Consider the following 57,671-nt stretch of genomic DNA (forward strand, 5'->3'; position numbering starts at 1 on the left):
GGTAATGACTCCAACTTATTGATAGTGTTTTATGTTCAGATAATGCCCGATGACTTTGTCATGCAGCTCCACCGATTTTGAGAACGACAGCGACTTCCGTCCCAGCCGTGCCAGGTGCTGCCTCAGATTCAGGTTATGCCGCTCAATTCGCTGCGTATATCGCTTGCTGATTACGTGCAGCTTTCCCTTCAGGCGGGATTCATACAGCGGCCAGCCATCCGTCATCCATATCACCACGTCAAAGGGTGACAGCAGGCTCAGAAGACGCTCCAGTGTGGCCAGAGTGCGTTCACCGAAAACGTGCGCCACAACTGTCCTCCGTATCCTGTCATACGCGTAAAACAGCCAGCGCTGACGTGATTTAGCACCGACGTAGCCCCACTGTTCGTCCATTTCAGCGCAGACAATCACATCACTGCCCGGTTGTATGCGCGAGGTTACCGACTGCGGCCTGAGTTTTTTAAGTGACGTAAAACCGTGTTGAGGCCAACGCCCATAATGCGGGCAGTTGCCCGGCATCCAACGCCATTCATGGCCATATCAATGATTTTCTGGTGCGTACCGGGTTGAGAAGCGGTGTAAGTGAACTGCAGTTGCCATGTTTTACGGCAGTGAGAGCAGAGATAGCGCTGGTGTCCGGCAGTGCTTTTGCCGTTACGCACCACCCCGTCAGTAGCTGAACAGGAGGGACAGCTGATAGAAACAGAAGCCACTGGAGCACCTCAAAAACACCATCATACACTAAATCAGTAAGTTGGCAGCATCACCTGAAGAATATAAATATTTTGATACAGTGACAAAAGCTGTTATTGATTTTAATATATCTGGTGATTTCGAATCTGATTTCGATTTGATTTTTAAAATTGGTTCTCAACATGATTCAAATCTTGTCTATGTTTCAAGTAAATCACAGTGTGTAAATAAGGCAATAGAGTTTTCCAATTTTCTGATTTCAAAGGGCACAGCAATCGTTAAAGATGAAGAGCTAGTTGCCGAATCGAAATTGATTTCTGAGTTTATCCATAAAGATTTTTCGTTACCTCATCTATTAAAATATGGTATTGCATATCATCACGGAAACTTGCCAGCATTCATTCGGAAAAGAATAGAATTTCTTTATGCAAATAAAAAAATCAAGTATATATTTTGTACTTCCACTCTTTTGGAAGGTGTAAATCTTCCGACTAAGAATGTTTTTATTTATCCTTTCGGTAAAGCAAATAGCAACAATGGTTTTTCTCTGGATTTTTGGAACCTTGCTGGAAGAGCAGGTCGCTATAAGAACGAGTTGACAGGGAATATCATTTGTATAGGCAACGAAGAAAACTCTTGGGATGAATTTGAAACTTCTGTTGCTAATAAAGATCAAATAGAAATTGATAACGAAATTTCACCACTTCTAAAAGCTCATCGGAAAATACTTAATTATCTTAACGAGAGTGTAAAGTCTCCAGATCCAAAAGTGGTTGAAATTTCAACCATGATTTTATCTGAGGTTTTAACATATATAAATGAAGGTAAAGTCGGTGGGTTACTGGGGGCATTCGATTCAAAAATTAGACAAAAAATTATTTCAGCAGGAAGAGCTCATTTAGCTAAGAAAAATCTTCTTAACATTGATGTTTCTACTTTTTCAGAAAATCATCGTTTTGACTCTGACATTCAATCTTCAGCGTATAAATTAGCCTCTAACAGCAATAATATTTTAACAACTTTTCAGAAAGAAGATGTCTTTAAATATTTACAAAAAATAAATGATGTCTATAAGATAGTCAAACCAGTAGGGATTCTTCCTTTTAGTATCATGACCTATTCTTGGTTAAGAGGTGAACCTATTAATGTAATTATAAGTAACGGTATTAGGTTCAGCAAAAAAGTCTGTGAACCTTCGCCTTATCGTTGGGTTGATTTTGATGGTAGCAATTCATATCATGTGAATTTAAAAATATTAGAGATAATTAATTCAATTGAGACCGATATAACTTTTAAATTGGAAAGTGCTTTGGCTCATTATTATCAGTTATGTAAATCTCTACATGGCGAGGATGCATCAGGTATAAACTTATCTAAATTCGTTGATTATGGAACAATTAATGCTAAGGAAATGTCTTTGCAAGAATACGGTTTTTCAAGGGCTGCCGCATCTGAGTTATTAAAAAAATACCGAGTTTTCGTTGAGTTTGATAGCAATGACGGGTTGAAAAGAATTAACGTCAAGGGGCTTTTGAATTCTGTTGGCAGTGGAGGATTACTTAAAAAAGAAATTGAATGGCTTAATATTTGATTTTAATATAAGTGGCGATAACTTACCACTTCGCCACTTACACTTTTTCAGTTTGGGAATATACTACTGTATAGTAACTCTTAGAGATTAGTATTTATGCAATGACAGTTTTATATTTTTGAGACAATATATTGTCACTCCACCACTGCATGAGAACCATTCGTTCTGCGAGATACTCGGCACGATTATAGGCTGCAATTATTTCATCTTTCTTCGAGTGGGCAAGGGCCGCTTCTAAGACATCTGTCCTGAACTTACCAGACTCCTCTGCAGCCGTTCGCGCAATAGATCTCATTCCATGAGCTACAAGCTCACCTCCGAAGCCCATACGGATTATGGCCGCATTAGCTGTTTGTTCATGCATATGGTTAAGAGGAGCCTTTATGCTTGGAAACACCCATTCACGATGCCCACTTATCGCTTTCATTGACTCCAGGACTCTCAAAGCTTCTTTGCTTAGTGGAACTTTGTGAGGCTTCTTCATTTTCATAAACTCAGCCGGGATGTTCCACATTGAATTATCAATATCTATATCAGCCCATCTTGTGCGAACAGCCTCACCAGGACGAACCCAGGTCAGTAACTGCCATTCAATCAGTAATCGTGTCTCCAAACGGACAGAGGCATTGTTTAACACCAATAGGAAGCGGGGTAACTCGGAAGGGGGTAGTGCAGGCATATTCTGCTTTTTAGGCTTACTGAACCGTTGCCCAAGGTTGTCAGCCGGATTGAATTCGATAAGTTCCTCAGTTGCTGCATAACGGAAAATTTCATTTAATCGGGAAATGATTCGCCGTAAAGTTTCGAGGACTCCTCGTTTTTCTATGGGGTCTAAATGCTGTTTAAGCATTTTAGGGCGAATCTCCTTAATGGGGGTATCACCCAACGTTGGAAAGATATTTCTCTCCAGGCTTCGCCAGATGTCGTTAGCATGATCCTGGGAGATGCCTGACGTTTTGACTTTCTCATCAAGCCACTTCTTGGCTACTGCTTGAAATGTATGTTCCGTGGCATTCTTTAATGCATTAGCTTTATCGTTGTTATGGACTTGAGGGTCCGTGCCATTCGCAAGCAAGGAGAGGTATTCATCACGTAAGGCTCTTGCTCTTGCCAGGGTAAGGTGAGGGTAGGTCCCAAGGCTCATCTTGGTTCTTTTCTTACTCACTGGCACTGCATATCTGAAATACCAATTCTTCTTCCCTCCTTTTGCGAGAGGAGCGATTCGTAGGATCAAACCATCCCCGTCAAACAAGTTGATTTCTTTGTCTGCTGGCTTGGTGCTTTTGATTTCAGTGTCGGTGAGTTTCTTCGCGATCTTTGCCATTTTGGGACCCTCGATTTTTGGACCCTTTGCCTTGGGTCCCATTCAGGGTGCCATAACTCGTAGTTCTCAGCAATTCTCACTGGACGACAATAGACGTAAAAAAGCCCGCAGAGCTTGTGCTATGCGGGCTTAGTAGATTTCATTGTACTTCAAACAACTAAAAAGTGGTGGAGCTGGCGGGAGTTGAACCCGCGTCCGAAATTCCTACATACCATTTTTAGTATAGTAAAAACAGTGTATTGCGTTTAAAAACAGCGGGTTAGTATTATTCAGTGTTCGTCCGTTTTACGCATTTTTAATGCCCTGCCGCCAAAATGCCGCCATAAATTAGCGTTTCCAATTGAGGTTGTGAAGCGGGTTTTTTGTCACTGCGTCTTCGAGGTGGTCAGGGGCAAAGTGAGCGTAAACCATCGTCATTTTTATATCTGCGTGGCCCAGAATATCGCGCAGTACCAGTATGTTTCCGCCGTTCATCATAAAGTGGCTGGCGAAGGTATGGCGCAGCACGTGGGTACATTGGCCTTCTGGTAGCTCAATACCAGCTCTTTTTACTGCACGCTCAAAAGCTTTTCTGCATGGCGTGAATAGCTTCCCTCTGTTTTTGGGGAGTTCGTCATACAGATCCTGAGATATTGGCACGGTACGGTTTTTCTTGCCCTTCGTCTTGGTATAAGTGATGCGGTATTTTGATAGCTGATGGCCCTGCAGGTTTTCAGCTTCACTCCATCGGGCGCCAGTTGCCAGGCATACTTTTGCAATCATCAGCAAACTGGGACTCTGAGAATCAGCACAGGCATCCAGTAGACGTTTAATTTCTTCCGGTGCCAGGAACGCCAGTTCGCCCTCTGCGATTTTGAATGTTGGCAGCCCAGCGAGCGGGTTGGGTGCTGACCAGTGGCCCAGCTTTTTCAGTGTGCCAAAAACAGATGATAGGTTACGTTGTTCAAGGTTTACCGTACGGGGCTTAACTGGCGACATAAGCACGCCATCTTCATTTTTTACTTCACCTTTTAACCGTGCTTCCCTGTATTTCGTAAAATCGCCTGCGGTTAACTCTGAGGCAATGGGATCGCCCAAGCCATTACAAATAATGCTGAGTTTTGCCATCAGGCGTTTGGGGTCTGCCAGCGTCTGCCCATAAAGTGAATGCCACTGATCAATCACTTCTGACAAATGCCGCCGATCTTCCTTCTCCCCCAGCCACGGTTTTTTGTTCACCTCATCCATGGTGTGGTTTTCGAATGCTATGGCCTCGCCTTTAGTCGCAAATTGCTTGCGTACACGCTTGCCATCCCGTCCGTTCGGGTAGCATTCACACAACCATTTTCCGTTAGGCTGTTTTCTGATGCTCATAAGTTAGAGGCTCTTGATTATTTTTAAAGCGCGGCCCACTACCTCAATGTCGTCTAGGCTGCACTCAAAGGATGATTCGTCTTGATGCACCACCAATCTGTTTCCTGGTAGACGTGTTAACTTAACGATACTTTTTATTCCGTCGATATCTACCAACCATATGCCATTAACTGGTGGAGTCTGGCTGCGGTCTACTAAATAAGAATCTCCAGCAGTATTAACTAACAATAGGTCGCCTGAGTCTGAGGGAAGCAGGCTGGTATCAATGATTGCTTTTCCTGCCTCAACCAATAAACCACCGTTGAGAGTTGCCTTGTCAATTTCAGGGGAAACAAGTTCCGAAAGAGGTTTAACTTTGGCGGAGTTCACGAAATTGATATCTTTTTTATGGTCAATATTTGAACCTGGCTCTCCCTGTCCGGTAGTGAGCCACAGTAACGAAACTCCCGTTTCTAAAGCACACTGAATCACCCATTCCGCCGGAAAACTATCTCTTAAGTATCTGTTTGCCATGGTGCTTTTGGATGCACCCAGGTGATCACACAGTTGTTGTCTGGACTTAAAATCGTAGGCAGCCATTAACCTATGTATCGCCTCTCTTCCCCCGGTATTCTCGCCAGCTTTCACCTGTATCATTTTTCAATCCTATTGACGTATCAAAAATTGGATCGTAGTATCTCGATGTATCAATTATTGAATCAAATAAAACAAGATAAAACGACGTAAACCAAACCTTAACCGAGAGATATTGCACTATGAGCACTGATATTTCAATTCGTGTACCAAAAGAGATGGCAACGCCTGCTGAGTTCGCGGAGTGGGAAGGTATCTCCCGTGGCTCCGTGTATCAAAAAATTCACCATGGTAAGCTTGCTAAGTACATGGTGAAGAAAGAAAAAAATAAAGGACGTGTAAGCCTGCGGTACCTGATGTACAAAACCGACCAGGTTCGTGAGTCTCTTGGTCATTCCAACTTCCGCGTCATTGTTGGTCAGTAAGTTCGATTATGAGAACTTTCTAAGGGGCTTGCATGTTTGATTATAAGATTTCCAAACATCCACACTTTGACGAAGCCTGCCGGGCTTTCGCGCTGCGTCACAATATGGCGAAGCTGGCAGAACGCGCAGGAATGAATGTCCAGACGCTGCGCAATAAGCTGAACCCGGAGCAACCGCATCAACTTACGCCGCCGGAGATCTGGCTGCTGACTGATATCACAGAAGACTCAACGCTGGTTGACGGTTTTCTGGCTCAAATCCATTGCCTGCCGTGCGTGCCATTGAATGAAGTGGCAAAAGAGAACCTGCCGCATTACGTCATGAGTGCAACTGCGGAGATTGGGCGTGTAGCTGCAGGCGCAGTATCCGGTGATGTGAAAACCAGTGCAGGCCGCCGTGATGTGATCAATAGCATTAACTCTGTTACGCGCCTTATGGCACTTACTGCAGTTTCATTGCATGCGCGTTTGCAGGCTAATCCGGCGATGGCAAGCGCAGTAGATACCGTGACGGGCCTCGGCGCTTCGTTTGGTCTGATCTGAGGTGGTTATGCTGACTAAAGAACCATCTTTTGCATCACTGCTCGTTAAGCAAAGTCCTGCAATGCACTGCGGTCATGGCTGGATTATGGGGAAGGATGGCAAGCGCTGGCATCCGTGCCGCTCTCAGGATGCGTTGCTGGCTGAGCTGTCCGCTAAAAAGCAGGGGAAACCATGGCTATTGAAGGCGATGCTGCGACTGTTCCGCTAAGCGCTGGCCTCCGTCTTAATGGGTTAAACCACATCGCGGAATTAAGGGCGAAAGTGTTTGGCTTAAATATTGATTCAGAACTGGATCGCTTTATTAGCGATATGCGGGACCAACGGGATATTAACCATGAGCAGAATAAACGCGCACTAGCCGCAATATTCTTTATGGCAAAGATTCCGGCGGAACGTCATAGCGTCAATGTTAGTGAACTGACGACTGACGAAAAGCGGGAGCTGATTAAAGCAATGAACCATTTCCGTACAGTGGTGAGTTTATTTCCAAATCGGCTAGCCATGCCGAATTAACCAACAACCGAAATTAAAGGCGTAAACCCGCCGGGCTTCTTATTGCCCAAATTCAGGAGAAACAACAATGCGAAATATTGAAATCCGAATCACCAAAACAGGACCAGATGATGCTGGCCTTAACCAGATGCTGACTGATGCACGCATGGAAGAACGCCGTGGACGCGCTGATGTGATGGCAGCACGTCTGGACTCTTTGGCTGCCCGTATCGTGTCACGTCAGCTTAACCACACGGAAGCGGCTGAGCTGCTGCGTCAGGAAGCGGTGAAGATTCAGAACGAAGCGCAGGAGATCCACTGATGGCTGATTCAATGGACCTCGTACAGCAGCGCGTTGAAGAAGAACGCCAGCGCCACATTCACACCGCCCGCAATAAAACGCCGGGCGTTTCCCGTGTTCTCTGCATTGATTGCGATGCACCGATCCCGCCAGCACGCCGCCGCGCCATTCCGGGCGTGCAGTGCTGCGTCACCTGTCAGGAAATCGCAGAGCTGAAAGGCAAACACTACAATGGAGGTGCTGTATGAATACCGATAAGATGACAATTAGCCAACGTGCAAATCAATGGCTTGATAATGACTACTTATTTATTGATACCGAAACGACCGGGTTGGGTGATGATGCGGAAATAGTTGAAATATGCATTATTGATAGTCATGGGTTTATTATGCTTAATACGCTTATTAAGCCCACTAAGCCTATCCCTGATGAAGCAATAGCAATTCATGGAATTACTAATGAAATGGTTGCTTTTGCCCCTGCTTGGACTGATATATGCGGGGCAGTGGAGGAACTATTTCGGCGCTTTGGGTTTGTTATCTATAACGCCGATTTTGATCTCCGGTTAATTCGTCAGACCTACGCATTGAATGAAAGACCTTCTGAAGGTGCGCCATGGATGCTTGCTGCTCATTCTGTTTGCGCGATGAAGCTTTATGCAGAGTATCGAGGCGAGCCGGGACGATTTAATGGCTATAAATGGCATAAGCTGGTTGATGCTGCTGCGCATGAAGGTGTTGTAGTTGAAGGTAAGGCGCACCGTGCTTTAGCTGATTGCAAAATGACGTTAGGGCTTGTCCGTGCTCTGGCTAAAGGTGGTGCTAAATGAGCGCCATCCTGAAATGGGCGGGAAATAAAACCGCCATCATGCCGGAACTGATTAAGCATCTGCCTGCAGGTCAGCGACTGGTGGAGCCGTTCGCCGGTTCCTGTGCTGTGATGATGGCAACAGACTATCCTCATTATCTTGTCGCGGATATTAATCCAGATCTTATCAATCTCTATAAAAAAATTTCCCTTGATTGTGAAGCTTTCATATCACGCGCAAAGAGTATTTTTGCGATTGCGAATAGAGAAGTTGCTTATTACAACATTAGGCATGAATTTAATCATTCCTCTGAAATTACTGATTTCATGAAAGCAGTATATTTCCTTTATCTCAATCGTCATGGTTATCGTGGACTGTGCCGCTATAACCTGAGCGGTCATTTTAATGTCCCTTACGGTAATTATAAAAATCCGTACTTCCCTGAAAACGAAATACGTGCTTTTGCAAAAAAGGCACAACGCGCAACGTTTATCTGCGCCAGCTATGATGAGACGCTGGCAATGCTGCGGGCGGGGGATGTGGTTTATTGTGATCCGCCATATGACGGCACATTTAGCGGTTATCACGCTGCCGGTTTTACCGGGGACGATCAGTACCATCTGGCGTCTATTCTTGAACGCCGGTCATCAGAAGGTCATCCGATTATTGTGTCCAACAGCGACACCTCTCTGACACGTTCCTTATATCGTAATTTCACCCGCCACCGCATCATCGCAAAGCGCAGCATGGGCGTGGCTGCCGGTGATAGTAAAACTGCAGTAGAAATCATCGCCACAAAATCAGCATGCTGGTTTGGTGTTGATTTGGCGTCTGGTCCTGATATCTCGGTGGAAACTGAGGTGCGGGCGTGGCAGTGAGTAAATTCACATTACATAATGCACCAACCACCGGCGGTTCGAATGAGGCCGCCGTGGTCTTTCCATGGAATACCCCAAAAAAAGCGGTTAACCCGTATCTGGACCCGGCGGAAGTTGCGCCGGAGTCTGCGCTTTCAAACCTGATCGCTCTTTACGCTGCGGATAACGAGCAGGAGCAGTTGCGCCGTGAGACGCTGAGCGATGAGGTCTGGGAACGCTATTTCTTCAATGAATCCCGAGATCCTGTCCAGCGTGAAATAGAGCAGGATCGGCTGATTAGCCATGCCAAAACGGCGCGTGAGCAGCAGCGTTTTAATCCCGATCTGGTCATTATTGCCGACGTGGGCGCCCAACCGGCGCATATCAGCAAGCCGCTACTTGAACGGATTAAATATTTCCATAGCTTGGGCAGAGCAAAAGCTTATTCCCGCTACCTGCGCGAAACAATCAGGCCGTGTCTTGAGCGGCTGGAGCGCGTGCGTGACAGCCAGGTGTCTGCGTCTTTCCGGTTCATGGCGAGCCACGACGGGCTGGAGGGGCTGCTGGTACTCCCTGAAATGAATCAGGATCAGGTCAAACGCCTATCCACGCTGGTTGCGGCACATATGAGCATGTGTCTTGATGCGGCCTGCGGTGATCTGTTTGTCAGTGACGATGTTAAACCAGAAGAAATCCGCCAGGCATGGGAAAGGGTTGCTGCAGAAGCCATGCGCCTTGAGGTCATCCCGCCAGCCTTTGAGCAGTTGCGCCGCAAAAAGCGCCGCCGTAAGCCGGTGCCTTATGAACTGATCCCACCGTCGCTGGCCCGTATGCTGTGCGCGGACTGGTGGTGTCGCAAATTGTGGCAGATGCGCTGCGAGTGGCGGGAGGAGCAGTTGCGCGCCGTCTGCCTGGTCAACAAGAAAGCCTCACCGTATGTCAGCTACGAAGCCGTGATCCACAAACGCGAGCAGCGCCGCAAATCGCTGGAGTTCTTCCGCTCGCATGAGCTGATCAACGAAGACGGCGACACGCTGGACATGGAAGACGTGGTGAACGCCAGCAACAGCAACCCGGCGCACCGCCGTAATGAAATGATGGCCTGTGTTAAGGGGCTGGAGCTGATCGCGGAAATGCGTGGAGATTGCGCGGTGTTTTATACCATCACCTGCCCGTCACGCTTCCACGCAACCCTCAACAACGGCAGGCCTAATCCGAAGTGGACCAGTGCCACGGTCCGGCAGAGCAGTGACTATCTGGTTGATACATTCGCCGCTTTCCGCAAGGCCATGCACAAGACCGGGCTGCGCTGGTACGGCGTCCGCGTTGCAGAGCCGCACCATGACGGCACCGTGCACTGGCATCTTCTGTGCTTTATGCGCAAAAAAGACCGTCGTTCCATCACCGCGCTGCTGCGTAAGTTTGCCATCCGTGAAGACCGCGAGGAGCTGGGCGCCAATACCGGGCCGCGCTTCAAGTCCGAGCTAATCAACCCGCGCAAGGGCACGCCGACAAGCTACATCGCCAAATACATCAGTAAGAACATCGACGGGCGCGGGCTGGCTAAAGAAATCAGCAAAGAAACCGGCAGACCACTGCGTGACAGCGCCGAGCATGTCAGCGCCTGGGCGTCGCTGCACCGTGTCCAGCAATTTCGTTTCTTTGGTATTCCGGGGCGTCAGGCATACCGCGAGCTGCGCTTGCTGGCAGGTCAGGCGGCGAGAGTACAAGGCGAACGCAAAGCGGGTGCGCCGGTACTGGATAATCCGCGTCTGGATGCGGTACTGGCAGCTGCGGATGTAGGTTGCTTTGCCACCTACATCATGAAACAGGGCGGTGTACTGGTTCCCCGCAAACATCACCTTGTCCGCACAGCTTATGAGCTTAACGACGAACCGAGCGCCTACGGCGATCACGGTATCCGTATCTATGGCATCTGGTCCCCGATTGCAGAGGGCAAGATTTGCACGCACGCGATGAAGTGGAAAAAGGTTCGTAAGGCCGTTGACGTTCAGGAGGCGGCAGCCGACCAGGGCGCTTGCGCCCCTTGGACTCGTGGCAATAACTGTCCCCTTGCTGAAAATTTGTACCAACAAGGGAAAGACAAATCAGCTGATGGGGATACCAGAACGGATATCACCCGCATGGATGACAAGGAGTTGCACGATTACCTGCACTGTATGAACAAAAAAGAGCGCCGGGAACTGGCTGCAAGGTTACGCCTGGTGAAACCGAAACGGAGTAGAGACTATAAACAGCGAATTACAGACCATCAACGACAGCTGCTCGTCTATGAACTGAAGTCCAGAGGATTTGATGGCAGCGAGAAAGAGGTCGATTTACTCCTTCGCGGCGGCAGTATTCCGTCAGGAGCAGGCCTGCGTATTTTCTATCGGAACCAGCGTTTGCAGGAAGATGATAAGTGGCGGAACCTGTATTAATTACTCTGGTTAACAATTCGTGCTCTTAATAATACCAGGCATATCAGGCTGATAAGCGTAAAAAAACGTTTTACATCAGTAAGATTATTATATACTGTAAATATAAACAGTGGTTATGCATACAGTATTGCGTGTGGTGTCATAGGAGGAAAGATGCAGGACTATTTTTTGGAGTCTTTGAAGCTCCAGCGCATTGATTTTTTTCTTAAGCTTGTAGCGGCTAGTGAGTGTAGTGATGAAGAGAAGGGGCTGGCTCTGCAGTGGGTTTCTGAATTGACTGATGAACTCATGGCAAAAATCAGAAGCCACAAATACAACCGCTCAATGGATGTCATCAGCTGAGGTGACTTTTATGCGCATTGAAATAATGATCGATAAAGAGCAGAAGATTAGCCAGTCTACCCTGGACGCCCTTGAATCCGAGCTTTACCGCAATCTGCGCCCCCTGTATCCCAAAACGGTAATCCGTATCCGTAAAGGTAGCTCTAACGGTGTGGAACTGACCGGACTGCAACTGGACGAAGAAAGAAAACAAGTGATGAAAATTATGCAGAAGGTGTGGGAAGACGACAGCTGGCTGCATTGATTTTGTCAATAGACGCTTGTTTTTACTAATCAAAAAGGGTTACATATGAGTGAGAGGCGATGTCAATCAGATATCGCCTTGTTTTTTGTCAAGAAAAGAATAATAGGCTAAAAATGAAAATTAATAATGTAGCGTTACCAATATCTCTTGCTGTAATCCTAACTGGTTGCGTACCACATGCTTCTAACCGAAATATCACTGCTATTGAAGTGGTGAAGCCTGCTATTGGGCAAAGTGCTACCGCCTACATGGGCGATCCCATTATCACATCTGCTACTGGATTTAAAACGGACGTATTAGAACTTGGTGCGGCTAATGGTGCATTGTCTTCTATCGCTGCTGGTACATATTGCAGTGAGGGGAATGGAATTTACCGCAATTATCATAACCCTCAAGCTGTTGCGTTAAAAAATCTCTATGGGCAAATCGGTAACTATGTTGATTATGTTAGTTACGATGCTGCAAAAAATGAGATATCACCGCCAAATGGCACTTCTTATACTGCATCAGAAATTTCTATCAAACGTGTTCCTGATGGGCTGTGTCGAGTGAGTAACTCATTGGTTAAGACTATCGAATACAATGGAAATGCAGGCGGTGTAATGAAGTTCACCTATCGTGAATTTGCAAACGATATGGCTCGTGCAGCATTTACAACAGATTTTTCTGTAGATTCTAAGGGAAGTGATGTTATCGCTTACAAAGGTGCCAAGTTCAAAGTGAACAAGGCTGATAACTCGTCTATTTCTTATACAATTATTTCTGGCTTTGACAAGGCTGTCACGTTCTAGGTTTCACGCTTACTGAGTATGTTACGATTTTGCACATTCTGCATAAACGCGCATGTCTATGCTGCATGAGATCGCATGATCGTTTGAGGATCTTTTGTGTTAAGGCCCGCCAGTTCTGGCGGGCTTTTGCGTAGATCATGCAGGTGCATGAAAACCACTACATAAAGTGGGCAGGCGTGGCGGGGATACGAGCGCGCGCTCGCTTAGTTTTGTAACACTCTGAGTAAGGTCGCTTTTTGGAAGCAAATGGCTTGCAAATTTTTTCAATATTGAGGTAATTTGATAGGTATCGAAGGATAAATTAAGACAAGAGCAAATTCTTATTGCTTTTTGGATGACTAGGTGCAAGTTATGACAGGTAGTGTCCCAGTAGTGCTTTCTGAGTCTGAGTTAAAGTCGATCTTGACCTTAACTGAACGTTTCACATGGAACGTTGCAAGGCCAATTATTGCTTCTTTAGGGCTGCCAACAGGTAGGGGGCGTGAAGCAACAAACGAAAAAATACTAGAAAGCCTCATTGATCTTAAAAGTAAAGATAGGCAAAAGTTTGATGGCATTATGGCAAACGTAAATGACCTAATTTTTGGTCAGGTCGTTTATGGTGAAAAAGCAATATTTAGTTTGACTGTAGATAATAGTGTAATTAAAACACTAAATGACAGATTTAGTTTTCAATGGAATTTGATGAATCAACCATCATTATTGGTTGATTCGATCCTTGATGATGTCCAATTGCAAAATGCTGTAAAAAATCAACCTGAACTTGTTAACTATTCTATTCAAAATACCCAGTCAATTCTTGTTTTTTCATCTGTCAGAGAATTAGTCGTAAGAGAAAAAATTCCCCCGTCAGCACTTGCACAATACAAGCAGTTTGATGAAATTATTGCAAAACGAAAAGAAAAGCGGCAGTGTTTTGATGTCTGTATATTAGACTCTATTACTAATAAAATTCATGTTTTGGTAGATACTAATGGTAATATTATTGGTGATAATGTTACTTTTGCAAAGAGTAACATTATTCGTGAATTGTATAATCATGTCGGTTATGATTTTAAATCATCGGAAAAAGATTTTTATCCGTTGATTGAGCCAATTTTCAAACAAAATGCATTGCCTTATTCAAAATTAAGCTATAAAGTCTTTGATTTGTCATTTTTGACCAATGAGGGGACCACGCATAAAGAAAAGAAAAATGTGGCCACTAAAGACTTACGTGATGACTTGTTTAATAAGGAAGGTATCAAAGCAGTAGGCAGTATTGGTTTGTATCGTATTGGAATTAGAGTTGATAGAAATAATCCAAAACTGCAATTAGCGGATAACGTAGAGCTTATCATTCCAGGAACACTCCGCAGGCATCTGGGAGGGAGTAGTTGCTCTCCTGTTAACTATGCTATATTAAGTAAATGTATATCCAAAGATGATTTCGAAACCCTCACAAAGCTGATATTATAATTGGAGTCAGCAATGAAGGATGGTGATATGCCCAAGATCATCAAAGAAATGTGTGCGGAACGCCCTGAAATTGGGGCGTTAGCTTGCTATTTGTACGATGAAATCGAGGCAAGGGCTAAAAAATCATCTAATATAGCTTTAAGTTATAAGGATTTGTTTAATATAGCTGGTGGGTATAACAAAATTTTACAGCCAGAAACGTATGAGCAGGTTATCTATCCGGCCATCCAAATTCTTTGTAGCCCAAAGGTTGATTTTTTAAAACTCAATTATTGGTTCATTGATGATTTTCATGACCCTGTAGAACTTGAAATAGAGGAAGTTATTGAGGCGGAAATCAGTCAATCTTTAGCAAACCCATTTACAGGGGAGCTTATGTATGACTATAAGTCATTCGTCTTTCCTTTTTTTACATTAGATGAATCTAAATCAAAGGATATTATCTGATGTTAAAAATGTCTGCAGCAATGAGTTTGGCTGATATTGATAATGATATTTTTCTTCAGCGTATTAATGCTTCTATTACTCGTGTTAGATTTGCACTTCAATCGTACGATAATTTCAAACAATTTGTCAGGATTGAACTTGATTCTGCTGTAAAGGAAATAGAAGAGAATTCAAATAAGTTGAACTTCGATTTGACAGAGGATCAGCTTACTTTAATTTTATTGGCTAATATCAAAAATAAAGATATGGGTATTGAAGCATATCATGAAAGTAATCAGCGCGGACATTGTGACATTACAATAAAACTAAAGGATTATATTTGGCATGGCGAAGCCAAAAAACATACATCTTCATATAGTTATTTATTTAAAGGGTATGCTCAACTCACTGAGCGATATAGTACAGGGACCGTAAACAGCGCAAGTGGTGGATTGATTATCTATACTCGTAATAGGAAATGCAATGAAATGATGACCAACTGGAAGGCTCATTTAGATAAATCCGCACCAAGAATTCATGCCTGTAAATCTATAACAATTACTCCTTGTCAAAAAAATCCATTGGTTTTTTATAGCCAGCATGTTCACACAGTTACTCAACTGAATTATGAAGTTATTCATTATCCTGTAAATCTATATCATGAGCCTGTAGATCCGGATCTTTGAGTTCTAATGCTCATGCCTTGGTGATTTTAAACTAAAGAATAAAAGCCTGTTTGTACAGGCTTTTAAATATCATTCAATACCTAAATTATAATCTTCAAAACGCATGACATCTTCTACAAGCCAGTCGTTCAATTCCTGAAGGCGCTTCTGCAGAGGTATCAACTCGTTGCGAACAAAGACGCGGCTGGCTTTCTCCACATCCCCAAACCCCCCAACATTACTCGGCATAATCCCCATCATCTGCGGCGGCACGCGATGCGCTGCCATCATGTCATCGCGGCTCACGTTCTTGATGTTCAGAAACTCATCCTTTGCCGCCACCTCTGACAGAGGGATTATCTGAATCCCGTCCTTTTTGCCGTTGGGCGAGTACATAAACAGGTTGCGGAAGTTGCCCGGTCCTTTGGCGCTTTTCATAGCCTGGCGGATGTTGTTCACGTCCTCCTGGTTCTGCGCTGCGTCGGTCATGTACATGATAAATCCCGCATGGCTGCCGTTGATGTAGTACTTCCGGCGGAACAGCGTGGCAGACTCGTTTAGCAGGGCTGATGGAATGGCAGAAAGGTAACCCGGTAGTCCATAGATCTCCTGGTTAATGTCCGGTTCCATCAGGTGAAAGATGCTGCCTTTGGTGAACTCGTAGGGCTGCGTGGTCATGCCATACTGCACAAACCAGTAGGTGTTGAGGTCAACGCCTCGCCGTGTGTACTTCGCCAGTGCTGGCTCAAGTGAGAGAACGCCGCCGAGCCGGTTCGTGCGTTTCTCCAGGTAGGCGTTACCAAAAACCAGATAGTCCTGCACAAAACGTGAAAAAGCCTGCTGGCTGAGCAGCGGGTGAGGGATGTAAGTGCTGGTCAGAATGTTGCATTTCACCGCAATTGGTGAGCTGTGATGTATGGCTGCGCGGAAGGTGCGCGCCAGCCCGTCGAAACTCACTGGTGGCTCATACCAGCGGTCCATCTGTACGCATTCCACATAGTCCAGTAATTCGCGGCGGTCCAGAACAGGAACGGGATCACCGAAGCTGAATGCTTCGGCTGAAGTTTGGCTTTTATGCTTGAGCTGATTCGTCGCCGCAGCGCGGTTTTTCTTACTCTTTCCCATCAAAAAATCTCCACAATATTACTGGTATTGGCGGACTCGCCCTGCAGTGGTTCGTTAAACAGTGCGTGCATTGTTGCCCAGGCCAGATCGGCGTGGCTGGCTTCTTCGCTGCGGCTGGCTTCATAGGTCGGGCGGTTGCCGCTGGCGGTGGTGGCGCGACGGATTGCCATAAATGATTGCGCAATGTCGGTGTGCCCGGCGTCAAACTCCAGACGGCGGTGGCTGATAATGTCGTAGGCCTTGAGTACCAAGGCGTTTTTAACGTTGGGGTTGTAGACAAACTCCCGGACGGCAGGAAAGAACGCTTTCACATTCTCGTAAACCCCGTGACCAACGCCGGTCGAGTCGATACCTATGTATGTTACGTTGTACTGTTCAGTCAGTTTTTTGATGGCGTCAGCCTGGGCGCGGAAGTCCATCCCGCGCCACTGGTGACGCTCAAGAATGCGAAACTTACCGCCTGGCACGGCTGGCGGTGCCACCACCACGCATCCGGCGCTGTCGCCGTTCTGCGTACCTTTTGCCGGGTCATAACCGATCCACACTTCGCGCCAGCCAAACGGGCGCAGGGCCAGAGCATGAAAGTCGGTCCAGACTTCCCAGCTGTCCACCATGCACGCCTGCAGCTCGCTGAGCGGAAACACGGACGCGAGATCGTCCACAAACTCGCACATCAGCAGGTTCTGGTATTCGTCCGGGCTGTACTCCATGCGCAACTGGTCAAGGTCGAACAGGTTACAGCCGCCGCGCACCGCATCTTCCACGGTGACTATCTGGCGGTATTGCCCGTCTGCGCACAGCAGGCCGGGGGCCAGATTGCTGTGGGACAGGTCGATGTCCACCTTGTCGGCTTTGCTGCGCCCACGGTTGAACAGCGCACCGGACCAGAACGGATAAGCACTGTGCGTCAGGCTGGATGGCGTGGAAAAATAGGTTTGTCGCCATTTTTTGTGAATAGCCATACCGGAAGCCACTTTGCGCAGCTCCTGGAATTTCGGTATCCAGAAATATTCATCCAGATACAGGTTGCCGTGGTAACTCTGGGCTGTGCGGGCATTGGTGCCGAGGAAGTAAAGCGTGGCCCCGTTAGGAAGCACCATCGGATCGCCTTTCAGCTCCACCTCGACTTCTTTAGCGAAGTCGATGATGTACTGCTTAAAGACGTGAGCCTGTGCCTTACTGGCGGAAAGGAAAATCTGGTTACGTCCGGTAAGCAGGGCGTCAATCAGGGCTTCACGGGCAAAGTAAAAGGTCGCGCCGATCTGGCGTGACTTCAGCAGGTTACGGATGCGGTTGATTTTTCCGGCTTCCCACCAGTGGCGCTGGTAGTTGAACATGGAGGAATGGAAGATTTCTTCCAGCTTCTCAATTTGTTCATCGGTGAAGACATTCTTTTCCGGCTGACGGCGCGGGCCTTTGTTGCGGTTGGCGACGTTTGGGTTTAAGTCGGCTTCGTTGCCGCCATTGTTAAACTTGCCGATCCGCGCGTGGCGTTCAGACTGGCGCGCCAGCAGGTCAATCTCTTTGAAATCTTTCCCTTCTTTCTGCTCCTTCATAATGAGCTGGCAGTAGCGTGCGGCGGTGGTGAGCTGCATCTGATCCAGCGGCCCATAGTCGCCCCACTTGTCGCGTTTTTTCCAGCTGTGAACGGTTGCAACTTTTTCGCCCAGCATTTCAGCAATGCGGGCTACGCGGTATCCCTGAAAGTACAGCAGCATGGCCTGCCTACGGGGATCGAGGTCTGCGGGGGTCAGTGTCGTGTTCATGGCCCAAACATACGGCCTTGGATGGCTGCTTTCCCCGGCTGCGGTTTGTGTGGTTTACCGTACAAATACAGCGCGTTGTCTCACTCCCCCTATCACCGCAAACATAAGGCTCCAGTAAGTTATTTCTAACGGAGCACGGCTCATGACAGTGAAAGCAAAGCGTTTCCGCATCGGGGTGGAAGGTGCCACCACTGACGGGCGCGAGATCCAGCGTGAATGGCTGGTACAGATGGCTGCCAGCTACAACCCGACGGTCTATACCGCGCTGATTAACCTTGAGCACATCAAGTCTTATCTGCCGGAGAGCACTTTTAACCGCTATGGCAGGGTGACGGGGCTGGTTGCAGAAGAAATTCAGGACGGCCCGCTGGCGGGCAAGATGGCACTTTATGCCGATATCGAACCCACTGACGCCCTGGTGGAACTGGTGAAAAAAGGCCAGAAGCTTTTCACCTCCATGGAGGTCAGCACGAAGTTTGCCGACACCGGCAAAGCCTACCTTGTGGGGCTGGGTGCGACGGACGATCCTGCGAGCCTTGGTACCGAAATGCTGGCTTTCAGCGCCAGCGCCGCACATAACCCGCTGGCAAACCGTAAGCAGAACCCTGAAAACCTGTTTTCGGAAGCTGTCGAAACGCTGATCGAACTGGAAGAGGTCCAGGACGAAAAGCCGTCCCTCTTTGCCCGCGTCACCGCGCTGTTCACCAAAAAAGAGCAGACCGATGAGGCGCGTTTCTCCGATGTGCATAAATCCGTGGAACTGGTCGCCTCCGAGCAGCAGAACCTGAGCGAGCGCACTGATAAATCCCTGTCCGAACAGGACAAGCGCCTTTCTGAGCTGGAGTCCTCCCTGCAGGAACAGCTGGCCGCCTTTGCCGAGCTTGAGCAGAAGCTTAGCAGCGAAGACAGCCGTAAAGACTACCGCCAGCGCGCGCCGGGCGGTGACGCACCGGCAGGCACCCTGACCAATTGCTGATGGAGCATAAAACCCGATGAAAAAGAAAACCCGCTTTGCCTTTAACGCTTACCTGCAGCAGTTGGCGCGCCTGAACAGTGTGGAGGTTGAAGAACTCTCCAGCAAGTTTACCGTGGAGCCGTCCGTGCAGCAGACGCTGGAAGACCAGATCCAGCAGTCCGCCGCTTTCCTGACGCTGATTAACATCACGCCGGTCACTGAGCAGTCAGGGCAGTTGCTGGGGCTGGGCGTTGGCAGCACCATTGCCGGAACCACCGATACCACCACCAAAGAGCGCGAGCCTACCGATCCGACGCTGATGGAAGACGTGGAATACAAATGCGAGCAGACCAACTTTGATACGGTGCTGACCTACGCAAAACTGGACCTGTGGGCGAAATTCCAGGACTTCCAGGTGCGTATCCGCAACGCTATCGTCAAACGTCAGGCGCTGGACCGCATCATGATTGGCTTTAACGGCGTGAAGCGCGCCAAAACCTCCAATCGTGCTGAAAACCCGCTGCTGCAGGACGTCAATAAAGGCTGGCTGCAGAAAATCCGCGAAGACGCGCCGGATCACGTCATGGGCAGCAAAACCACAGAAGACGGCACCACTACTGCGGAACCGGTAAAAGTAGGTCTGGGTGGTAAGTATGTAAATCTTGACGCGGTGGTGATGGATACCGTCAACGAGCTGATAGATGTGGAGTATCAGGATGATGACGAACTGGTTGTTGTCTGTGGTCGTGAATTGCTTTCTGACAAGTATTTCCCGCTAGTCAACAAAGAGCAGGACAACAGCGAGAAAATCGCCGCCGATCTGATCATCAGCCAGAAACGCATGGGCGGCCTGCAGGCTGTGCGCGCGCCTTTCTTCCCGGCAAATGCCCTGCTGATCACCCGTCTGGATAACCTGTCCATCTACTGGCAGGAAGACACCCGCCGTCGTTCTGTTATCGACAACCCGAAACGTGACCGGATTGAAAACTTTGAATCCGTCAACGAGGCGTATGTGGTCGAGGACTACCGCTGCGCGGCGCTGGTAGAAAACATCGAAATCGGTGATTTCAGCGCGCCTGCCGCACCGGAAGGTGGGGAATAACGCATGAGCCTGAGTCTCGCACGGCAGCACCGCCTGCGCATTCAGGCCGAACAGGCCGCCCGTGAGGGCGGCAGTGTTCGCCATGCGTCGGGCTATGACCTGATGCTGCTGCAGCTGGCAGAAGACCGCCGCCGCCTCAAGGGCGTCCAGTCCACGGTGAAAAAGGCGGAAATCAAGGTGGAGCTGCTGCCGAAATATTCCGCCTGGGCGGAGGGCGTGCTGGCTGCCGGAGGTGCGCAGCAGGATGACGTGCTGATGTACGTGATGCTGTGGCGTATCGATGCCGGTGATTATGCCGGTGCGCTGGAAATCGGGCGTCATGCGCTGCGTCATGGCTGGGTGATGCCGCTGGGCAACCGTAACGTGCAGACCGTGCTGGCAGAAGAAATGGCAGACGCGGCGCAAGGCGCTCTGCTAGCCGCAGCCGGTTTTGATGCCGATCTGCTTTTGCAGACACTGGACCTGACAACCGATCTGGATATGCCGGACCAGTCGCGGGCGCGTCTGCATAAAGCCATCGGCGCTGTACTGAGCGAAAGCAACCCGGCATCTGCCCTGAATCACCTTACCCATGCGCTGCAGCTCGATCCCCGCTGCGGTGTGAAAAAAGAAAAGCAGCAGCTGGAGCGCAGACTGCGCAATGACAGCCGCTAACGAACGTGCCCCGCGCACGGGCGGCACGGGGTGGCGAAAGGCACTGCCACATCAAAATTCCGTCCACCGCCCACTTATTCAGGAGAAAGTCGCATGAAGTTTGTTGCGCCCGAACAGGCACCGGAACAGGCGGAGGTCATCAAAAATACGCCGTTCTGGCCTGATGTGGACCTGTCGGAATTTCGCAGTGTGATGCGCACTGACGGCACGGTGACGCAGCCGCGTTTAAAGCAGGTCGTGCTGACGGCGATCTCTGAGGTTAACGCTGAGCTGTACGACTTCCGCAACCGTCAGCAGATGCAGGGCTGGCGGACACTTGCTGAGGTTCCCGCAGAAATGCTGGACGGTAAAAGCGAGCGTATCCGGCACTACCACAACGCTGTTTTTTGCTGGGCGCGCGCTGTGCTTAATGAGCGTTATCAGGACTATGACGCCACGGCGTCAGGCGTGAAGCGAGGGGAGGAGCTGGCGGAGGCCAGCGGCGATCTGTGGCGTGATGCCCGCTGGGCCATCAGCCGGGTGCAGGATGCACCGCACTGTACGGTGGAGCTTATCTGATGAAGGTGCGTGCGCATCAGTATGACACGGTGGACGCGCTTTGCTGGCGTCATTACGGGCGCACGCAGGGTGTCACTGAGCAGGTTCTGCAGGCAAATCCGGGGCTGGCTGAGTACGGCCCACTTTTACCGCACGGGCTGCAGGTGGAGCTGCCGGACATTACGGCGTCAACCACGGCGCAGACCGTCCAGCTATGGGACTGAATTATGACGCTTGAACGAATCAGCGCCTTTATCACTTACTGCATTGCCGTGCTGCTGGCATGGCTGGGCGATCTGTCGCTCAAGGATGCGTCAACGGTTGGCGGCGTACTGATTGGTGTGCTGATGGTGGCTATCAACTGGTACTACAAACACCAGTCTTTCAAATTGTTACGTGGCGGCAAGATTTCGCGGGGGGAATATGAATCCTTCAATCGTTAAGCGCTGCCTTGTCGGGGCGGTGCTGGCTATCGCAGCCACGCTGCCCGGATTTCAGTCGCTTCATACCTCCGTTGAGGGGCTGAAACTGATCGCCGATTACGAGGGATGCCGCCTGCAGCCTTATCAGTGCAGTGCGGGCGTCTGGACTGACGGGATCGGCAATACGTCCGGTGTGGTGCCTGGAAAAACCATCACGGAACGGCAGGCGGCGCAGGGACTTATCACCAACGTGCTGCGCGTGGAGCGAGCACTGGATAAATGTGTGGTGCAGCCGATGCCGCAAAAGGTCTATGACGCGGTGGTGTCGTTTGCTTTCAACGTGGGCACCGGCAACGCCTGCAGCTCCACGCTGGTTAAGTTGCTGAACCAGCGGCGCTGGGCGGATGCCTGCCATCAGCTGCCGCGCTGGGTATATGTCAAAGGTGTGTTTAATCAGGGGCTGGACAACCGCCGCGCGCGGGAAATGGCCTGGTGCTTAAAAGGAGCATAACGGAATGAAAAAGAAAGTCATGAGCGTTTTTTTCCAGTTGGCATGGGCTGCGCTGTTGGTAATCAGCCTGCTGTATCCGCGCAGCGGTGCGCCGGTTCTGGTTGGTGCGTCTGTCTGGGTGTCATGCTTCCTCGCCTGGCTGCTTGCTGCGCTGTGCGCTGTCGGGTGGTTCGCCGGAGATCGGGCGCGCGATGAGGTCAGGGCGGCATTAATCAAATTCAGGGCGCACCCCGTAAAACCCGTGCGTACATGGGCTATCAGGCTGCTTATTGTTCTGTGCCTGGCGTTTTCGGGATGGGTGATCACCCTGGTGTTTTACCTGCTGACGCTGGTTTTGTATCAGATTGCCCGCTCACAGCTTCATGAGCCGATGGCGGCCTGATGCGTGCGCTGGCGGTAGTGCTGGCGCTGGCACTTGCGGCGCTGGGCTGGCAGTCGTGGCGGTTAAACAATGCCAGCCACACCATCGAAACGCAGGGCGCGGCGCTGAAAAGCAAAACGCAGGAGCTGACGAAGAAAAACAGCCAGCTGATCGGCCTGTCCATTCTGACCGAAACCAACAGCCGGGAGCAGACGCGGCTTTATGCGGCAGCGGAACAGACCACCGCACTGCTGCGAAGCCGTCAGCGCCGGATCGAGGAACTGAAACGTGAAAACGAGGATTTGCGCCGCTGGGCTGACACTCCTTTGCCTGCTGACATTATCCGGCTGCGGGAGCGTCCGGCCCTCGCCGGAGGTGCAGCTTACCGTGAGTGGCTGTCCCAGAGTGACGCAGTGCCGCCTGGAAAGGTCAGCGCCGAGCAGTAACGGCGATCTGAATGCGGTGCTGGATGAAACCGAGGCCGCCTGGGCGGTCTGTGCTGACAAAGTGGACACAATTATTGCGTGTCAGGAGCGAGACAGTGAACAAACCGCAGTCCTTACGCAGCGCCCTGAATAAAGCGGTTGCCTATGTCCGGGACAACCCGGACAAGCTGCACCTTTTCGTTGATAACGGCTCACTGGTGGCAACAGGAGCCAGTTCCATGTCATGGGAATACCGCTACACCCTGAACGTGGTGATCGAGGATTTCAGCGGCGACCAGAATCTGCTGATGGCCCCAGTCCTGCTGTGGCTCAGTACCAGCCAGCCGGACGCCATCAACAACCCGGATCTACGCGAAAAACTGTTCACCTTTGAAGTGGATATTCTGCGAAACGATGTGTGCGATATCAGCATGAACCTGCAACTGACTGAGCGTGTGCTGGTCAGCACTGACGGCAGCGTATCGAGCGTTGAAGCGGTGCCGGAGCCGGACGAACCCGAAGAAATGTGGACGGTGAAACGTGGATGAGCTGCAGAAGGTGGATGACTGGCTGACGGCGCTGCTGGCGAATCTGGAGCCTGCCGCACGCAACCGTATGATGCGGCAACTGGCGCAACAGTTGCGCCGGACGCAGCAGCAGAACATCAGGCTGCAGCGTAATCCCGACGGCAGCGGCTATGAGCCACGCAGGGTGACAGCCCGTAGCAAGAAGGGACGTATCAAACGCCAGATGTTTGCCAAATTGCGCACAACTAAATATCTTAAAACCGCCGCAACTGCGGACTCTGCCAGCGTTGAGTTTGCTGGGCAGGTGCAGCGTATTGCCCGTGTACACCACTACGGCCTGCGCGACAGAATTACAAAATTAGGTCCCTTAAAAAAGTATCCTGAACGGAGACTGCTTGGACATACCAACAATACTGTAGAATTAGTTAAAAGCATTATGTTAGATTATATGAAACGTTAAAACATAAGGGGTCCAAAAATGGGGTTGCAGGATGAATTAAATCTAGCAAAGAAAGAAATATCTAAAGATAGCTTTGATATGTCAGTTGGGGAGCTGAGTCGTATTTATGAAAGAAATGAAGTTATAATTAATCCAAATTATCAAAGGTTGTTTAGATGGGATGAATCACAGAAAACTCGTTTTATTGAGTCATTATTGTTAGGTATTCCTATTCCTCCTATATTTGTATTTACCGATGAGAGTGGGAGATGGGAGGTTATTGATGGCTTGCAAAGGCTGTCTACTATATTTGAGTTTTCAGGTGTGTTAAAAAAAGACGATGGGACTTGTCATCCTCAGTTCATTCCTTCTGGAACAAGACTGCTACCTTCCCTTGATGGTATGAAGTGGGAAAAAGAATCAGAAGACGATGAAAAGGTTATTCCTTTATCTATTCGTTTGGATTTTGAACGTTCTCGGTTGCGAGTGGAAATACTTAAAAAGGAAAGTGATGAAAAGACTAAATATGAGTTATTTGAAAGGTTAAATACAGGTGGTTCTAGACTCACAGATCAAGAAGTGCGTAATTGCATCATGGTTATGCTTAATCCGGAATTATTCGAAAAACTTAATAAACTAAGTCAGTATGCTAGCTTCAAGGAAGTAACCCTTCAAACTGAAAAATCTATATCAGAACAGAAGCCATTGGATCTTACGTTGCGTTTTCTTGCCTATAGATACTCTCCTTTTGATAAAAGCGTAGATATAAATGAATGGTTAAATAATATTTCTCGAAATATTGCATCGGATAAAAATTATAACATAGATGCTGAGAGTGATTTATTTAAGAGAACGTTTGATGTTTTAGCTAAAACTACAGGTCAGAATTCGTTTAAGAAATATGATGGCAATAACTTCTCAAGAGGTTTTTTAATTTCTGCTTATGAGGTTATTACACAGGGTATTGCTGCGAATATTGATAAGTATGAAAAGCAGTCAGCGGATTATGTCGAAGAGAAAATCAAAGCAATCTGGAATAATCCTGAATTTACAAACTATGCTCGGGCTGGAGTTAATGCGCCAAGTCGTTTGATTAATACCCTGCCTAAAGCTCCAGTTTGGTTTGACTAAAATGGAAATAAGAACCGCTGAAATGTTGAGCCGAGAGTTGACGAATGAACTTTCTTGGCGAACTAAAGAGATAATACAGTTACGCATGGAGGCAAAAGCAAAAGAGGGGTCTCTAAAGAAAACAATCATCAGGTCTGGTGTTGCGATATCATATTCCCATTGGGAAGGTTTTGTCAAAAACGCAACCGAGTATTTTTTGAATTTCCTTAATTATCAAAAAATACATGTGGAGTCCTTGAAATTAGTTTATATGACCCATGCCCTTAAAAAAGAGATTCATGGATTTTCTGAAACTAAGGATGTTGATACATGTATAAGGTTTTTAACTGCATTGATAGAGAAAAAGACTAATATAGCAGTGATAAGGCATGAAAACTATGTTGATACCGAGTCTAATTTAAGTTCTAAAGTTTTCGATAACATCGCTAAGTCTATTGGTATCGACACTCATCAATACAAGGCCTTTTATCCTTATATTGATGAGTCAATAGTGAGTGCGAGGAACAATATTGCACACGGGGAGCGCTTGATTGTTGAGCAGGTTAGTTTTGAACAACTAACTGAAAAAGTACTCGCTCTAATGAATATGTACAAAAATGATATTGAAAATATAGTTGTTACAAAGGAATACTTAATATCCATTTAGTTAATTCCTTGTTTCATCCTTCATACAAATCATCCATCTTTTGCGTTCATGACCTTTATTACAAAATAAAGGCATGAACGCACAACTGACCGAAATCATGCGCCTTATCACCAACCTGATCCGCACCGGCACCGTGACCGAAGTGGACAGGGAAAACTGGCTGTGCCGGGTGAAAGTGGGTGAGCTTGAAACTAACTGGATTAACTGGCTGACGCTGCGTGCCGGTAGTGCCCGTACATGGTGGTGCCCGTCGCCGGATGAGCAGGTGGTGGTGCTGAGCATGGGCGGCAATCTGGAAACCGCTTTTGTGCTGCCCGCCATCTACTCCAATCAGTTTGCGCCACCGTCGGATTCTGTGGACGGCTGCGTGACGGAGTACCCGGACGGGGGCTGGTTTGAGTACGAACCCGCCACCGGGAGGTGGCATGTCCGGGGTATCAAATCCATGGTGATCGAGGCGGCGGACAATATCACCCTAAAAACCGGTGAGTTTGTGGTGGAGGCTGACACAACACGCATTAACAGCGAGGTGGTGATCAACGGCGGCGTCACCCAGGGCGGCGGCGCAATGAGTTCTAACGGGGTCGTGATGGATAAACACGGTCACACTGGCGTTAAGTCAGGCGGGGATACATCGGGAGGTCCGGTATGACGTTGTATATCGGTATGAGCAGGAATGACGGGCAGGTCATTGCAGATACCGACCATCTGCGCCAGTCGGTGCGGGATATTCTGCTGACGCCGCAGGGCAGTCGTCTTGCTCGCCGGGAATATGGCTCCCTACTGTCAGCCCTGATTGACCAGCCGCAGAACCCGGCACTGCGCCTGCAGATTATGTCTGCAGTCTATGTGGCGCTGAACCGCTGGGAGCCGCGCCTTACGCTGGACTCCATCACCATCAACGGCAATTTTGACGGCTCTATGGTGGTTGAGCTTACCGGGCAGCGCAACAACGGCGCGCCGGTTTCACTTTCGGTAACTACAGGAGCAGACAATGGCAGTGATTGACCTTTCCCGGCTGCCCGCGCCGCAGATAGTGGACGTGCCGGATTTTGAGACGCTGCTGGCTGAGCGCAAGGCCGCTTTTGTGGCTCTTTATCCTGTGGATGAACAGGACGCGGTGCGGCGCACGCTGGCGCTGGAATCTGAACCCGTCACCAAGCTGCTGCAGGAAAGCACATACCGCGAAATCCTGCTGCGCCAGCGTATTAACGAGGCTGCGCAGGCGGTGATGGTGGCCTATTCGATGGGAAATGATCTTGAGCAGCTGGCAGCCAACTGCAACGTGAAACGCCTGACGGTAGTGCCTGCTGATAAGGATGCAGTACCGCCGGTCGCCGCAGTGATGGAAGATGATGAGGCGCTACGCCAGCGCATCCCTGCTGCGTTTGAGGGGTTGTCGGTTGCTGGCCCGACGGGAGCCTATGAATTTCACGCCAGAAGTGCGGACGGACGTGTGGCAGATGCCAGCGCAACCAGTCCGGCTCCTGCAGAGGTGGTACTTACCGTGCTGAGCCGGGAGGGTGACGGTACAGCAGTAAAAGATCTGCTGGATGTGGTTGAAAAAGCCCTGAACAGTGAGAGTGTACGCCCGGTGGCTGACCGTCTGACGGTTCGTAGTGCGGAGATCATACCGTACCGGGTGGAGGCTACCATTTTTCTTTATCCGGGGCCGGAAGCGGAGCCTGTTATGGTGGCGGCAAAAGCCAGCCTGCAGAGGTACATCGCCAGTCAGACGCGGCTGGGACGTGATATCCGCCGCAGCGCCATTTATGCCGCGTTGCACGTGGAGGGCGTCCAGCGTGTGGAGCTGACGTCCCCTCTGGAGGATGTGGTGCTGGATAAGACACAGGCGGCATCCTGTACCGAATGGAGCGTTACCAACGGGGGTACGGATGAATAGTCTGTTGCCGCCGGGTTCGTCGCCGCTTGAGCGCCGACTGGCGCAGACCTGCAGCGGGATTTCCGATCTGCAGATATCGCTGCGTGATTTGTGGAACCCGGCAACCTGCCCGATCAGATTCCTGCCTTATCTGGCCTGGGCGTTTTCCGTTGACCGCTGGGATGAAAGCTGGACAGAAAATGTCAAACGCCGTGTGGTGCAGGATGCTTTCTATATCCATCAGCATAAAGGAACAACCAGCGCCGTGCGGCGTGTGGTTGAGCCGTTCGGCTTCCTGATCCGCATCATTGAGTGGTGGCAGACCGGCGAAACGCCGGGGACGTTCCGTCTGGATATTGGCGTACAGGATCATGGTATCACCGAAGACACCTATCTGGAGCTTGAGCGCCTGATAAGCGATGCCAAACCATGCAGCCGCCACATGACAGGTATGTCCATTAATATGCAGACCAGCGGCCCTTACTGGGTTGGCGCAGCCAGCTACCTTGGCGAAGAAATCACGGTATATCCGTATATCAATGAAACGATTGTTTCCGGCGGCACCGCATATGAAGGCGGGGCAGTCCATGTTATTGACACAATGAGAGTGAATCCATGAGCGCAAAATTTTATACCCTGCTGACGGAGATCGGCGCAGCGAAACTGGCAAGCGCCGCCGCGCTCGGTGTCCCGCTGAAAATTACCCATATGGCGGTGGGAGACGGTGGCGGTGTGCTGCCCACACCCAGCGCACAACAGACCGCGTTAGTTGCTGAGAGGCGCCGCGCAGCGCTGAATATGTTGTATATCGACCCGCAGAACAACAGCCAGATTATTGCTGAGCAGGTAATCCCGGAAACTGAGGGTGGGTGGTGGATTCGTGAGGTCGGCCTGTTTGATGAAACCGGTGCGCTGATCGCTGTGGGTAACTGCCCTGAGAGCTACAAGCCGCAGCTGACAGAAGGGAGCGGACGTACGCAGACCGTGCGCATGGTACTGATTACCAGCAGCACCGATAACATCACCCTGAAAATTGACCCTGCAGTAGTGTTGGCAACCCGTAAATATGTGGATGATAAGGCGCTGGAGCTGAAGGTATATGTAGACGACCTGATGGCAAAGCATCTTGCTGCGCCGGACCCGCATTCACAGTATGCGCAGAAGGACAGCCCGACACTCACAGGGATTCCAAAGGTACCGACGCCAGCGGCGGGTAACAGCACTAAACAGATTGCAAACACGGAATTTGTGGCATCGTCTATCGCGGCAATAGTGGATTCTGCGCCTGCAGCACTGGATACGCTGAACGAGCTGGCAGCGGCTCTGGGGAATGACCCGAACTTTGCCACGACGATGATAAACGCTCTGGCTGGAAAGCAACCGCTGGACAATACACTGACGAATTTAAGCGGAAAAGATATCGCCGGCCTTCTCACATACCTCGGTTTAGGCGAAACGATAAATCTGGCAAAAAATGCCGTTCCGGCGACACGGCGGGTTAACAGTAAACCACTGACCGGTGATATCACTTTGTCAGCTGCTGATGTGAATGCATTCGCGCTGGGGATGACGGGAGACTACACACTGGAAAATGACAAATCAGTCGGCTGGAACTGGAAAAGCGGTGTTTACAACGTTCCTACTGGAGGTGCATCCAAGCTGATTTTGCATTTTAATATGAATATCGGCAGTTGTCCGGCAGTGCAGTTTTGTGTGAATTACAAGAATGGCGGTATTTCCTACCGTTCGGCACGCGACGATTTTGGCTTTGAACTTGACTGGACTGAATTTTATACCACAACACGAAAACCATCCGCAGGTGATGTCGGTGCATTACCTGTTAGTGGTGGCGTAATTAACGGTAATCTCGGTATCGGTACACCTAATATATTGGGAGGTAGTTCTATTGTATTAGGCGATAACGATACCGGCTTAAAACAAAACGGCGATGGCCTACTGGATATTTATGCTAATGGTGTTCAGGTATTCCGCTTTCAGAACGACACACTGGAGAGTAAAAAATCCATCAATGTTACCGGACGATTAACGCCAACAGACTACGGTAATTTCGACAGCCGATACGTACAGGATTTCCGTCTGGGTAGTTATGAATCTGGACAGGCATGGATGGGCCCGGGATTCAGTGATACACCAGGTTATGTACTGACAGCGGCAACTAACGGCAATGGTGATGAGCTTATTGACGGTCTCGGAAGACGTCCAATGCAAAAATTGATTGGCAACCAGTGGTATAACGTGACGAGTGTTTAATTATGATGCATCTAAAAAATATCGTAGCCGGTAATCCAAAAACGCCTGACCAGTATCAACTCACTAAAAAATTTGGTGTGGTTTGGCTGTATGATGAAAAAGGTAAGAACTGGTATGAGGAACAGAAAAATTTTGCAGTAGACACGCTAAAAGTTGCCTACGACAAAAGTAATATAATTGTGGCAATCAATAAAGATGCGTCGAAAATAAATCCTGAAGGGCGCAGCGTTGTTGAATTACCGGATATCACAGCTAATCGCCGGGCAGATGTGTCAGGACGCTGGATGTATGATAGCGAACGTGAGCAGATAATTAGGCGGGTTTATACACCGGAAGAACTGCGCCAGCAAGTAGAAGCGAAAAAGGTAAAACTGCTCGAAGAGGCCGAGACCGTTATTACGCCGCTGGCGCGGGCAGTAAAGCTGGGTATCATCACCGATGAGGAGCAGCAGCGACTGGTAGCATGGGAACAATACAGCGTTCTGGTCAGTCGGGTGGATACATCTGCCCCTGACTGGCCGGAGAAACCGACCAGTCATTAATTATTATTGTGGTAATACAGGCCACTGTATTTTATTAAAGGTGGCCTCGTCTGAAATGCCTGTTAAAGCCAGTGATTTAAGCTCTCTGATATACGCCATCCATTTAGTCAGGCTGGCCTTATCGTCGTCACTGATTTCACCCAACGCCAGTTCGGTTCGCCAGTCGGCAATGGCGCTGTTAGCGGCATCCAGTAGTTTCTCTCGGGTGGTTTCGGCCTTAGCCTGATAATCCACCGGAACGGGTAAAACCTTACCATCTCTGTACAACCATGAGCCATCACCACGGCAATCATCAGGACAGTCAGCAGCGTCTATTTCCGCAACAGACATATTAACCGGCCACAGCATTGATACAGCATATGTGTTTCCACGTTGCGGGACTGGCTTATTAATAACACCCCAGATAACCCCCTCATGGTCGTACATGATTTTTGCGGTATCATCAGAAAATAATGACTGACATTCATACCAGTCCTGCCCGTCTTCTGACTCCAGAAAATATGCACCTATATTTATTTCGGACTGAGTTTTACCCCTGTTTACGGGCGCGTCAATAAGTCTGAAATTTTTAATGTCCTGATATTTTTTCATTATGCCGTCCCCCCTTGTACGGTATACCACTGAATACCTAATCTTTTTTGCAAAGGCGCATAAGCAATGCCATCAATATTTTCGCCTTGATTATCTTTCCAGACGGAGGTAACTACATATCCGGGGGTGTTAGGCCAGGAACCTGCATTGTTCCAGGTAGCCACTGATGTGCCAGCCCCTAATTGAATATCTGCGACGAGATTATTATTCAGATGTGTACTTAGCCAGCCGTTCCAGACATTACCAAAAATATCCCCGTTACCAGCCATGCGTGACGTGCCATTTCCTGCCTGTACTTCGCCTGTAGCTACAGCGTTTCCGTTTACTTTCAGGGAAACCATGCTCTCCACAAGATTACCGATGAAACGTAATACATGTGTGTAGTTCGAGTAAACATCAAGCACGCCATCGCCGTTCTGTTTAAAACCAGTGTCATTATCACCAAGAACGATCGAATTGCCGCCCAGCGCATTATCAGTACCAATGCTTAGCGGACCGTTAAGACGCCCTCCGGTAATCGGCAATGCACCCACATCACTGGCTGACGGTTTATTTGCGGTGTTGTAGTCAATAACCCACGGGCGACTGGTATTCGGTACAGTTCCCCAGTCCTGGCGCTTTGCGTTCGCGCCAATATGGGCATAATAATGCTGAAACCAGACGTCTCCGATTTTCTCAACAAACAGATATCCATAGCTGTACAACTTGCTGCCACCCGGATAGGTGGGAAAATCAACGACCGTATCAGAATTCGACACCGCCACCTTCCACCATCCGGGTGCATTAGCTGATGCCATCGTGCCGTTATCGGTAATTTCTCCAACAGCATCGGCGGAAATGGCCCCCACATCTGACGCCCACAAAGTGATATCACCGGTCAGTGGTTTACTGTTAACCCGCCGTGTCGCCGGGACGGCATTTTTTGCCAGATTTATCGTTTCGCCTAAACCGAGATTTATGAAAATGCAGAAAACGGTCGTAAATGGCATGATCCCAGCCTTTTGCGAGGGGGCCTGTTGTGCAAATTGGCTATGTACGGGTGTCAACAAATGACCAGAATACTGATTTACAGCGAAACGCGCTGAATTGCGCAGGATGTGAACTGATTTTTGAAGACAAAATAAGCGGGACCAAATCAGAAAGGCCCGGATTAAAAAAGTTGCTCAGGACGTTATCAGAAGGGGACACACTAGTTGTATGGAAGCTTGATCGCCTGGGGCGCAGTATGCGTCATCTGGTCGTTCTGGTAGAGGAGCTACGGGAGCGTGGCATTAATTTCCGCAGTCTTACGGATAGCATAGATACTTCCACACCAATGGGGCGTTTCTTTTTCCATATCATGGGCGCACTCGCTGAAATGGAGAGGGAATTAATTGTGGAAAGGACCCGCGCCGGACTTGCCGCTGCGAGGGCGCAAGGGCGAGTCGGTGGCAGGCGTCCAAAGCTCACTCCGGAGCAATGGGAGCAGGCCGGACGGTTGCTTGCCGCCGGTGAAACTCGTCATCGTGTTGGATTACTTTTTGATGTTAGCATTTCCACTCTTTACAAGAAATTCCCTGTAAATCAGTCGCGTTGAAAGTGGCGATATTGTACCAGCACTGACACATCGTGAAATACGTGCGCCGCACGCCTGGCAACCAGAACATAAGGTATCCCTGTCAACCGGAGAGACTGCCTTATGGCTCAGGATTACCACCACGGGGTGCGCGTTGTTGAAATCAACGAGGGCACCCGACCTATTACCACGGTGAGCACTGCCATCGTGGGCATGGTCTGCACCGGCGATGATGCTGATGCGTCCGTGTTCCCCCTCAATAAGCCGGTCCTGCTGACTGATGTGCTCACCTCCAGCGGTAAAGCGGGGGAGTCCGGCACGCTGGCCCGCTCGCTGGACGCGATTGCAGATCAGGCAAAACCCGTGACTGTCGTTGTGCGTGTGGCGCAGGGAGAAACCGAAGCGGAAACCACCTCCAATATTATCGGCGGCGTAACTTCCGACGGTAAGAAAACGGGCATGAAAGCGCTACTGTCGGCGCAGTCGCAGCTCGGTGTCAAGCCGCGCATTCTTGGGGTGCCGGGACATGACACTCAGGCCGTTGCTACTGAACTGCTGGGCGTGGCGCAAAGCTTGCGCGGGTTTGCCTACCTTGCTGCTAATGGCTGCAAAACGGTGGAGGAAGCTATTGCCTATCGCGAGAATTTCAGTCAGCGCGAGGGAATGCTGATCTGGCCTGATTTCATCAACTTTGACACCGTGCTGAAAGCAGACGCGACGGCTTACGCCTCCGCCCGTGCGCTCGGCCTGCGTGCCAAAATCGACGAGCAGATCGGCTGGCATAAAACCCTGTCCAATGTGGGGGTGAACGGTGTCACCGGCATTTCCGCTGATGTGTTCTGGGATCTGCAGGACCCGGCAACCGATGCGGGACTGCTGAACAAAAATGACGTCACCACATTGATCCGCAAAGACGGCTTCCGCTTCTGGGGTTCCCGTTGTCTCAGTGACGATCCGCTGTTTGCCTTTGAGAACTACACCCGCACGGCGCAGGTGCTGGCTGACACTATGGCGGAGGCGCACATGTGGGCGGTGGATGGCGTGCTTAATCCGTCGCTGGCCCGCGACATTATTGAAGGACTACGCGCCAAGATGCGCAGTCTGGTCAACCAGGGATACCTGATTGGTGGTGACTGCTGGCTGGATGAGTCTGTTAACGATAAAGACACCCTTAAAGCCGGGAAACTGACCATCGATTATGACTACACGCCGGTGCCTCCGCTTGAAAACCTGATGCTGCGCCAGCGCATCACCGATCGTTACCTGGTCGATTTTGCCAGCCGTGTCGCTGCATAAGGGGGAATCATGGCTTTACCACGCAAGTTAAAACACCTGAACCTGTTCAACGACGGGAACAACTGGCAGGGGATCGTTGAGTCTCTGACCCTGCCGAAATTTACCCGCAAGTTTGAGAAGTATCGCGGCGGCGGTATGCCGGGCGCAGTGGATGTGGACATGGGGCTGGATGACGGTGCACTGGACACGGAATTTTCAATCGGCGGTACCGAGCTGCTGTTATTCAAGCAGATGGGCAAGGCAACCGTTGACGGCATCCAGCTGCGTTTCACCGGTTCCATTCAGCGTGACGATACCGGCGAAGTGCAGGCCGTTGAGCTGGTTGTGCGCGGGCGTCATAAAGAAGTGGATTCCGGCGAGTGGAAAACCGGCGAGAGCAGCAGCACCAAAGTCAGCAGTACCAACAGCTACGCGAAGCTGACCATTAATGGTGAAGTGCTCTATGAGGTCGATCTGGTCAACATGGTAGAAATCGTTGGCGGCGTGGACCTGATGGAAGAACACCGTAATGCCCTCGGCCTCTGATTAACCTTAACGGCGCGGGCAGCCGCGCCAGTATTTCATTAACAGGATACGAACATGAGCGACAAGCTGACTGAAAAGACCGTAAAACTGGATACCCCCATCATGCGCGGTAAAACTGAAATTACCGAAATTGTGCTGCGCAAGCCTCAGTCCGGCGCACTGCGTGGCACACGCCTGCAGGCCATTATGGATATGGACGTGGGGGCAATGATGACAGTGATCCCGCGAATCTCCACCCCGACGCTGACCGCGCAGGAAATGGCAGAGCTGGACCCCGCCGATCTCACCGCGCTGTCGGTAGAGGTGGTGACTTTTTTGTTGAAGAAGTCGGTGCTTGCCGGTTTACCGACAGCCTGACGATTGATGATCTTGTGGCGGACATCGCCACCATCTTTCACTGGTCGCCATCCATCACTGACGTTATGCCGCTGACTGAGGTGCTGGCGTGGCGGCATAAGGCAATTCAGCGAAGCGGGGCCAGCGATGAGTGACAATAACCTGCGTCTGCAGGTGATTCTTAATGCGGTTGACAAGCTCACCCGCCCATTTCGATCCGCGCAGGCCAGCTCAAAAGAGCTGGCTACAGTGATTCAGCAAAGCCGCGCCCGTTTAAAAGAATTAGATGCTCAGGCGGGCCGCATTGACGGTTTCCGCAAGGCCAGCGCGCATCTGGCAGTCACCGGTAACAGCCTGAAAGCCGCACGCGAAGAAGCTGCGAAACTTGCCACGCAATTCTCTGCTACCAACCGCCCGACGGCGGCGCAGGCACGGCTGCTTGAGCAGGCAAAAAACCGCGTTACGGAGTTACAGAGCAAATATAACGGTCTACGTCAGTCGGTGCAGCGCCAGCGTCTTGCGCTCAATGAAGCCGGACTGGACACGAAAAAGCTCAGTAGTGTGCAGCGGGAACTGCGGCAGAATGCCGACGAAACCCGGCAGGCCCTGGACCGGCAGCAGAAATCCCTTAAACGCCTGGGCGAACAGCAGGCGCGAATGAACGCCGTCCGCGATCAGTATTCACGCCGTCTTGAGGTGCGGGATCGCATCGCCGGGGCAGGGGCTACCACTACGGCTGCAGGGGTGGCAATGGGCGCACCTGTTGTGGCGGCAGTTAAGAGCTACGCCAGCATGGAAGATGCCATGAAAGGCGTGGCAAAGCAGGTAAACGGGCTGCGGGACGATAATGGCAACCGCACAAAACAGTTTTATGACATGCAGGATGCCATCAAGGCCGCCAGCGAACAGCTGCCGATGGAGAACGGCGCTATAGACTATGCCGCGCTGGTTGAAGGTGGTGCTCGCATGGGGGTGACCAATCAGGACGATCCTTACGAAGAGCAGAAACGTGACCTGCTGGCTTTTGCATCCACGGCGGCAAAAGCGGCAACGGCCTTTGAGCTGCCCGCAGATGAACTGGCTGAAGGGCTGGGGAAAATCGCGCAGCTCTATAAAGTTCCGACGCGCAATATTGAACAACTGGGCGATGCGCTGAACTACCTGGACGATAACGCCATGTCAAAGGGTGGGGACATTATCAACGTCCTGCAGCGTATGGGAGGCGTGGCTGACCGCCTTGACTTCCGAAAGGCCGCGGCGCTGGGTTCAACATTCCTTTCTCTTGGGGCTGCCCCGGAAATCGCCGCCAGCGCCTCTAATGCCATGGTGCGTGAACTGTCCATTGCCACCATGCAAAGTAAACGATTTTTTGAAGGCATGAATCTGTTGCAACTCAATCCGGCGGAGATTGAAAAGCAGATGACCACCGATGCCATGGGCACAATTCAGCGGGTTCTGGAGAAGGTCAACAATCTGCCGCAGGATAAACGTCTGTCAGCCATGACAATGATTTTTGGCAAAGAGTTTGGCGATGATGCGGCAAAGCTGGCTAACAACCTGCCGGAGCTGCAACGCCAGCTGAAACTCACATCAGGTAGTGGTGCTAATGGCTCCATGCAGAAAGAATCCGACATTAACAAGGATTCATTGTCTGCGCAGTGGTTGCTGGTTAAGACGGGCGCGCAGAACGCTTTCAGCAGCCTGGGGGAAACGTTGCGCCAGCCGCTGATGGATATTATGGGCATGGTTAAGCGCGTGACCGGGGCGTTGCGTCGCTGGGTTGAACAGAATCCCGTGCTGGCTGGCTCGCTGATGAAAGTGGCGGCAGCTACGGCAGCCATTACTGTTGGGTTGGGGGCGCTGGCAGTGGCGGTGGCTGCGGTACTAGGGCCGCTGGCGGTTATCCGGTTTGGCCTGTCAATGCTGTCAGTTAAAGCGTTACCTTCTGCAGCCGCCGCTGCCACACGTACAGGTAGCGTGCTGCGTTTGTTGATCTCTGGTCCGCTGGCTTTGCTGCGCGTGGCATTATTTGCTGTTGGTAGCCTGCTGGGTGCGCTGCTCAGTCCTGTAGGGCTGGTTGTGGCTGCACTGGCAGGCGTGGCGCTGGTTATCTGGAAATACTGGCAGCCCATTAGTGCATTTCTGGGGGGCGTGGTGGAAGGGTTCAGAGCCGCTGCTGCGCCCATCAGCGCCGCCTTTGAGCCGCTCAGACCCGTGTTTCAGTGGATTGGTGACAGGGTGCAGGCCTTGTGGGGCTGGTTCAATGATTTACTTACCCCGGTTAAATCCACTGCCGAAGAACTGAACAGCGCAGCTGCAACGGGGCGTCGGTTTGGTGAGGCGCTGGCGGAAGGTCTGAATATGGTGATGCACCCACTTGAGTCACTTAAATCCGGTGTGTCATGGCTGCTGGAAAAGCTCGGTATTGTTAGTAAGGAGGCGGCAAAGGCGAAACTACCTGCGCAGGTTACGCAGCAGCAGTCCGCCACAGTGAACAGTGACGGCAAAGTGGTGCTGCCGCCAGGCGGGTTCCCGGCTTACGCGGGGATGTACGACACGGGCGGGATCATTCCACGCGGGCAGTTTGGCATTGTCGGAGAAAATGGCCCTGAAATTGTGAACGGACCGGCAAATGTTACCAGCAGGCGGCGCACTGCTGCGCTGGCCTCTGTCGTTGCAGGCGTTATGGGGGTTGCTGCGACACCTGCAGAAGCGGTTCCGCTTCATCCGTTCAGTTTGCCTGCGAGGGCATACCAGCCCCCGCTTGCTAAGGCAGATAGCCCGCCGCCGGTTATTCGTTATGAGATAAATGCGCCCATTCATATCGTCGCGCAGCCGGGACAGAGTGCGCAGGATATTGCCCGTGAAGTGGCACGTCAGCTTGACGAGCGGGAGCGCCGGGCCAGGGCAAAAGCACGCAGCAATTTCAGCGATCAGGGGGGGTATGAATCATGATGATGGTACTGGGTTTATATGTATTTATGCTGCGCACTGTCCCTTATCAGGAACTGCAGTATCAGCGCAGCTGGCGACACGCCGCCAACAGCCGGGTGAACCGCCGTCCGTCAACGCAGTTTCTTGGCCAGGATAACGATTCACTGACACTGTCCGGGGTTCTGCTGCCGGAAGTGACCGGCGGCAGACTGTCATTACTGGCGCTTGAACAAATGGCTGAACTGGGCAAGGCATGGCCTTTGATTGAAGGTAGTGGAACCATTTACGGCATGTTTGTTATTGAGAGTCTGAGCCAGACAAAGAAGGAGTTTTTTGCCAGCGGAATGCCCAGGCGCATTGAGTTTACGATCACCCTCAAACGGGTTGATGAGTCGCTCTCTGACATGTTCGGGAGCCTGAGTGACCAGCTCAGCAACCTGCAGGACTCCGCAGCATCTGCTATTGGGGGGATTAAAAACACGGCTGGAGGATTGCTGCAGTGAACGTTAATTCTGATCTCCTGAATCTGAACAGCAAAAGCCCGGCTTTCAGTATCACCATCGAAGGCAAAGACGTGACGACGGTGATGGATACCCGCCTGATGAGTCTGACACTGACGGATAACCGGGGCTTTGAAGCGGACCAGCTTGATCTGGAGCTGGACGACGCCGACGGGCTGATCGCCCTGCCGCGACGTGGGGCTGTGATTCAGCTGGCGCTGGGCTGGAAAGGCCAGCCGCTTTTCCCTAAAGGGGCTTTTACCGTAGATGAAATTGAACACAGCGGTGCGCCTGACCGGCTGACCATCAGGGCGCGTAGCGCAGATTTCCGTGAAACCCTCAATACACGGCGCGAAAAATCATGGCATCAGACAACGGTGGGGGAGGTGGTAAAGGAAATCGCCGCCCGGCATAACCTCAAAGTGGCGCTGGGTAAGGACCTGACGGATAAGGCGCTGGATCATATGGACCAGACCAATGAAAGCGATGCAAGTTTTCTGATGAAACTGGCGAGGCAGTATGGGGCGATTGCTTCCGTTAAAGACGGGAACCTGCTATTTATCCGGCAGGGACAGGGAAGAACGGCAAGCGGCAAGCCGCTGCCGGTTATCACCATCACGCGCAAAGCCGGTGACGGTCATCGGTTCACCCTTGCTGATCGTGGTGCCTATACCGGTGTTATTGCCAGCTGGTTGCATACGCGTGAACCCAGGAAAAAAGAGACAACCAGTGTTAAGCGTCGTCGAAAGAAAGCCACCACACCCAAAGAGCCGGAAGCAAAACAGGGTGATTATCTGGTGGGAACGGATGAAAACGTGCTGGTTCTTAATCGTACCTACGCCAACCGGAACAATGCAGAGCGCGCAGCAAAAATGCAGTGGGAACGTCTGCAGCGTGGGGTTGCTTCATTTTCCCTGCAGCTCGCTGAGGGGCGGGCTGATCTCTATACGGAAATGCCGGTGAAGGTGACGGGATTTAAGCAGCCGATTGATGATGCAGAATGGACCATTACCACCCTGACACATTCTGTCAGCCCGGATAATGGATTTACGACCAGCATGGAGCTTGAAGTAAAGATTGATGGTCTTGAAATCGAATAATTGGTTCTCAATATTGAATAATGATGTATCATTATTGCGATTGCGGCAAAAGTGGTGGGATAACAGCAATGATGAACTGTCCAGAGTGCGGTCATGCAGCACATACCAGAAGCAGCTTTCAGGTGTCAGCTACGACAAAAGAACGTTACAACCAGTGCCAAAATATAAATTGTGGCTGTACGTTCGTTACTCATGAAACGTTTGTACGGCACATCATAAAACCGAATCTAATTTCTTCTGCGCCACCACATCCGGGAAAAGGTGGTCAAGGCCACATGAGTTTCTGAACAAAACCCGCTTTAATGGCGGGTTTTTTGTTGCCGCCAGTCCGACACGCTGTCGCCATTTTGCCGCCACTACCAAAGAAAAAGGGGCTACGTTTTCACGTAACCCCTTGTTTTATTTGGTGGAGCTGGCGGGAGTTGAACCCGCGTCCGAAATTCCTACATCCTCGGTACTACATGCTTAGTCAGTCTTTACATTCGCCTGGCACCTGCGGACGGACACGCCACTACCAGACTAGCCTGATTCGTTTTAACGCTTCAACCCCAGGCAGGGCATCCGCGCGATCTCTTTTGGGTTTGACCTCTCTTGATCCCCGTCCTAAGAGCGGAGGCTAGGGAGAGAGGGCTCTAAGCAGGTTATTAAGCTGCTAAAGCGTAGGTTTCGTCGTTTGCGACTATTTTTTTGCGGCTTTTTACGAGGCCAACCGCCCCTCGGCATGCACCTTGGGTTTCGCAAATCCCGTCGAATCCAGAATCAGCCCCAATGTGTAAGGTAAGTATAACAGACTTGTGACACGCGTGACCAGCCCCCGTATCTTCTTATCTTCAACGATTTACCGCTCGCGCAGCGCTTCTTTCGCGCGATTAAACGGTTTGATTAAATAGTCGACAATGGTTTTTTCACCGGTTTTGATATCCACCGTGGCGATCATGCCTGGAACAATCGAAAAACGGCGTCCTGATTTATTTTGTAGATAGTCCTGGTGGGTGCGGATAAACACGCGATAGTAGAAAATTTCCGGTTTCACTTTATCCTGAATGGTGTCCGGTGAAATGGTCTCCACCACGCCGTCAAGCCCGCCGTAAATGGCGTAATCGTAAGCAGTAATTTTAACCAATGCGCGTTGGCCGGGATGAATAAAGGCGATATCACGCGGCGAAAGGCGGGTTTCAATCAACAGACGATCGTCTACCGGCACTATCTCCATCATCTCACCGTTAGGCGGGATCACGCCGCCAATCGTCGTGACCTGGATATTTTTAACAATGCCGCGTACCGGCGAACGCACGGTAAGGCGGGTGACGGAATCCTCGCGTCCTTTTAAAATGGCGGAGAGCATATCGACCTCAGCGTTCGCTTTCGATAACGCTTCGCGTGCCTGCACATAATATTGTGAGCGCAGATCGGTAATTTTTAAGCCTAAATCGCTTTTTTGTCGTTGCAGGCGTAGCACTTCAACATGACTGGCCGCGCCGCTTTTCTCCAGCCGCTGGGTAATGGTCAGCTCTTTATTAACCGACGCCAGCGCATCCCGTAGCTCGGCTTCGGTATCGGCCAGCTGCGCGCGGCGGCTTTTATAGAGACGCGTCTCTGCGGCAATCAGATCCGGCCAGCCGTTCAGCTCAGCGGGGAAGGCGAGAGGTAAGTCGCTGACTTCCGCGGTTAACCGTGCGCTGGAGGCGAGTGAAGCGCGATATTTTGCCGCACTTTCACCCACATTGGACGCCAGACGCGTCGGATCAAGCCGGGCGACAATCTGGTTAGCCTGAACTCTGTCGCCTTCCCGCACCGTCAACTGCGCCAGAATGCCGCCATCCAGCGACTGCAGAACCTGTTCGCGTGAACTGGGGATCACTTTCCCGTTGCCGGTGGAAACCTCATCCAGTCGGCCAAACCACGCCCAGATGCCGAAAATGAGAAATAACAATGAGCAGATCAGAACAATACGACCCGCGCCGGAAAACGCCCGTTCACGCTGAATATCGGGATCGTCCATCGCGGCATCATGCTGATTGATTTTCATTTTTCCACTCCCGACGGTGACTTTGCATCCGATCCGCGTTAAGCGCCTGCGCTTTTGGTGCATCCATCACCAGTTGTCCTCCTTTCAGGACAACGACACGCTCAACCAGCTCCAGTATTGGTACCCGGTGCGTCGCGACGACCAGGGTACGATTGCCAAGCCACTGATGTAACCGCTGAATAAACTCTCGTTCCGTATGCTCGTCCAGCGAGGCGCTGGGTTCGTCAAGTAGCACAATATTGGGGGAGCGCAGCAGCATTCTCGCCAGCAACAGGGACTGGCGCTGCCCGCCGGACAGGCCGTTACCACCCTCCATAATGGGATGATCCAACCCTTTTGCCAGCCGCCTGACGAAGACGGCGCCGCCGCTGACTTCGAGCGCGTCAAAAATCTGTTCATCGTTGGCGTGCGGCGCGCCGAGCGTCAGGTTCTCTCGTAGGGTGCCGAAGAAAAGCCGCGCGTTCTGGCTAAGAAAGCCGATGTTGCGGCGTAAATCCGCCATATCGATGTGCGACAAGCTGAGATTATCAAGCCGGGCATCTCCCTGAATCATTTCCAGGCCGCCCGCCATCGCCTGTAAAAGTGTGGATTTACCCGCACCGTTACGCCCCAGTATCGCAATCCGCTCGCCTGGCATGATCTCCAGACGCACGAGGCGCAGCGGTATGCGTTGATCGTCGTTATGGTAACGAAACTGAGCGTTTTCAAAGAGGTAATGCCCGTGGAGGATGTCGCGGTGTATCAGGCTGTCGTCATGCTGTGTCTCGGTGGGCAGTTGCATAATGTTGTCGAGCCCCATCTTCGCCGCTTTCACCTGCTGCCAGCGCGCCAGCACGCCGCACAGGTTAGCCATTGGCGCGATCATCCGCGAGCCGAGCATCGACGCGGCGACCACGGCGCCGGTAGTCATACTGCCTTCAATGACCATCGGCGCACCGAACATAATCACTGCGGCATACACCAGACTTTGTACCGACATCCCCCAACTGATAAGCCCTTGCGTGAGTTTGCGGGTGCGTAGACCCGACTCGCCGGTAATACGGATATAGCTATTCCACTGCTGAAGAAAGCGGTTCTCCGCCTGCATCAGTTTAATATCCTCCAGACCCTGAACGCTTTCGACCAAGACTGCATTGCGTAGCGTCGCTTCGTGAGCGGCCTGGTTGGCGAGGACAGCCAGTTTTTTTTGCAGTGCCACGCCCGGCAGGATCATCAGCAGAGCCGCCACGGGCGCTATCCATGCCAGCGGTGGGGCAATAATCGACAGGACTATCATAAACAGGAAAAAGAAAGGCAGATCGACAATGGTCGCCAGCGTTGAAGAGGTAATCATCTCGCGGATCTGCTCCAGTTCGCGTAACTGCGAGATAAAACTGCCGGTGGAACGGGGGATAGCGCTGTTGCGCAGCCTTAACGCATGACCGAATACCCGATCGGAAATGCGCATATCGGCGCGTTTACCGAGCACGTCCATAATGTGCGTACGCGCTTCACGCAGCAGAAAACCGAACAGCACCGCTACCAGCACGCCGAAGGAGAGAACGTACAGGGTAGGATATGACTGAGCGGGGATCACCCGATCGTAAACCTGCATAGAGAACACAATCCCGGCCAGAGACAGCACGTTAATCAGAAAGGCGGCGACCATTACCGGTAAATAAGGGCGAATATCCTGCAGAACCAGCTCGCGCATCCAGTCGGGTTTAAAGCGGGAGATATAGCGATCGACGCGGCTATCCTTGAGTGCCGATAGCGGGCGTAGCGCGGCAACATAGAGGATCTCCGGCAATAACTCGCTGAGCGTCAGGCGGTTACGCTGACCCTCTTCTTCAATCACAAAAACGTCTACCGCATCTTCGCCATTAACATGCTCGATGACCAATAACTGCCCGTCCCGGAGCTCGACAACTAACGGCAATCGCCACTGACTAAATGCCGTTTTGTCTATGTCCGGCGCATGAAAGGATAAACCCGCCTGCCGCGCGAGCTGCGTTAAGGCGGTCGTTCTGCTTTTACCCCTAAACCACGGGGCGTTGGCCTGAATTGAACCGGGAGAACAGGCAACGCGATAATGACCGGCGACATGGCTGATGGCCTGCGCCCATTGGCTCAGCGCGCGCTCACTGAGTACCTCTTCTACATCGGGGGCGGCGCGGGTCATGGCTGGATCTCCACGGATTGAATGCTGCGATGATTTAACGCGAACGCCTGACGAAGCGCGCCGGTGTTATACAGACAGTTCAGTTGCAACTGATGCAACTGGCTTTCCGTTTGCAGTTCGGCAAAACGCGCCTGGTAAACTTCCTGCTCCGCATTAAGCACGTCGAGCAGCGGGCGGGAACCGAGGTCAAGGTATTGCTGCTGATACAGTTCGCGCGTACGTTCGCTAAGCTGCTGTTGCCGACGAAGGATTTGTAACGCGCTGGCAAGACTCATTGCCTGGCTGCGCGCCTCCATCAGTTTCTGGCGGACATCAAGCCGGGTGCGCTGAATGGTCGACTGAGCCGCGTCTACCGCATGGCTGGCGGCGTTGCGTCGGGCAGTCAGCCCTCCGCCCTGGTAAAGCGGCATCTCAACTTTTACCCAGGTGGAATACTGGGTTTTATCCAGCACTTCATGACTGGGATATTTATCATTAAGATAATGTTGTACAGAAGGTTCGAGCGAAATCGTCGGCGTCATTTGCGCGCTGGCATAGTCCAGATTCGCCCGCGCAACGTTGGCCTGCGCCCAGGCGGCCAGTACCGCGGGCACCAGTCGATCGTCGGGAGTCGCCGTCTCACAGCTGCGAGCGAGTTTCGCCGGGAAGTCATTATTGATGCCGTTAAGCGAATTCCAGCCCAGCCAGCTCATCAGTGAGGCTTTCGCACTATCGAGATTGGCCTGATACTGCGCCAGTTGCGAGCGGGCGGATTCGATTCTGGCTTCGGTTTGCACCACGTCAGATAGCGACGTAGCGCCTTCATCGCTGCGCTGCCGGATAAGTTTACCGATGTTGTCCAGCGCGGTGAGCTGTTCTTCCGCCGCGTCTACCATTTGCTGCCAGCTCTGCGTTTGTACAATGGCGTTGGCGGTTTCGTGCGCGACGGTATCAATACTGAGCAACACATTGGCCTGCTGCTGCGCTGCGCCTGCGGTTTCGGCACGAACCTGGCTTGCCACTTTGCCGAAGTCATAAAGCATTTGCGATACCGACAGCACCAGCGAGGGACTATACCCGTGATCGGTGTAGGTATTGCTGTACCCATTGTTCACGCCAGCGCTGATTTGCGGATAATATTTCGATTTGGCGACCTCTATTTGTTCATTCTGTGCGAGCAGTTTGCCGATGGCTTCGCGAATAGAAGGATGCCAGTTAACGGCGCGATTGACCGCGTCATTGAGCGTCAGGTTGCCCGGCGCGGCGGCGCTGAGCGGCAACTCAGCGGCGGAGCCATCCAGCGAAGGAAGCATCTGGTCCGTTGCTAATCCTTCGGATGTGATAATTGGCAGCGCTTCTGCGCCCCGGGGCTGGTGATGAAACAAAGCAAATGCCAGTACGATGGCGACAGGCGCGACTCTTGCCATAGTTTATCCCTTTTAAATATCACCGCTTGTTGCCCCGAACGTCGTGGCGTTCGGGGCTTTTTTATCAACCGCCGGTTATCAGGTGGTTGTTCTGCAACAGATCATTTAACGTGAGCTGCACATTCTCCAGCGTGACAAGGTCAGTGGATTTAAACGCGCTACCGGCGCCGTCGCGATCGACGGATATCACCGTATTGGCACCGCTGGTATGAACCTGCACAAAGTTACCCAGCGTCGCCGCCTGGTGATCCCAGCCGGTCAGCAGTTCGTGGATATCGATCTTGTCGCCCTGCGCGGTGGAGAAGTTTTGCCAGCGATCGGCGCCGTTGCCGCCGGTCGCGTCCGCGCCGTTTAACAGGTGGTAAATCAGCGTATCGCCATAGGCGGAGCCGATGAGAACATCGTTTTGGTTGGTACTGACGATTTGCGGCGCCATATCAATGGTCAATGTGGCGCTATCCGTATGACCCATCTTGTCATCCAGTTGATAGGTAAAGACCTCTTTACTGGTGATGGACGACATCGCGACGCCATTATTCAGGGTGTAGGTGTAAGCGCCATCAAGGTTAATTTGCAATGTGCCGTAATGTCCCTGAATCGTGGCGCTGGTGGTATTCGCCGCGGCGTCCAGCGTGGCGGCGCTGCCGTTATACCCGCTAATGCTCAGGCGGGTATTCACCGTATTAAGTTGATCCATCGCCCCCGCCGCATCGCTGCCGTCAAAAATATTGCCGAGAACGGTATGCGTTCCGGACGTTTCAAAATTATCCAGATCGACGGTGGTGCCGATGACGCGTGGCGTGATCGTCGCCGCCCCGGCCAGGGTATTGGTGCCGGTAAAGTTAAGCGTGTACGTTCCGGCATCCAGCTCCAGGCCGCTCAGGTTGACGGTCACCGTCGCGCTGCCCAGCGTGATATTCGCCACCGGAACGGTTCCGTTGCGTATGACGGTCCCGTTCTCCTGAATGGCCCAGCTAATATTCAGATTGCCCAGCGTAATGAGCGTGGAGACATCAAAGACCAGTGACGCGCCTTTAAGTACGGTGCCCGTTGCAACGTCAAAGGTGCCGCTCCCGCTGCCCGATTTGCCGAGTAGCCCCCAACTGGCGCTGCCGACGCTGGAGTCCAGCCAGGCAGCGGTATCCTGAAGCGTGGCGACGCTAAGGGTATCGCTGACATCATTAATCGCATCCAGCGCCCTGGCGGTTGGCGTGATATTGAGCGAGGCCGTATCGGTATCGCCGTTTGGCGCTTTGACCGTATAGATAAAGCTGTCCGGCGTTTTAATGCTGTCGGCGCCGACGCCGTTCTTCAGCGTGTAGGTATAGTTGCCTCTTGCGTCAATGATGAGCGAGCCATACAACCCGTTTACCTCCGTCGTGCCGGTCGCCGCAATCGCCACGCCATTTACTTCAGTGAGGAGGGCGTCCGTAGGGGCGACATCATTGGACAGTACGTTGCCGGTGGTGTTGGCGGTGATACTGTCAACGGCATAGGTGTGGTCCTGAGAAATCGCCAGCGTATAGCCAGTGAGGACGCTAATGCCGCTGGCGGTATTCAGCACGAGCAGGTATTCGCCGCCAGGCAACGTCAGGGTCAGCGGCTGGGATTGTCCGGCTAACAACAGGGTGTTAATCCAGCCCTTTTCCACCCGGAACTGCTCATATTGCTGAATGGCATCGTTGAAGCGATAAACGTACAGATCGAACGTGGAAACCAGTGAGACGCCGCCGACGGTTCCCTGTAACGTCATGGTTCGCGTAGCGCCTTCTTCAACGTTAAAGATGATCGGATTAGTCATATCATCAAGCAGATTCGCGTTCAGTACATTACCAAGTCCGACGCTTAATACCGTGACGCCGCTTTGTGTCGAGGGGCCGTTGTTGACGTAGCTAACGTGGGTATCAAAGACCAGCGAGGCGTTATTGTCTGTCGCTATCACGCTGCCCGGTACAGGCGCGGGACCCAGATTGATAACCAGTTGCGCGGCGCTGCTACCGACGCCATTCTGGGTAATGGTGTAGGTGAAGCTCTCTTTATGTCCGTATCCTGCCGTGGGCTTAGTCAGCGTGTAGGTGTAACTGCCATCCTGATTAATGTGCAGCGTGCCGTATTGCCCCTGGATATCCACGCCGCCCGCGCCGACCGGCGTACTGACGCCGTTGGCGTTGGTGATGGCGGTGACCGTGGTGCCCGTCGGCGCGGTATCATCAGCCATGACGTTGCCGGTACTGATGGTTGGCCCGCTAATAATACCTGCGCTGGTCTGGTGTACGTCGACATCCAGGCTGGTATATGACCCGGTGGCGAGCAGGCTGGTGTTATAAGTGAGTACCCGGTACTGGCCTTCGCCCAGGCCGCTCAGGTTCAGGGTAACGCCGCTCCCGGTCAGGGTAAGCAAATTCGCGAAGTCGCCAACGGCGGTGTTGACGATCGTCGTCCAGGCGCCGAGGCTGGTGTCGTAGCGCTGTACCACAATCTCCTGAGTACTGAGCAGCGAAAGCACGATTCCCGTTGCGGCGGCATCGATGGTGACGTCGCCCGTACCACCTTCAGCAATGGTGAACTCAACCTGAGCGGTATCGTTACCCAAAACCGAGGCGACATTGCCAAGCGCGCCAACCAGCAGCAGGCCGTAATCCGAATAGTTTTGCGTGCTGGTGACGGCGGTCGAGGTCAGATCAAGACTGGTGATGTTATCCCTTGCCGCCAGCGGCAGAACCGGCGCAGTAATGCCTAACGCGCCGGAGGCATTACCCGCAGCGTCAGTGGCCGTCACGTTAATGAGCTGACCTTCAATTTGTTTTGTCGGCAAGGTGAGAGACCATGCGCCGTTGCTGCCGGCGGTGGTGGTGAGCGTCACGCCGCCCGCCAGCGTGACGGTTACGGTGCTGTTTGCCTCTGCCTGTCCGGAAAGTGAGCCGCCATCGGCGCTGAGCGTACCTGACGGCGTACCGGGCGCCAGCGTATCGACAATCACCGTCGCGGCGGTGGAGACGCTGCCTGTACCGTTGGCGTTAGTCGCGGTGGCGGTGAAGGCGTGGCTGCCTTCGGTCAAATTGCCTGTCGGGGTAAAGCTCCAGTTTCCGCTGGCGTTCGCCGTGGTGGTGCCGAGCAGCGCCCCGTTGTTATAAATGCTCACCGTGGCGCCCGCCTGAGCGGTACCATTCAATGTGGGTTGTGCGTCATTAGTGACCTGGCCGTTGGCGATAGCGCCGGTATAAATACCCACATCATCTACTACGTTGGTGATGATCGGTGCTTCCGGCACACGCGTATCGGGCGCGGTAAATCCGGCGGCAATGCCTGTGTTGCCTGCTTTATCCTGGGTAAATGCCAGTAGCGGCTGACCATTGGTCTGCGCGGGCGTGAGTGTGGCGGTGAAGCTGCCTGTACCGTCGGCGGTGGCGGTTCCCAGTACCACACCAGTATCAGAGGTAATCGTCACTGTACTGCCTGCTTCCGCGGTGCCCGTCACCCGATTACCGGTAGCATTGATGACCAGGTTGCCGGGCGCGCCGGGCGCAATGGTATCCACGATAATCGTTATCGATGGCGAAGCGGCGCTAACGTTGCCAGCCGCATCGGCGGCGCTAACGCTATAGGCGTGACTTCCCTGGCCGAGCGCGGCGGTTGGCGTCCAGCTCCAGTTGCCGCTGGCATTGGCGTTCACGGTCGCGACCAGCGCGCCATTATCGAAGATGCTTACCGCGCTGTTGGCTTCCGCAGTACCGTTGAGCGTCGGCTGTGTGTCGTTGGTCGATTGTCCATTGCCAATGGCGCCGGTATTGTTCGGGACATTATCAACGATGCTGGTTATAAGCGGAACCGTTGGCGCAAGGGTATCAACCACGATAGTAAAACCGCTGGTGGCCGGGCTAACGTTGCCTGCCGGGTCGGTGGCGGTCACTGTTAATGTGCGCGTGCCGTCGTTTAACCCTGTCGTCGGCGTGAAGCTCCACGCGCCGCCCGCGTTAGCCGAGGTGACGCCAAGCAGAGTGTTGCCATCATAGATACTGACCACGCTGCCCGCTTCGGCAGTGCCGTTCAGCGTGGGGCGGTTATCATTGGTTATCTGACCATTAGCGAGATTTCCTGTGACCCCGCCCGCGACGTCATCCACCACGGACGTCAGGATCGGCGTTTGCGGCGCGGTGGTATCGACCGTCAGGGTGAAAGCCGTACTGTTCGGGCTGCTGTTTCCTGCGGCATCGGTGGCGACGGCGGTGATGACGTGCGTTCCGCTTGCCAGCGTTGAGGTGGCGACGCTCCACGCGCCGTCAGGCTGAGCCGTTGTCGTGCCAATGACCGTACCATTTTCATAGAGTGTGATCGTGGCGCCGGCTTCTGCGGTGCCGCTGAAGGTTGGCGTAGGATCGTTGGTATTTTGGCCGTTCGCGATCGTGCCGAGGCCTGGCGCCTGATCGTCACTGACTGATGTGATTACTGGCGTCAGCGGCGGCGTGGTATCGACGACGAAATTAACGCTGTCTGAAACGGGACTGGCGTTGCCTGCGGCATCAACGGCAATGACGGTAATTACATGGTTGCCCGTCGCCAGCGAGGCATCGGGCGTGTAGCGCCAGCTACTGCTATTGTCGGCGGGAATTTCAGCCAGCAGCGTGCCGTTATCGTAGAGACGAATAGTTGTGTTGGCTTCACGGGTGCCGCTAATGACAGGGCGCGCCTCATCTGTGATCTGCCCTGAACTCAGATTGCCGGTAATGGGGCCCGTACCGTCGTAGACCGTATCAATAACAGGCGCGGCGGGAGCCGTGGTATCAATAGTAAACGAGCGTATTTCGGACGCGGCGCTGGTGTTGCCTGCCGCATCGGTTGCTGTCGCCGTCAGGTTCCAGACGCCCGCGCCCAGCGAGGTAGACGGTGTAAAACTCCAGCTACCGTTGGCCTGAACTTGCGCTGTGCCGACCAGCGCGCTGCCATTATAAATCGAGATGGTTGTACCCGCCTCACCGGTACCCGAGAGTGTTGGTCGGGTTTCGTTCGTCGAGCCGCCGTTGGGGACGATGCCCGTCACCGGCGCCGTATTGTCTGCCACGCTGGCGATAACCGGCGCGGCGGGCGGTGTGGCGTCAATCGTCAGCACAAATCCGCTGGACACCGCGCTGCTATTACCCGCCGGATCGGTGGCGCTAAGGGTGAACGTGTGGCTACCGTTTGCAAGCGGCGTCTGCGGCGTGAAACTCCATGTGCCGTCGCTATTCACCGTCGTGGTACCGATGGACGCGGGATTACCGTCAAGATAGACATTAATCGTCGCGCCTGCCTCTCCGCGCCCGTTCAGGGTGGGCGTCGCATCGTTCGTTAGCTGCCCGCTAACCAGGTTGCCGGTAATACCGGGCTGGTCATCCACGACGGAGGTGAGAACCGGGATCGCCGGAGGCGTAATATCGACCACGATCGTCCACGGCGCGGAGACCGCGCTGGTATTGCCCGCCGGATCGGTAGCGCTAACCGTCAGATTATGGCTTCCCTCTGACAAATTGCGGGGCACCGGGAATGTCCAGCTACCGTTTTCGCCTACCTGAGCTGTGCCAAGCGGCGTACCGTTATCAAAAATGGTGATTGTCGCGCCAGGTTCGCCAGTTCCGTTCAGTATTGGCTGCCGATCGTCGGTGGATTGCCCCGGTAACACCGGAACGGTCGGTTGATTGTTATCGTCAATCACGGACGTGATAACCGGCACATCTGGCGCCTGCGCGTCAATGTTCAGCGTAAAACCGTCCGAAGGCTGGCCGCTATTGCCGGCGGGATCGGTCGCTACGGCGGTAAAGATGTGCGCGTTGCTCTCCAGCGGCGCGTTCGGGGTGAAGCGCCAGTTGCCGCTTTGATCTACCGTGGCGGAACCGATTTCTACGCCGTTATCCAGAATGCGGATGGTGGCGCCTGCTTCTCCCGTTCCGTTGAGCGTCGGGCGTGAATCATTGGTGAGCGCGCCGTTATCCAGCGTACCGGTCATGCCGGGGACGTCATCCGTTGCGCTGGTAATAACCGGTTGCGCCGGCGCGCTAAGATCGACAGTGATCCCGACCGGTGCGGACAGGCCGCCCGGGCCATTCGCATTGGTTGCCTGGACGGTGAAGTAATGTGTGCTTTCGCTTAATGGCGTCGCGATCTCAAAGATCCAGTTCCCGCTGGCGTCAACGGTGGCAAAGCCTGCCGAATCGCCATCAATGAAAACTTCAACGGTAGAGCCGATATCCGTGGTGCCGCGCAGCGTCGGCGTGGTGTCGTCCGTGGCGCCGCCCGCCGCAATATTCCCCTGTACGCTCCCGACATCATCTTCAATTGCCGTGATGGCCGGGACGGTGGGCAGACCGCTGTCGGAAGCGGGAAAATTCGTAGCCGGGCCGTTATTCCCCGCGCGATCGATAGCAATTGCCGTCAGCGTACCGCCATCGGTTTGCGCCGGACTGAGCGTAACGACGAATTCACCGGTACCATTAGCGACAGCGCTGCCGACCAGGGTGCCATCGGCATGATGAATTTCAACGGTAGCGTAAGGGTCGGCAAGTCCGGCCACGCGCGTGCCATCGTCGTCCACCGTCTGGATCGTTGGCGCGGGCGGGGCGGTGATATCCACGGTAATGGTGATCGGCTGGGTTTGCGCCGTGGTATTTCCAGCATCGTCAGTCGCGCTGAAGGTTAGCGCATGGCTGGCTTCTGACAATTCGGGCGTATTGAATGTCCAGGTCCCGTCGGTGACGAGCGCCGTCCCGATTGCCACGCCATTGTCGTAAATCGTGACGGTGCTGCCGTTTTCGCCGCTGCCGTTGATAGTCAGCGTCCGATCGTTAGTAAAGGCGCCATCGGTTAATGGCCCGGTCACTGGCGCAATATCGTCAAGGATCTCATTGACGACGGGCGGCTGCAACGGAACGGTGTCGACGGTGAAGGTAAAGCTGTTCGATACGCCGCTGCTGTTTCCGGCGGCATCGGCGGCAATGGCGGTCAGGGTGTAGACGCCATCCGGCAACGCGCTGGTCACCGCTAGCGTCCAGGTGCCGGTCTCATCGACGGTGACTACGCCTAAAACGCTGCTGCCGTTATAGAGCGTAATAATGCTGCCGATGTCGCCAGTGCCGTGAATGACCGGCGTATTGTCGTCAGTGGTTGCGCCGCTGACAATAGTATCCTGGACTTCGCCGACGTTATCTTCGGCAAAAGTGATAACTGGATTGGCGGGCGCAGTGGTGTCTAGCGTAAAAGTGACTGAGGCGGAAGGTGGACTGATATTGCCCGCTATATCGGTTTCCGTGACGGTAATGGTATAGGTTTCTGGCGTCAGTGCCGCAGGCGTAAAGCTCCAGCTTCCGTTATCGCCTACCGTTGTGCGACCAATTTCACTGCCATTATTGTAGAGAATAATCGTGCTGCCGATCTCTCCCGTGCCGCTGAAGGTCGGCGTGGTATCGTTCGTTGCGCCATTATTGCCGATGTTGCCGATAACCGGCGCGACGTTATCGCTGATTAGCGGCGCGTCAGGCTGCGCTGGAGGCTGGGTATCAAGGGTAACGGAGAAAACGCTGGAGGTGGGGCTACTATTGCCTGCGGCATCCGTGGCGGTGGCCGTCAGGATGTTTAACCCTTCGCTCAGATTACGGGTTAGCGGATAGGTCCAGCTACCCTGTGGATTGACCTGGACGGTAGCCAGTTCTACGCCGTTATTGTACAGGGTGATGATGGCGCCGGGTTCGCCGGTGCCGCTGAGGGTCGGCATACGCTGATTGGTAATACTGCCGTTTGCCAGTAGCACCTCGCCTTCTCCGCCTGTGATGGCGGCTGACACGATCTGCGGCGCATCCGGCGCCTGGGTATCGACGCGCAGGGTAAAGCTGATGGATTCGGGACTTTCGTTCCCCGCCGGATCGTTGGCGCGAGCGGTCAGAAGGTGGTCGCCGTCGCCCAGCGCGGCAGGCGGCGTAAACTGCCAGCGCCCGTCCGTGCCGACCAGCGCCTGACCTATGGCATTGCCGTTATCGTAAAGGATGATTGTGTCGCCTGCGGTGCCGCTACCGCTCAACCGGGGCTGGGATTCCTGGGTAATCTGATTGGTATCAATCGTATTTCCGTCGCCGTCAGCTACGCCGATAACGCCGGGAGCGGCAGGGGCCTGGGTATCAATGGTAATCGTAAAATCGGTCGAAAAAGGCGTGGTGTTGCCGTTACTGTCGCTGGCCGTCACGGTAAAGGTGTAGGTGTCGTCCGCCAGTGGCGAGGCCGTGGTGTAGGCGTAGCTCCAGACGCCGGAATTACCGACGATAATATCCGCTATCCGGGCGCCATTCTGATACAGGTGTACTGTGGAACCCGGTTCACCTGTACCGTTAATCGTTGGCGTGCTGTCGTTAGTGAGCCCCAGATGTGCGACGCTACCGAGAATACCCGGCGCATCATCTGTAATGAAGGTGATTACCGGTTGCTGCGGCGATTGCGTATCGACCACCAGGTCGAATGACGCGGCCGGACTTGCATTGCCTTTAGCGTCGGTTGCGATTACGGTCAGTCGATGCGCGCCTTCACCTAAATTTTGCGACGGCGTAAACGTCCAGCCGCCGTTGGGCTGTAGCGTGGCGAGTCCCAGTGAAACGCCGTTATCAAAGACTTCGACACGCGCGCCGGCCTCCGCCGTACCGCTAAGGGTGGGACGGTTGTCGTTGGTGGTTTGTCCGTTAACCAGCGGCCCGGTGAAGCTTTCAACATCGTCCAGCACCTGAGTGATAATGGGCTTATCCGGGGCGGTGATATCGGGCGCTTGCGCTGTGGTTGGCGGGCTGACGTTGTTGGCGCTGTCGGTGGCGGTGACGGTAACCTGTTCGCCGTTGGTCTGTGCGGGGACGAGGGGAAGGGTAAAATGACCTTCGCCATCTGCTTTGCCGCTGCCAAGCGGCTTGCCGTCCGGCGTGGCGATCGTAATGGCGCTACCCGGTTCGGCGGTGCCGCTGATACTGGCGCCATCCTCACTAATTACCACGTTTTTCGGCATTTCCGGCGCGGTACTGTCCGGCGCGATAACCGTCGCGGCGGCGCTTTCGTTTTTCGCAACATCGGTGGCGGTAGCGATAAGCGCCTGGCCGTTAGTCTGCGCCGTATTCAGCGGAACGATAAATTGTCCGTTGCCGTTAGCGACGGCGCTGCCAAGTACGGTGTTGCTACTGTCACGGATAGTGACCGTTGCCCCGGCTTCCGCCTGACCGCTTACGGACAGACCGTCGGTCGCCACGATAAGACCGTCCGGTGCCGCAGGCGCAGTTTTATCCGGCGCGTTCAGCGTTTCTACTGGACCGCTATTCGCGGCTTTATCGGTAACGCTAATGCTTAATGTTTCGCCGTTAATTTTCGCCGGGCTAATACCTATTGAGAAGGTACCGTCGTCGCCTGCCGTTCCACTACCGAGCGTATTTCCCAGGCTGTCTTTGATAACTACAGTACTGCCAGCTTCCGTAGTGCCGGTAAGTCTGTCGCCGACGTCGCTAACCGCCAGGCCTTCCAGCACCGGCGGCTGCGTGTCGATATCAATGGTAAAGGAGACGGACTGCCCGCTGGTGCCGCGATCGTTGGTCGCGGTAGCGGTAAAGACATGGTCGCCATCGGCAAGCGCCAGCGAGGGGGTAAAGCTCCATTTGCCGTCAGCGTCAGCGACAATGGGCGGAAAGGTCAGTACAGGAAAGCCATTATCGTTAATCGATATCGTACTGCCTGGTTCAGCAGTACCGCTGAGGGTTGGGCGGTTATCATCTGTGGCATCGCCATTTTTCAGTAGCCCGGTAACGGCGCCAGCGTCATCCGTCACGGTAAGGATAGTCGGCTGGGCAGGATACTGTGAATCAGAAGCGGTAAACTCCGTGGCGGGGCCGATGTTACCGACGGCGTCCTGAATACGCGCTTCCAGGCGCTCGCCGTGGGTCTGAGCCGGATTCAGCGTGATGCTGAAGTGGTTATTTTCTCCGGTAATCGTGGAGCCCAGGTAATTTCCCGCCGGGTCATAGATCGACACGGTACTACCAGTTTCAGCGGTGCCGCTAACGGTTGTGCCGTCTTTCGCAACATTATCAATGGTAGCGGCGTCCGGTGGCGTGGTGTCCACAATGATAGTAGGCGTTGTCGTCACGCGGCTCGTGTTTCCGGCTTTGTCGCTTTGTTCGACGGTAAAGGTATGCTCGCCATCGCTTAACGGCGTAGTCGGGGTAAAGGTCCAGCGTCCATTTTCGTCTACGGTAGCGCTGCCGATAACGGTTGATCCCTCTTTAATCGTGATGGTATTGCCTGCCTCTCCCTGCCCGGAAAATAGCGGTTTTGCCTCGTCAGTCCGGTCATTATTCTGTAACGGCCCGGTGAGCAAACCGGTGTTATCGGCAATCAGTTCAACGCGTGGGGCATCGGGGCTGAGTGTGTCGATAGTCAGCGTAAAGCGGGCTGATTCGCTACTTTCGCCTTTAACGTTAGTCGCAATGGCGGTGAAATGATTTTCCCCATCCGCCAGCGCGCTGGTAATGGCAAAATGCCAGTTTCCGCTGGCATCAACCGTTGTGGAGCCTATTTCCTGACCATTGGCGTAAATATGGATGACTGTGCCTGCGCTGCCGGTGCCCTCCAGAGTGGGGGTATTGTCGTTCGTAAACTGGTTATTGCTCAGCGTGCCGGTGAGGGGAGCGGCATCATCGATAGCGGCGGTGATAGCTGGTGTATCGGGGAGAGGAACGTTGGGCGCATCAATGGTTGCCGATGGGCCGGTATTGCCAGCATCGTCAGTCGCGGTCACGGTAAGTTGTTCGCCGCTAATCTGTGGCGCTGTCAGATCAATACTAAATTTACCGTCGCTATCCGCTTTGCCCTCGCCAACGACGTTACCTGAAGGATCTTTGATGGTAATGGTACTGCCCGCTTCGGCCTCGCCGCTCACCGTTTTTCCGTCCGCTGAAATCAACAATTTGCCGGGAGCGAGAGGCGGGGTAGTATCTACAGGATTACTGCTACCTGGAGTATTGCCGTTAGGGTTACTGCCGCCGGGATTGCTGTTATCAGGGGGATTACCGTCAGGATTGGTGTTATCGGGGGGCGGATTATCGCCATCCGAATGATGGTGGGAATCGCCGCCGCCGGAAGACGCGATAGCGGCAATGCCGCCAGCCGCCACCGCACCAGCCAGTACCCACGGCCAAACGGCGCCGCCTGCTTCATGGGAAGCGCCAGAAGTGACCAGCAGCTCATTAATATCCGCGATTTGTTCAAAATGTAGCCCGGCTTGCGGATTTTCTACCCACCATAACGTGCCATCGTTTTCCGCCAGTACCAGCTGGCTTGCGCCCAGATCGTTGGTAACGTAAAAGTTTTTAATCGTGATCGTTTCGCCGGAATGGAGCGTCACCACCAGATCCTGATTAATGCGCGTAAGTTGACTAATTTCCTCCCGGGCCACTGATAATTTAACAATTGACGGGGCGTTAAGAGTGACCGCTGAGGATTCCACAGTGGTGGAGACGCCAGTCAATTTCGAAACCACGGCGAGTAGACGCATAAATTAGCTCCTGATGGATTTGCTCTGTGTATTAATTAACGGGCACGACGTTCAGGGCAAAATGCGTAGACGAGCCTTCCCGTTCATCATGAGAGATGAATTTCCGTAGCCATATTCTTTTTTATGAGCGTAGGTGAAGGTCTGGTTTTCTCGCCGAATAACCCTTTATTTTTTGTGCCTGACTAGTGCTTTCGTATTAGATGATATAGTCAGAAAAAAATCTTTCTGCAAATTAAGATCTATTGATAAAGGTGTTAGTGCGTCTGAAATATAACGGAGTTTGTGTTAAGGAGAGGTGGGGTGGGCTAACAACGTATGATGATTTTTTATTTATCTTTATGTTTTATAATGAATTTTAATTTCTTCTTCTTTTTCTTTTTTAACATAAAAACAATACCTTTTGTGAAGGTATTCAGCAATATTAAATTTTATAAAAATCATTTGAAGTATTGTGTTATTAGGCTATAAAAATTTTTTAAACGAAGAATATATTCTTGTTGTGGTATTTATTGCTATTGATAAGCGTCAGACACAGAGAATATATTTTCAAGGCATGAATGAGATATGAATATTGACCAGCTTCATACTGAGAAGCTGGTCACAAAAAATGTCTATTATCGGCCTGCATTTTTCATAATGCGTGCTTTATCCAGTTGCCACTCACGTTCTTTAAGATCGGAACGTTTATCATGTTGTTTTTTACCTTTCGCCACGCCGATCTTCACTTTGCACCAGGCATTTTTCCAGTACAGAGAAAGCGCGACGACAGTATAACCTTCACGATTAATACGGCCATACAGCGAATCAAGCTCACGCTGATTTAACAACAGTTTGCGGGTTCGGGTTGGGTCGCATACAACATGTGTCGAGGCGACCGCCATCGGCGTAAAGTTTGCGCCAAACAGCCAGGCCTCGCCATCTTTGAGGATAACGTAACTGTCGCCGATATTGGCTTTTCCTGCGCGCAGAGATTTTACTTCCCAGCCTTGCAGGGCGAGACCAGCCTCGAACTCTTCTTCGATAAAGTATTCGTGCCGGGCGCGCTTATTCAGCGCGATGGTGGCTGAGCCCGGTTTA

General features: G+C 52.2%; 57 protein-coding genes, 1 other RNA gene and 1 pseudogene (1 of these 59 running past the window's edge). 45 read left to right on the forward strand and 14 right to left on the reverse strand.

The window, feature by feature from the left end; translation table 11 throughout:
- Nucleotides 1–15 precede the first annotated feature (15 nt).
- Nucleotides 16–713 (reverse strand): IS1 family transposase gene (locus ABVN36_RS21575; RefSeq protein WP_223367361.1). Its coding sequence is split into 2 segments (ribosomal slippage): nt 16–464 and nt 464–713, totalling 699 coding nucleotides; the frame shifts between segments, so codons are not numbered across the junction.
- 41 nt (nt 714–754) lie between these two features.
- Here ABVN36_RS21575 and ABVN36_RS21580 point away from each other — a divergent pair.
- Nucleotides 755–2,284 carry a helicase-related protein gene (locus ABVN36_RS21580; protein ID WP_162623953.1) on the forward strand — a complete coding sequence of 510 codons (1,530 nt, stop codon included), beginning with the start codon at nt 755–757 and terminating at the stop codon, nt 2,282–2,284.
- 94 nt (nt 2,285–2,378) lie between these two features.
- Here ABVN36_RS21580 and ABVN36_RS21585 read toward each other — a convergent pair whose 3' ends face one another.
- From ABVN36_RS21585 to ABVN36_RS21595, 3 genes are all read right to left on the reverse strand, one after another.
- Nucleotides 2,379–3,608 (reverse strand): integrase domain-containing protein, encoded by a 1,230-nt coding sequence (locus tag ABVN36_RS21585; RefSeq protein WP_033903661.1) that lies wholly within the window; start codon nt 3,606–3,608, stop codon nt 2,379–2,381.
- A gap of 327 nt (nt 3,609–3,935) precedes the next feature.
- Entirely contained in the window at nt 3,936–4,961 is a 1,026-nt protein-coding gene (locus ABVN36_RS21590; protein WP_001536726.1) for a site-specific integrase, read from the reverse strand.
- Between the two features lie 3 nt (nt 4,962–4,964).
- Entirely contained in the window at nt 4,965–5,597 is a 633-nt protein-coding gene (locus ABVN36_RS21595) for a phage repressor protein CI (RefSeq protein ID WP_000616878.1), read from the reverse strand.
- Between the two features lie 119 nt (nt 5,598–5,716).
- Between ABVN36_RS21595 and ABVN36_RS21600 the strand changes: the two genes are divergently transcribed.
- From ABVN36_RS21600 to ABVN36_RS21670, 15 genes are all read left to right on the forward strand, one after another.
- On the forward strand, nt 5,717–5,959 hold the full coding sequence (locus tag ABVN36_RS21600) for a Rha family transcriptional regulator (protein WP_000102102.1): 243 nt from the start codon (nt 5,717–5,719) through the stop codon (nt 5,957–5,959).
- Nucleotides 5,960–5,991: 32 nt separating this feature from the next.
- Complete coding sequence (locus tag ABVN36_RS21605) at nt 5,992–6,501, forward strand: phage regulatory CII family protein (RefSeq protein WP_000460858.1); 510 nt, start codon at nt 5,992–5,994, stop codon at nt 6,499–6,501.
- 7 nt (nt 6,502–6,508) lie between these two features.
- Nucleotides 6,509–6,709, forward strand: coding sequence for a phage filamentation protein Fil family protein (locus ABVN36_RS21610; protein ID WP_023138936.1), 201 nt, complete (start codon nt 6,509–6,511; stop codon nt 6,707–6,709).
- On the forward strand, nt 6,673–7,014 hold the full coding sequence (locus ABVN36_RS21615; RefSeq protein ID WP_000963479.1) for a DUF5347 family protein: 342 nt from the start codon (nt 6,673–6,675) through the stop codon (nt 7,012–7,014). Before ABVN36_RS21610 ends, ABVN36_RS21615 begins: the two co-directional genes overlap by 37 nt.
- Nucleotides 7,015–7,081: 67 nt before the next feature.
- Entirely contained in the window at nt 7,082–7,315 is a 234-nt protein-coding gene (locus ABVN36_RS21620) for a DUF2732 family protein (protein ID WP_023138935.1), read from the forward strand.
- On the forward strand, nt 7,315–7,542 hold the full coding sequence (locus ABVN36_RS21625; protein ID WP_000785510.1) for a TraR/DksA family transcriptional regulator: 228 nt from the start codon (nt 7,315–7,317) through the stop codon (nt 7,540–7,542). The genes ABVN36_RS21620 and ABVN36_RS21625 overlap by 1 nt, the downstream gene beginning before the upstream one ends.
- On the forward strand, nt 7,539–8,123 hold the full coding sequence (locus tag ABVN36_RS21630; protein ID WP_001090717.1) for a 3'-5' exonuclease: 585 nt from the start codon (nt 7,539–7,541) through the stop codon (nt 8,121–8,123). Before ABVN36_RS21625 ends, ABVN36_RS21630 begins: the two co-directional genes overlap by 4 nt.
- A complete protein-coding gene (locus ABVN36_RS21635; RefSeq protein WP_023138934.1) occupies nt 8,120–8,980 on the forward strand; it encodes a DNA adenine methylase in 861 nt (286 codons plus the stop codon). Before ABVN36_RS21630 ends, ABVN36_RS21635 begins: the two co-directional genes overlap by 4 nt.
- Nucleotides 8,971–11,400 (forward strand): replication endonuclease, encoded by a 2,430-nt coding sequence (locus ABVN36_RS21640; protein ID WP_023138933.1) that lies wholly within the window; start codon nt 8,971–8,973, stop codon nt 11,398–11,400. The genes ABVN36_RS21635 and ABVN36_RS21640 overlap by 10 nt, the downstream gene beginning before the upstream one ends.
- Nucleotides 11,401–11,553: 153 nt before the next feature.
- Complete coding sequence (locus ABVN36_RS21645) at nt 11,554–11,742, forward strand: hypothetical protein (RefSeq protein WP_023138932.1); 189 nt, start codon at nt 11,554–11,556, stop codon at nt 11,740–11,742.
- A 10-nt stretch (nt 11,743–11,752) separates the two neighbouring features.
- Complete coding sequence (locus ABVN36_RS21650) at nt 11,753–11,986, forward strand: DinI-like family protein (RefSeq protein WP_001217575.1); 234 nt, start codon at nt 11,753–11,755, stop codon at nt 11,984–11,986.
- 113 nt (nt 11,987–12,099) lie between these two features.
- On the forward strand, nt 12,100–12,777 hold the full coding sequence (locus ABVN36_RS21655) for a hypothetical protein (protein WP_000700647.1): 678 nt from the start codon (nt 12,100–12,102) through the stop codon (nt 12,775–12,777).
- Between the two features lie 351 nt (nt 12,778–13,128).
- Nucleotides 13,129–14,235 (forward strand): hypothetical protein, encoded by a 1,107-nt coding sequence (locus ABVN36_RS21660; protein WP_001655629.1) that lies wholly within the window; start codon nt 13,129–13,131, stop codon nt 14,233–14,235.
- A gap of 27 nt (nt 14,236–14,262) precedes the next feature.
- A complete protein-coding gene (locus ABVN36_RS21665; protein ID WP_015406340.1) occupies nt 14,263–14,682 on the forward strand; it encodes a hypothetical protein in 420 nt (139 codons plus the stop codon).
- Entirely contained in the window at nt 14,682–15,347 is a 666-nt protein-coding gene (locus ABVN36_RS21670) for a hypothetical protein (RefSeq protein ID WP_023138931.1), read from the forward strand. Before ABVN36_RS21665 ends, ABVN36_RS21670 begins: the two co-directional genes overlap by 1 nt.
- 69 nt (nt 15,348–15,416) lie before the next feature.
- Here ABVN36_RS21670 and ABVN36_RS21675 read toward each other — a convergent pair whose 3' ends face one another.
- A complete protein-coding gene (locus ABVN36_RS21675) occupies nt 15,417–16,451 on the reverse strand; it encodes a phage portal protein (RefSeq protein ID WP_023138930.1) in 1,035 nt (344 codons plus the stop codon).
- Complete coding sequence (locus tag ABVN36_RS21680; RefSeq protein ID WP_023138929.1) at nt 16,451–18,217, reverse strand: terminase ATPase subunit family protein; 1,767 nt, start codon at nt 18,215–18,217, stop codon at nt 16,451–16,453. Before ABVN36_RS21680 ends, ABVN36_RS21675 begins: the two co-directional genes overlap by 1 nt.
- A gap of 142 nt (nt 18,218–18,359) precedes the next feature.
- Between ABVN36_RS21680 and ABVN36_RS21685 the strand changes: the two genes are divergently transcribed.
- The 20 genes from ABVN36_RS21685 to ABVN36_RS21780 all read left to right on the forward strand — a co-directional run bounded on the left by ABVN36_RS21685 (nt 18,360) and on the right by ABVN36_RS21780 (nt 30,622).
- Complete coding sequence (locus ABVN36_RS21685) at nt 18,360–19,193, forward strand: GPO family capsid scaffolding protein (RefSeq protein ID WP_023138928.1); 834 nt, start codon at nt 18,360–18,362, stop codon at nt 19,191–19,193.
- Between the two features lie 16 nt (nt 19,194–19,209).
- Complete coding sequence (locus ABVN36_RS21690) at nt 19,210–20,274, forward strand: phage major capsid protein, P2 family (protein ID WP_023138927.1); 1,065 nt, start codon at nt 19,210–19,212, stop codon at nt 20,272–20,274.
- 3 nt (nt 20,275–20,277) lie between these two features.
- Nucleotides 20,278–20,928 carry a phage terminase small subunit gene (gpM, locus tag ABVN36_RS21695; RefSeq protein WP_023138926.1) on the forward strand — a complete coding sequence of 217 codons (651 nt, stop codon included), beginning with the start codon at nt 20,278–20,280 and terminating at the stop codon, nt 20,926–20,928.
- A gap of 93 nt (nt 20,929–21,021) precedes the next feature.
- Nucleotides 21,022–21,486, forward strand: a complete 465-nt coding sequence (locus ABVN36_RS21700) for a head completion/stabilization protein (RefSeq protein ID WP_000673535.1) — start codon at nt 21,022–21,024, stop codon at nt 21,484–21,486.
- Complete coding sequence (locus tag ABVN36_RS21705; protein ID WP_023138925.1) at nt 21,486–21,689, forward strand: tail protein X; 204 nt, start codon at nt 21,486–21,488, stop codon at nt 21,687–21,689. The genes ABVN36_RS21700 and ABVN36_RS21705 overlap by 1 nt, the downstream gene beginning before the upstream one ends.
- Nucleotides 21,690–21,692: 3 nt before the next feature.
- Nucleotides 21,693–21,908 carry an HP1 family phage holin gene (locus ABVN36_RS21710; protein WP_023138924.1) on the forward strand — a complete coding sequence of 72 codons (216 nt, stop codon included), beginning with the start codon at nt 21,693–21,695 and terminating at the stop codon, nt 21,906–21,908.
- Entirely contained in the window at nt 21,889–22,398 is a 510-nt protein-coding gene (locus ABVN36_RS21715) for a lysozyme (RefSeq protein ID WP_001069919.1), read from the forward strand. The genes ABVN36_RS21710 and ABVN36_RS21715 overlap by 20 nt, the downstream gene beginning before the upstream one ends.
- Before the next feature lie 4 nt (nt 22,399–22,402).
- Nucleotides 22,403–22,780, forward strand: a complete 378-nt coding sequence (locus ABVN36_RS21720; RefSeq protein ID WP_000731036.1) for a DNZ54_00345 family protein — start codon at nt 22,403–22,405, stop codon at nt 22,778–22,780.
- Complete coding sequence (lysB, locus tag ABVN36_RS21725; RefSeq protein WP_024133383.1) at nt 22,777–23,205, forward strand: Rz-like lysis system protein LysB; 429 nt, start codon at nt 22,777–22,779, stop codon at nt 23,203–23,205. The genes ABVN36_RS21720 and lysB overlap by 4 nt, the downstream gene beginning before the upstream one ends.
- Entirely contained in the window at nt 23,090–23,338 is a 249-nt protein-coding gene (lysC, locus tag ABVN36_RS21730) for an Rz1-like lysis system protein LysC (protein WP_223149275.1), read from the forward strand. Before lysB ends, lysC begins: the two co-directional genes overlap by 116 nt.
- Entirely contained in the window at nt 23,301–23,732 is a 432-nt protein-coding gene (locus tag ABVN36_RS21735) for a phage tail protein (protein ID WP_001039961.1), read from the forward strand. The genes lysC and ABVN36_RS21735 overlap by 38 nt, the downstream gene beginning before the upstream one ends.
- On the forward strand, nt 23,725–24,171 hold the full coding sequence (locus tag ABVN36_RS21740; RefSeq protein WP_023138923.1) for a phage virion morphogenesis protein: 447 nt from the start codon (nt 23,725–23,727) through the stop codon (nt 24,169–24,171). The genes ABVN36_RS21735 and ABVN36_RS21740 overlap by 8 nt, the downstream gene beginning before the upstream one ends.
- 18 nt (nt 24,172–24,189) lie before the next feature.
- A complete protein-coding gene (locus tag ABVN36_RS21745) occupies nt 24,190–25,281 on the forward strand; it encodes a DUF262 domain-containing protein (RefSeq protein ID WP_023138922.1) in 1,092 nt (363 codons plus the stop codon).
- Between the two features lies 1 nt (nt 25,282).
- The gene (locus ABVN36_RS21750; protein ID WP_024148874.1) at nt 25,283–25,927 is read left to right on the forward strand and encodes an MAE_28990/MAE_18760 family HEPN-like nuclease; all 645 of its coding nucleotides are present in this window, start codon (nt 25,283–25,285) and stop codon (nt 25,925–25,927) included.
- 73 nt (nt 25,928–26,000) lie between these two features.
- Complete coding sequence (locus ABVN36_RS21755; protein WP_001672413.1) at nt 26,001–26,579, forward strand: phage baseplate assembly protein V; 579 nt, start codon at nt 26,001–26,003, stop codon at nt 26,577–26,579.
- Nucleotides 26,576–26,935 (forward strand): GPW/gp25 family protein, encoded by a 360-nt coding sequence (locus tag ABVN36_RS21760; protein WP_000177408.1) that lies wholly within the window; start codon nt 26,576–26,578, stop codon nt 26,933–26,935. Before ABVN36_RS21755 ends, ABVN36_RS21760 begins: the two co-directional genes overlap by 4 nt.
- Nucleotides 26,922–27,830 (forward strand): baseplate assembly protein, encoded by a 909-nt coding sequence (locus tag ABVN36_RS21765; protein ID WP_023138920.1) that lies wholly within the window; start codon nt 26,922–26,924, stop codon nt 27,828–27,830. Before ABVN36_RS21760 ends, ABVN36_RS21765 begins: the two co-directional genes overlap by 14 nt.
- Nucleotides 27,823–28,428: a phage tail protein I gene (locus ABVN36_RS21770; RefSeq protein ID WP_023138919.1), complete on the forward strand. Its 606-nt coding sequence runs from the start codon at nt 27,823–27,825 to the stop codon at nt 28,426–28,428. The genes ABVN36_RS21765 and ABVN36_RS21770 overlap by 8 nt, the downstream gene beginning before the upstream one ends.
- A complete protein-coding gene (locus ABVN36_RS21775; RefSeq protein WP_023262363.1) occupies nt 28,425–30,080 on the forward strand; it encodes a phage tail protein in 1,656 nt (551 codons plus the stop codon). Before ABVN36_RS21770 ends, ABVN36_RS21775 begins: the two co-directional genes overlap by 4 nt.
- Before the next feature lie 2 nt (nt 30,081–30,082).
- Nucleotides 30,083–30,622 carry a tail fiber assembly protein gene (locus tag ABVN36_RS21780; protein ID WP_023138916.1) on the forward strand — a complete coding sequence of 180 codons (540 nt, stop codon included), beginning with the start codon at nt 30,083–30,085 and terminating at the stop codon, nt 30,620–30,622.
- A gap of 3 nt (nt 30,623–30,625) precedes the next feature.
- On the opposite strand, the gene ABVN36_RS21785 is transcribed toward ABVN36_RS21780, so the two are convergent.
- The gene (locus tag ABVN36_RS21785) at nt 30,626–31,243 is read right to left on the reverse strand and encodes a tail fiber assembly protein (protein WP_077908642.1); all 618 of its coding nucleotides are present in this window, start codon (nt 31,241–31,243) and stop codon (nt 30,626–30,628) included.
- A pseudogene (locus ABVN36_RS21790) lies at nt 31,213–31,692 on the reverse strand (phage tail protein); the annotation flags it as partial. The pseudogene ABVN36_RS21790 and the gene ABVN36_RS21785, both read right to left, overlap by 31 nt.
- Before the next feature lie 539 nt (nt 31,693–32,231).
- Between ABVN36_RS21790 and fin the strand changes: the two are divergent.
- From fin to ABVN36_RS21835, 9 genes are all read left to right on the forward strand, one after another.
- On the forward strand, nt 32,232–32,789 hold the full coding sequence (fin, locus tag ABVN36_RS21795) for a serine-type DNA invertase Fin (protein ID WP_001165558.1): 558 nt from the start codon (nt 32,232–32,234) through the stop codon (nt 32,787–32,789).
- A gap of 102 nt (nt 32,790–32,891) precedes the next feature.
- Nucleotides 32,892–34,064: a phage tail sheath protein gene (locus ABVN36_RS21800; RefSeq protein ID WP_023138915.1), complete on the forward strand. Its 1,173-nt coding sequence runs from the start codon at nt 32,892–32,894 to the stop codon at nt 34,062–34,064.
- Between the two features lie 9 nt (nt 34,065–34,073).
- Nucleotides 34,074–34,589, forward strand: a complete 516-nt coding sequence (locus ABVN36_RS21805; protein ID WP_001207653.1) for a phage major tail tube protein — start codon at nt 34,074–34,076, stop codon at nt 34,587–34,589.
- Between the two features lie 54 nt (nt 34,590–34,643).
- The gene (locus ABVN36_RS21810) at nt 34,644–34,946 is read left to right on the forward strand and encodes a phage tail assembly protein (RefSeq protein ID WP_001280967.1); all 303 of its coding nucleotides are present in this window, start codon (nt 34,644–34,646) and stop codon (nt 34,944–34,946) included.
- Nucleotides 34,947–34,960: 14 nt separating this feature from the next.
- Nucleotides 34,961–35,080, forward strand: a complete 120-nt coding sequence (locus ABVN36_RS21815; RefSeq protein WP_000763316.1) for a GpE family phage tail protein — start codon at nt 34,961–34,963, stop codon at nt 35,078–35,080.
- The gene (locus ABVN36_RS21820; protein WP_023138914.1) at nt 35,073–37,880 is read left to right on the forward strand and encodes a phage tail tape measure protein; all 2,808 of its coding nucleotides are present in this window, start codon (nt 35,073–35,075) and stop codon (nt 37,878–37,880) included. Before ABVN36_RS21815 ends, ABVN36_RS21820 begins: the two co-directional genes overlap by 8 nt.
- Nucleotides 37,877–38,362 (forward strand): phage tail protein, encoded by a 486-nt coding sequence (locus ABVN36_RS21825; RefSeq protein ID WP_023138913.1) that lies wholly within the window; start codon nt 37,877–37,879, stop codon nt 38,360–38,362. The genes ABVN36_RS21820 and ABVN36_RS21825 overlap by 4 nt, the downstream gene beginning before the upstream one ends.
- A complete protein-coding gene (locus ABVN36_RS21830; RefSeq protein WP_023138912.1) occupies nt 38,359–39,459 on the forward strand; it encodes a phage late control D family protein in 1,101 nt (366 codons plus the stop codon). Before ABVN36_RS21825 ends, ABVN36_RS21830 begins: the two co-directional genes overlap by 4 nt.
- Before the next feature lie 68 nt (nt 39,460–39,527).
- Nucleotides 39,528–39,746: an ogr/Delta-like zinc finger family protein gene (locus ABVN36_RS21835; RefSeq protein WP_000980498.1), complete on the forward strand. Its 219-nt coding sequence runs from the start codon at nt 39,528–39,530 to the stop codon at nt 39,744–39,746.
- A 117-nt stretch (nt 39,747–39,863) separates the two neighbouring features.
- Here the strand turns inward: ABVN36_RS21835 and ssrA are convergent.
- The 6 genes from ssrA to smpB all read right to left on the reverse strand — a co-directional run.
- Nucleotides 39,864–40,226: a transfer-messenger RNA gene (gene ssrA / locus ABVN36_RS21840) on the reverse strand.
- A gap of 71 nt (nt 40,227–40,297) precedes the next feature.
- Nucleotides 40,298–41,461 carry an HlyD family type I secretion periplasmic adaptor subunit gene (locus ABVN36_RS21845; protein ID WP_075321944.1) on the reverse strand — a complete coding sequence of 388 codons (1,164 nt, stop codon included), beginning with the start codon at nt 41,459–41,461 and terminating at the stop codon, nt 40,298–40,300.
- A 7-nt stretch (nt 41,462–41,468) separates the two neighbouring features.
- Nucleotides 41,469–43,649, reverse strand: a complete 2,181-nt coding sequence (locus tag ABVN36_RS21850; protein WP_023138910.1) for a type I secretion system permease/ATPase — start codon at nt 43,647–43,649, stop codon at nt 41,469–41,471.
- A complete protein-coding gene (locus ABVN36_RS21855; RefSeq protein ID WP_112324624.1) occupies nt 43,646–45,055 on the reverse strand; it encodes a TolC family outer membrane protein in 1,410 nt (469 codons plus the stop codon). The genes ABVN36_RS21850 and ABVN36_RS21855 overlap by 4 nt, the downstream gene beginning before the upstream one ends.
- 64 nt (nt 45,056–45,119) lie before the next feature.
- Nucleotides 45,120–56,594, reverse strand: coding sequence for a biofilm-associated protein BapA (gene bapA, locus ABVN36_RS21860; protein WP_023138908.1), 11,475 nt, complete (start codon nt 56,592–56,594; stop codon nt 45,120–45,122).
- 614 nt (nt 56,595–57,208) lie between these two features.
- A protein-coding gene (gene smpB, locus ABVN36_RS21865) for an SsrA-binding protein SmpB (RefSeq protein ID WP_001518569.1) crosses the window boundary here: on the reverse strand, nt 57,209–57,671 show its 3' portion. Its footprint extends 20 nt past the window's final position; the window shows 463 of its 483 coding nt (coding positions 21–483); the start codon falls outside the window, past its right edge; the stop codon is at nt 57,209–57,211.

The sequence above is a fragment of the Salmonella sp. SJTUF15581 genome (assembly GCF_043356775.1).
In the GTDB taxonomy this organism is placed as follows: Bacteria; Pseudomonadota; Gammaproteobacteria; order Enterobacterales; family Enterobacteriaceae; genus Salmonella; species Salmonella enterica.

Bases quoted from the DNA above. Each gene is read 5' to 3' on its own strand.
- ABVN36_RS21655 (WP_000700647.1), top strand. From the start codon at position 12,100: ATGAAAATTAATAATGTAGCGTTACCAATATCTCTTGCTGTAATCCTA.
- ABVN36_RS21810 (WP_001280967.1), top strand. From the start codon at position 34,644: ATGAGCGACAAGCTGACTGAAAAGACCGTAAAACTGGATACCCCCATC.
- ABVN36_RS21835 (WP_000980498.1), top strand. From the start codon at position 39,528: ATGATGAACTGTCCAGAGTGCGGTCATGCAGCACATACCAGAAGCAGC.
- ABVN36_RS21715 (WP_001069919.1), top strand. From the start codon at position 21,889: ATGAATCCTTCAATCGTTAAGCGCTGCCTTGTCGGGGCGGTGCTGGCT.
- ABVN36_RS21765 (WP_023138920.1), top strand. From the start codon at position 26,922: ATGGCAGTGATTGACCTTTCCCGGCTGCCCGCGCCGCAGATAGTGGAC.
- ABVN36_RS21650 (WP_001217575.1), top strand. From the start codon at position 11,753: ATGCGCATTGAAATAATGATCGATAAAGAGCAGAAGATTAGCCAGTCT.
- ABVN36_RS21645 (WP_023138932.1), top strand. From the start codon at position 11,554: ATGCAGGACTATTTTTTGGAGTCTTTGAAGCTCCAGCGCATTGATTTT.
- bapA (WP_023138908.1), bottom strand. From the start codon at position 56,594: ATGCGTCTACTCGCCGTGGTTTCGAAATTGACTGGCGTCTCCACCACT.
- ABVN36_RS21825 (WP_023138913.1), top strand. From the start codon at position 37,877: ATGATGATGGTACTGGGTTTATATGTATTTATGCTGCGCACTGTCCCT.
- ABVN36_RS21750 (WP_024148874.1), top strand. From the start codon at position 25,283: ATGGAAATAAGAACCGCTGAAATGTTGAGCCGAGAGTTGACGAATGAA.
- ABVN36_RS21605 (WP_000460858.1), top strand. From the start codon at position 5,992: ATGTTTGATTATAAGATTTCCAAACATCCACACTTTGACGAAGCCTGC.
- ABVN36_RS21800 (WP_023138915.1), top strand. From the start codon at position 32,892: ATGGCTCAGGATTACCACCACGGGGTGCGCGTTGTTGAAATCAACGAG.
- ABVN36_RS21585 (WP_033903661.1), bottom strand. From the start codon at position 3,608: ATGGCAAAGATCGCGAAGAAACTCACCGACACTGAAATCAAAAGCACC.
- ABVN36_RS21780 (WP_023138916.1), top strand. From the start codon at position 30,083: ATGATGCATCTAAAAAATATCGTAGCCGGTAATCCAAAAACGCCTGAC.
- ABVN36_RS21720 (WP_000731036.1), top strand. From the start codon at position 22,403: ATGAAAAAGAAAGTCATGAGCGTTTTTTTCCAGTTGGCATGGGCTGCG.
- gpM (WP_023138926.1), top strand. From the start codon at position 20,278: ATGAGCCTGAGTCTCGCACGGCAGCACCGCCTGCGCATTCAGGCCGAA.
- ABVN36_RS21690 (WP_023138927.1), top strand. From the start codon at position 19,210: ATGAAAAAGAAAACCCGCTTTGCCTTTAACGCTTACCTGCAGCAGTTG.
- ABVN36_RS21635 (WP_023138934.1), top strand. From the start codon at position 8,120: ATGAGCGCCATCCTGAAATGGGCGGGAAATAAAACCGCCATCATGCCG.
- ABVN36_RS21620 (WP_023138935.1), top strand. From the start codon at position 7,082: ATGCGAAATATTGAAATCCGAATCACCAAAACAGGACCAGATGATGCT.
- ABVN36_RS21595 (WP_000616878.1), bottom strand. From the start codon at position 5,597: ATGATACAGGTGAAAGCTGGCGAGAATACCGGGGGAAGAGAGGCGATA.
- ABVN36_RS21755 (WP_001672413.1), top strand. From the start codon at position 26,001: ATGAACGCACAACTGACCGAAATCATGCGCCTTATCACCAACCTGATC.
- ABVN36_RS21600 (WP_000102102.1), top strand. From the start codon at position 5,717: ATGAGCACTGATATTTCAATTCGTGTACCAAAAGAGATGGCAACGCCT.
- ABVN36_RS21630 (WP_001090717.1), top strand. From the start codon at position 7,539: ATGAATACCGATAAGATGACAATTAGCCAACGTGCAAATCAATGGCTT.
- ABVN36_RS21670 (WP_023138931.1), top strand. From the start codon at position 14,682: ATGTTAAAAATGTCTGCAGCAATGAGTTTGGCTGATATTGATAATGAT.
- ABVN36_RS21710 (WP_023138924.1), top strand. From the start codon at position 21,693: ATGACGCTTGAACGAATCAGCGCCTTTATCACTTACTGCATTGCCGTG.
- ABVN36_RS21850 (WP_023138910.1), bottom strand. From the start codon at position 43,649: ATGACCCGCGCCGCCCCCGATGTAGAAGAGGTACTCAGTGAGCGCGCG.
- ABVN36_RS21680 (WP_023138929.1), bottom strand. From the start codon at position 18,217: ATGAACACGACACTGACCCCCGCAGACCTCGATCCCCGTAGGCAGGCC.
- ABVN36_RS21700 (WP_000673535.1), top strand. From the start codon at position 21,022: ATGAAGTTTGTTGCGCCCGAACAGGCACCGGAACAGGCGGAGGTCATC.
- ABVN36_RS21770 (WP_023138919.1), top strand. From the start codon at position 27,823: ATGAATAGTCTGTTGCCGCCGGGTTCGTCGCCGCTTGAGCGCCGACTG.
- ABVN36_RS21665 (WP_015406340.1), top strand. From the start codon at position 14,263: ATGCCCAAGATCATCAAAGAAATGTGTGCGGAACGCCCTGAAATTGGG.
- ABVN36_RS21805 (WP_001207653.1), top strand. From the start codon at position 34,074: ATGGCTTTACCACGCAAGTTAAAACACCTGAACCTGTTCAACGACGGG.
- ABVN36_RS21775 (WP_023262363.1), top strand. From the start codon at position 28,425: ATGAGCGCAAAATTTTATACCCTGCTGACGGAGATCGGCGCAGCGAAA.
- ABVN36_RS21685 (WP_023138928.1), top strand. From the start codon at position 18,360: ATGACAGTGAAAGCAAAGCGTTTCCGCATCGGGGTGGAAGGTGCCACC.
- ABVN36_RS21615 (WP_000963479.1), top strand. From the start codon at position 6,673: ATGGCTATTGAAGGCGATGCTGCGACTGTTCCGCTAAGCGCTGGCCTC.
- ABVN36_RS21705 (WP_023138925.1), top strand. From the start codon at position 21,486: ATGAAGGTGCGTGCGCATCAGTATGACACGGTGGACGCGCTTTGCTGG.
- ABVN36_RS21760 (WP_000177408.1), top strand. From the start codon at position 26,576: ATGACGTTGTATATCGGTATGAGCAGGAATGACGGGCAGGTCATTGCA.
- ABVN36_RS21660 (WP_001655629.1), top strand. From the start codon at position 13,129: ATGACAGGTAGTGTCCCAGTAGTGCTTTCTGAGTCTGAGTTAAAGTCG.
- ABVN36_RS21590 (WP_001536726.1), bottom strand. From the start codon at position 4,961: ATGAGCATCAGAAAACAGCCTAACGGAAAATGGTTGTGTGAATGCTAC.
- ABVN36_RS21745 (WP_023138922.1), top strand. From the start codon at position 24,190: ATGGGGTTGCAGGATGAATTAAATCTAGCAAAGAAAGAAATATCTAAA.
- ABVN36_RS21675 (WP_023138930.1), bottom strand. From the start codon at position 16,451: ATGGGAAAGAGTAAGAAAAACCGCGCTGCGGCGACGAATCAGCTCAAG.
- ABVN36_RS21855 (WP_112324624.1), bottom strand. From the start codon at position 45,055: ATGGCAAGAGTCGCGCCTGTCGCCATCGTACTGGCATTTGCTTTGTTT.
- ABVN36_RS21610 (WP_023138936.1), top strand. From the start codon at position 6,509: ATGCTGACTAAAGAACCATCTTTTGCATCACTGCTCGTTAAGCAAAGT.
- ABVN36_RS21845 (WP_075321944.1), bottom strand. From the start codon at position 41,461: ATGGACGATCCCGATATTCAGCGTGAACGGGCGTTTTCCGGCGCGGGT.
- ABVN36_RS21820 (WP_023138914.1), top strand. From the start codon at position 35,073: ATGAGTGACAATAACCTGCGTCTGCAGGTGATTCTTAATGCGGTTGAC.
- ABVN36_RS21625 (WP_000785510.1), top strand. From the start codon at position 7,315: ATGGCTGATTCAATGGACCTCGTACAGCAGCGCGTTGAAGAAGAACGC.